The sequence below is a fragment of the Kutzneria sp. NPDC052558 genome (genome assembly GCF_044547355.1).
In the GTDB taxonomy this organism is placed as follows: Bacteria; Actinomycetota; Actinomycetes; order Mycobacteriales; family Pseudonocardiaceae; genus Kutzneria.
On record NZ_JBIUAG010000038.1, the window covers coordinates 1 to 56,323 of the forward strand.

Sequence of the window (56,323 nt, forward strand, 5' to 3'; positions counted from 1 at the left end):
AAGCTTCTTGCGTATCGAGGCAGGCGGAGCCTGCCCGATAGCGCCTTGATACGCCATCGCCCAGAGGTCTCCGCGCAAAATCCACCCGGAGTCGCCTGGATAACGCCCCCTCAAACAGCCCCACCCCTCACTGCAAACCCCACCCCCGACAAACCGCGCGGCGCGGGCACCCGAAGCTCACTCAGGTGTTGCAACGACCCTTGAAACTCCCCCACCCAACCCAGGGGGGCGACCCCGCTGCCAGTCTACCGCCCCCAGGGTCTGGGTGATCTTGAAAATGGGTGCCTGTGGATAACGACAGCCACCTGTGGACAACCTGGTCACGGAGACAGAGGGCGCACCGGGCGGCCGAAGCGTTGGTTGACGCGGGCGATGAACTTGGCGGTGGGGCGGCGGGATTCGGCCAGGGCGGAGCGGGTGGGGAGCTTGGGCAGGGGGCCGCCGGTCCACACGCCGGCGACGGTGCACAGGGCGGGCAGCAGCACCGAGCAGGCGGCGTCGTAGCCGACGGCGCTGGGGTGGAACTGGTCGGAGCTGAAGAACTCTCGGGGGCGGGCCAGGAACTCGGGGGCGAGCAGGTCGGCCAGGGCGACGGGGATGGCGCCGATGCGGGCGACGGCCCGGCGCTGGGCGCGGGCCAGCAGCAGGCTCCAGGCCCGGGCGATGGACTTGAGGGGCTGCGCGATGGGGCGGATCACGCCCAGATCGGGACACGTGCCGACGACGACGCCGCACCCGGCGTCCTGGAGGGTGCGAATCACCCGTTCGAGGCCGGCGACGGCGTCGGGCACGGTGGTCAGGGTGGTGACGTCGTTGGCCCCGATGATGATCACGGCGACGTCGGGCGGGGTGAGCAGGGCCTGTTCGACCTGGGCCGGCAGGTCCCGGGTGGCCGCGCCGACGACGGCGTAGGTGTCGAGGCGCACGGCGCGGCCGGCCTCCTCGGCCAGGCCGCGGGCCAGCACCACCGACGGCAGCTGGTCGGGCCCGTCCACGCCCAGGCCGGCGGCCATGGAGTCGCCGAACATGGCGAACTTCAGGGCCCCGTCGTCCTCGGTCGGCGGCAGGGGGCCGGAGCCGTCGGGCCGGTAGACGCCATCGGCCAGAAAGGGCGGGGCGACCGGCGGGCCGATGATGCGCTCCGCGCGCCGCGCCTGGTTGGTGAGCAGGCCGTACGCCGCCCCGTAGAGACCGCCGAGCGTGCCGGCGGCCACCGCGACGAACCGAAGTCCACGCATCGCACCCATGTCCGACCTCCCCCGATCCATTCTCCCACCACCTCGATGGTCGACTGGGCCATTGGGATCAACGCCACGCACCACCGATCATTCCCCGGAACGGGTTAGGCTGCGGCCAGTTCACAAGACGAAAGGGCCTCCGGTGGAGTACGTCGATCACGTAGTCGACCTTGTCGGCAACACGCCGCTGGTGCGGCTGAACTCGCTCGTCGACGGTCTGGCGCCGCTGGTGCTGGCCAAGGTCGAGTACTTCAACCCCGGCGGCAGCGTGAAGGACCGCATCGCGCTGCGCATGGTGGAGGCGGCCGAGAGGTCGGGCGAGCTCAAGCCCGGCGGCACGATCGTGGAGCCCACCTCGGGCAACACGGGCGTCGGCCTGGCCCTGGTCGCCCAGCGCCGCGGTTACAAGTGCGTCTTCGTCTGCCCGGACAAGGTCAGCGAGGACAAGCGCAACGTGCTCAAGGCCTACGGGGCCGAGGTCGTGGTGTGCCCGACGGCGGTCGCCCCGGAGCACCCGGACTCCTACTACAACGTCTCCGACCGCCTGGTCCGCGAGATCCCGGGGGCCTGGAAGCCCAACCAGTACGCCAACCCGAACAACCCGGAGAGCCACTACCACTCCACCGGCCCGGAGCTGTGGAAGCAGACCGAGGGCAAGATCACGCACTTCGTGGCGGGCGTGGGCACCGGCGGCACGATCTCGGGCACCGGCCGCTATCTCAAGGAGGTCTCCGGCGGCCGGGTCAAGATCATCGGCGCCGACCCGGAGGGCTCGGTCTACTCGGGCGGCACCGGCCGCCCCTACCTGGTCGAGGGCGTGGGCGAGGACTTCTGGCCGACGACCTACGACCGGGACATCTGCGACGAGATCATCCCGGTCTCCGACGCCGACTCCTTCGAGGTGACCCGGCGGCTGGCCCGCGAGGAGGGCCTGCTGGTCGGCGGCTCCTGCGGCATGGCGGCCGCGGCCGCGATCGAGCTGGCCCGCCGCTGCGGCCCGGACGACGTCATCGTGGTGCTGCTGCCCGACGGCGGCCGCGGCTACCTGTCCAAGGTCTTCAACGACACCTGGATGGCCTCCTACGGCTTCCTGTCCCCGGACCACGCCGGCGCGACCGTCGGCAACGTGCTGCGCCGCAAGGACGGCACGATGCCGGAGCTGGTGCACGTGCACCCGAACGAGACGGTGGCCGAGGCGATCGCCATCCTGCGTGAGTTCGAGGTGTCGCAGATGCCGGTGGTCAACGCCGAGCCGCCCGTGATGGCGGCCGAGGTGGCCGGCGCGGTCAACGAGCGGGACCTGCTGGACGCGCTGTTCACCGGCAAGGCGCAGCTGGCCGATCGAGTCGAGCAGCACATGTCGCCGCCGCTGCCGACCATCGGCGCTGGTGAGCCGGTCGGCTCGGCGATGACGGCGCTGTCGGCCGCGGACGGCGCGATGGTGCTGGTCGACGGCAAGCCGGCGGGCGTGGTCACCCGGCACGACATCCTGGGGTTCCTGGCCGGCAAATGAGTCTCGCGAGGCGCGCGGCGGGGCTGCGTCGTATGGGCTAGCGTTACGACCGACGTGACGTCAAGGGCCCAAGGGGGTTGGAAACCGGATGAGTGCTCCACAGCCGCCGGAGACCGGTGATTCCGCGGCGAACCCGGAGGCCACGCAGGTGGTCGGGGCGGGCTCCCAGCCGCCGCCCGCCGCGAGCCCCGCGGACGCCAACGCCACCCAGGTGGTGCGGCCAGGAGACGTGTCGTCACCGGCCGTGACACCCCCGCCGCCCGCCGACTCGACCCAGGTCGTGCCGCCCGGCCAGCAGCCGCCGGCCGGGCCGGTCTACAGCCCGCCCGGCTACGCCAGCCCGGCCAGTGGCCCGCTGCCGGTCCAGCCGGCGGCCCCGGCCCCGGCCGCGCCGGCGACGCCGTCGTTCGGGCAGCAGCCGCAGCCCTCTCCCTTCGGCCAGCAGCCGCAGCCCTTCGGCGCGCCGGCCACCGGCGGTTTCCCGCAGCAACCGGGTCAGCCGCCGGCGCCCGGACAGTTCGGTCAGCCGGGCCAGTTCGGCCAGGCCCCGTACGGCGCGCCGCAGCAGCCGGCGTGGGCGACCCAGCAGCCGCCCGGCCAGTTCGGCCAGTACGGCGCCGCCCCGGTGGGCGGCTCGGCCGGCAACGCGAACACGTTGCCGGTCGCGATGTGGACGACGATCGGCTTGATGGCGCTCGGGCTGGTGCTCAGCGTGCTCAGCCTGATCAGCGTGCTCGGGCTCATCGCCTACGCGCCGGCGTGGGCGATCATCGCCGTGGTGGTTCAGCTGGTCGTGGTGCTCGGCGCGGGCGCGAGCGCCTGGTTCGCCGGCCAGGGCCAGAGCTGGGGCCGGATCGTGATCAGCGCGCTGCTCGGCGTGGGCATCGTCATCCAGCTGATCTCGATCGGCAGCAACCCGGTGGGCACGCTGCTCCCGATCGTGGTGTTCATCGGCCTGCTGGTGCTGTGGTGGCTGCCGTCGACCTCGGCCGGCATGGCGGCCAAGGCCGGCGCGGCCCCGGCGACCGCCGGTGGTTACGGCCAGTTCGGCCAGCAGCCGCAGTACGGTCAGCAGCCCCCGTTCGGGCAGCAGCCGCAGTACGGCCAGCAGTTCGGCCAGCCCCAGCCCCAGCAGCAGTTCGGGCAGCAGCCGCAGCAGTTCGGGCAGCCGCAGTACGGTCAGCAGCCGCAGTACGGCCAGCCCCAGCAGCCGCCGGCCGGTGGCTACGGGCAGCCGCAGCAGCCGCCGTTCGGCCAGCCCGCGCCCTACGGCCAGCCGCCCCAGCAGCCGGGCCAGCAGCCGGGCTTCGGCCAGCAGCCCCCGCAGGGCCCTTACGGCTCCTGATCGACCGCTCGCACGAACCGCCGCCGGCAGCCTTGCTCCCGGCGGCGGTTCCGCATTGTGGTCGGTGAGGGCGGTCACCAGTCTTTTGGCGGAGCGCATCGTAGGCTCTGTCTATGACGGACAGCGCCGCCCGACACGGTTTCGAGACCAGGGCGATCCACGCCGGGCAGGAGCCTGACCCGCACACCGGCTCGGTCATCGTGCCCATCTACCAGACCTCGACCTTCGCCCAGGACGGCGTCGGCGGACTGCGGGCCGGGGGGTTCGAGTACTCCCGCACCGCCAATCCGACGCGCACCGCGCTGGAGGAGTGCCTGGCCTCGCTGGAGGGCGGCCGGCACGCGCTGGCCTTCGCCTCGGGCATGGCCGCCTCGGACATCGCGCTGCGCACGCTGGTTCGCCCGGGCGACCACGTGGTCATCCCGGACGACGCCTACGGCGGCACCTTCCGCCTGGTGGACAAGGTGCTCAGCCAGTGGGGTGTCGAGCACACGCCGGTCCATCTGTCCGATGTGGACGCCGTGCGGGCCGCGGTCCGCCCGGAGACCAAGGTGATCTGGGTGGAGACGCCGACCAACCCGCTGCTGGGCATCGCCGACATCGCGGCACTGGCCGGCATCGCGCACGACGCCGAGGCGCGGCTGGTGGTCGACAACACCTTCGCCACCCCGTACCTGCAGTCCCCGCTGGGCCTGGGCGCCGACATCGTGCTGCACTCGACCACCAAGTACCTGGGCGGGCATTCCGACGTGGTCGGCGGCGCGCTGATCACCTCCGACGACGAGCTGCACGAGAAGTTCGCCTTCCTGCGCAACGCCGCCGGCTCGGTGCCTGGCCCGTTCGACTCGTGGCTGACGTTGCGTGGCCTCAAGACGCTGGCCGTGCGCATGGACCGGCACAGCGACAACGCCGAGCGTGTGGTGGAGGCGCTGGTCAGCCACCCGAAGGTGACTCGGGTTTACTTCCCGGGCCTGGTCGAGCACCCCGGCCACGAGGTGGCGGCCAAGCAGATGCGCCGCTACGGCGGCATGGTCTCGTTCACCGTCGCCGGCGGCGAGCAGGCCGCCCTGGACGTGTGCGCCCGCACCAAGCTGTTCACGCTGGCCGAGTCGCTGGGCGGCATCGAGTCGCTGATCGAGCACCCGGGCAAGATGACCCACGCCAGCACCGCCGGCTCGGCGTTGCAGGTGCCGGACGACCTGATCCGCCTCTCGGTCGGCATCGAGTCCGGCGACGACCTCGTCGAGGACCTGCTCACCGCCCTGGCCTGACGCGCGCCCCGACGCCAGGAAGGGCCCGATACCGCACGCTGGGTGGGCGGTGAAAGGGCCGTTCCTGGCGTTATGAAGGGGCCCTTCCTGACGGTCAACGTCAGGAAGGGCCCCTTCACAACACTTGAAGCCGCTTAGGGCTGGACGCCGGACGCCTGGTGTTGGGCGCCTGGGAAGTCCTGCTTGTCGACGCAGCTGCCGACGAGCTCCACCACGTTGCCGGTGACCACGTAGTGGCCGGCGTCGGCGCAGCCGGCCTGCGAGACGGTGAACACGGCCGCCCCGGCCAGTGCCGCGGCGCACGCGACCGCCCCGATCAGCGGCAGCACCCCGGCGATGCGGGCCACGCGTGCCATGCCACCTCCACGATGTCCAATCCCCGACGTGATTGTCTTCTACGTTCCGATGACCGCGCGTGGTTCAGCGGTCACCGCCGCCGGGGTGAGAATGCGCCCAGCCTACCCGTAACGGCCCGGCGGTGTGTCGACTGACAGCATCCTGGCAGGATCAGGCGACATGGAGCTGGTCACCGTCGAGCGGGTGCGCGCGGCGCAGAAGGTGCTGTCGAACGTGGTGCGGCAGACGCCGATGGAGCACTCGCGGGTGCTCGGGGACTGGCACGGCGGCGAAGTGTTCCTCAAGTGTGAGAACCTCCAGCGACTGGATCGTTCAAGATCCGGGGCGCCTACGTGCGGATGCACGGCCTCGACGGGGAGGAGCGCTCACGCGGCGTGGTCGCGGCCAGCGCCGGCAACCACGCCCAGGGCGTCGCGCTCGGCGCGTCCCTGCTCGGCATCCCGGCCACGGTGTTCATGCCCCGCCGGGCCCCGCTGCCCAAGCTCGACGCCACCCGCGGCTACGGCGCGGACGTCAAGCTCACCGGCGAGTCCTTCGACGAGACGCTGGCCGCCTCCATCGTGTTCGCGCAGCGCACCGGCGCGGTGTTCATCCACCCCTTCGACCACCCGGACGTGATCGCCGGCCAGGGCACGATCGGCCTGGAGATCCTGGACCAGGTGCCCAACGTCGGCACGGTCCTGCTGGCCGCGGGCGGCGGCGGGCTGGTCGGCGGCGTGGCCGCTGCGATCAAGGGCACCCGGCCCGACGTGCGGGTGGTGGCCGTGCAGGCCGAGGCCGCCGCCGCGCTGCCGGAGTCGCTGAGCACCGGTTCGCCGGTGAAGCTGCCGGGCGTGCGCACGATGGCCGACGGCATCGCGGTGGCCAAGCCGGGCGCGCTGACCTTCCGGCACGTCCGGGATCTCGTCGACGACGTGGTGACCGTGACCGAGGACTCGATCGCCCGTGCGGTGCTGGTGTGCATGGAACGGGCCAAGCAGGTCGTCGAGCCGGCCGGCGCGGCCGCGGTGGCCGCGCTCATCCAGCATCCCGGCCGGTTCGCCGGCCCGGTGGTCGCCGTGCTGTCCGGCGGCAACGTGGATCCCTTGCTGCTGTTGCAGATCATGCGCCACGGCATGACCGCGGCCGGCCGCTACCTCACGCTGCGGCTGCGCATCGACGACAAGCCGGGCCGGCTGGCCGGCCTGCTCACCATGATCGGCGACCTCGGCGCGAACGTGATCGACATCGAGCACACCCGGATCTCCGAGACGCTGCGCATCGGCGAGGCCGAGGTCTCGCTCAACCTGGAGACCCGTGGCGTCGAGCACTGCACGGAACTGGTCGCCGCCCTGCGCGGCGCCGGATTCACCGTGCTGCGCTGAGTCCCATAGGCCGATCGCGCGCTTTGCTTGACAGCCCCCTGCCCTTTCGTATGATGGTCCTTGGGGAGGGGTAAAGGGGGCTTCAAGGGCGCGCGGTCGCGCCGTCGTTTGTTTCACGCATGGCAATCACTTGGGGACCGTTCGGATTGTTTCCGCACGGTCGGGGGAGCATGCGATGACTGTGCTCGAAGAATTCGCGACGCTGCTGCACGAGCTCGGCCTCGGCGAGTACCGGCCGGCCGGCGGCGGCACGATCTTTCTCGCGGCGGCGCCGGACGCGCCGGACGCGGTGCTGGCGCTGACCCGCGCCGCCGGGGCCCAGGCGGATCCAAAGTTGCCGTACGACGAGCCTGTTCTCCAGGTCAGGGTGCGTGGTAGTGCCCACGACCCGGTCGGCCCGGAGGCGGCCGCGCAGGCCGTCTACGACGCGCTGCACGGCCTGGGCAACCGGGCCATGCCCGGCGGCACCTGGCTGGTGCTCGGCGTGGGGACGGACGGCGGACCGGTTTACGCCGGGCGCGACGACAATGCCCGGGACTTGTGGGACGTGAAATTCAGGATGGAACTGCATCGGCCTGTCGGAAATCGACAGTGAGCGGGGGAGTGAACCGTCATGCCAACCGTGAAGATCAATGCCCGTGATCTCGTGATTCAGGTTCAGGAGGCCGACGGAAAGAGCTGGAGCCAGATCGGCGGGCTCAATTCCGCGGTGCCCAATTCCGGGGACAACGAGGAGGTCGTGGACACCACCACCTTCGACTCCGGCGGCTACTACGAGCAGGAGGTCGTGCAGCGCGGGGCCACCCTCGGCCTGGAGGGCTTCCTGCTGCTCGACCCGGCGACCGGCGCGCAGGACCCGGGGCAGGCCCGGGTGGAGGCGCTGGCCACCCTGGTCGGCCCGGACAGCCTCGGCAAGGTCCGCTTCCGGCACACCCTGGACAAGGCCTGGAAGATCTGGACGGCCACGTTCAGCCTCGGCGAGCAGGGCGGCGCCAACAACGACAAGTCGGCGTGGAAGGTGACCATCGCCCGGTCCGGCCGGTCCACCAGCGAGCCGGTGGCCGCATGACCGCCACCGATCTCCCGCCGACCGACCTCGACCAGCTCCCCGTCGACTACGACTTCGACGAGGCCTGGCGCGAGCGCAAGGCGGCCCGGGTCGCGCCGCGGATCCGCCTGCTGGGCAAGGTCTACACGCTGCCGGCGTCGCTGCCGGCCAAGCTGATCCTGTTCGCCGTCAACGCCCGCCGGGCCGGCCGCCCGGCCGCCGACCAGGTCGACGCCGAGGAGGCGTTCGAGATGCTGGCCGCGCTGCTGGGCCAGGACAATCTCGTCGACCTGATGGAACGCGGCCTCGAAGTGGACGACCTGCCCGACCTGCTGGCCACCTGCCAGCGGCTCTACCAGGAGCGGCAGTCGGGAAACGGGGTCGCCCCCGCGACCGGGCGGCCGTAGGGGGCGGTGCGGACGGGGACCACGCCGTGCGCATGGTCCTGCGGCACTGGCGGCTGGTCTACGCGGACTGGCGGCGTGAGTACGGCCGGGACCTCATGGCCGATCTCGACGACGGCCTGTCCTGGTGGGAGTTCGCCGCGCTGCTGTCCGGGCTGTCCGCGGACAGCGTGTGGCGGCAGGTCACCGCGAACGAGCCGGTCGAGCTGAGCAGCGAGACCGCCCGCGCGGTGATCGGCAACCTGTGAGGGGGGATTACTCGTGGCGGTCACCGTTGGTGACCTGACCGTCGGCCTCAAGCTGGACGGCGCCGCCTTCGGCCAGAGCCTGGCCGGGCTGCGCCGCCAGCTGGAGACCGATCTCGTCAAGGCCGTGACCACCCGCGCCGCGCCCGCGCTCCAGCAGCTGCGCAAGCTGCTGGCGTCCGCGGTGCGCGACGCCGTGGCCACCGTCGCGCGGGCGTTGACCGCGCGGCTGGCCCGGGCGCTGGGCGTCGTGCAGCAGGCCGTCAAGCAGGTCGGCTCGCCCATCCAGTTCCTGGCCAAGCTGATGCGGGGCTTCCTACTGCCTGCCCTGCTGGCCATCGCCCACGACGGCAGCCGGTCCTTCGCCCAGCTCGCCGCCGCGTCCGTGGCCGCCGCCGGGCAGATCCAGACCGGCATCACCACCGTCGTGTTCGGCCTGGACTGGCTGGCCGACCGCGCCCTGGGCACGGCCAACAGCATGATCGTGGCCTGGCAGCTGGCCGTGGCCCCGATCCCGATGGTCATCGCGGCCGTGCAGGGCCTGGTGGTCGCGGTCGTCGCGTCCTGGGCCGAGCTGGCGCTGGCGACCACCACCACCTGGCAGCTCATGCTGGACGACACCGTGGTGATGTGGGCGGCGATCGTGCTGGCGATCCAGACCGCGCTGGCCACCGTGCTGCTGGGCGTCACCCTTACCTGGCAACAGATCTACGACCTCACGGTCGCGCAGTTCACCGCGTTGTGGACGGCGGTGGCCACCCTGTGGCTGCTGATCCAGACCTCCGTGCAGACCGCGACGCTGGCGATCTTCCTGGCCGTTTCCACCACCTGGCAGCAGATCCTGGACCTCACCATCGCCCAGACCGCCCTGCTGCTGGCCGTGGTGACCGCGACCTGGCTGCTCATCCAGCTGTCGGTGCAGCTGGCGACGCTGGCGATCTTCACCGCCGTGGCCACCGCCTGGCAGCTGATCCTCGATCTCACCCTCGCGGTGTTCACCCAGATCGTCACCATCATCGCGGCGGCGGCGAACCAGTCGGTGGCGACGGTGCAGTGGCTGGTGGCCTCGATCTTCGCGGCGTTCGGCACGTTGAACGCGTTGCCGGGCCAGGTGCAGCAGGTGTTGCAGGAAGTCGCCGACGTGTTCGACAAGCTGCTCGGCGCCATCGCCAAGAACGTCGCGGCCAAGGCCGGCGACATCACCGACCAGCTGAACAAGATCACCGATTCGATCCGCGCCATGGCCGACGCCGCGTCGTCGGCGGCCCTGTGGGTGGGGCTGCTCGCGGTCGCGATCATCGCGCTCGGGGCGGCGTCCAGGGTGTGGGCGCCGGACATCAAGGCGGCGGCGGACTCGATCAAGGCCATCGCCGACGCCATCCGGGCCGTCATCGACGCGATCGGCTCCATCGCCGACGTGATCCGCAAGATCGCCGACGCGGCCAAGTCGCTGGTCGGCGTGTTGCGGGAGATCGTCGGACTGATCAACGACATCGTCAACCTTGGCCACAACATCTTCGGCGCCAACAGCCTGGTCGCCAACGGCGTGGCCGTGCCGGCCGGGGCGTCGGTCGACTCGACGCGACCGCCCGTGGACGGGCCGGCCTTCGGCGGCCTCGGGTCGGGCGGCGTGTTCATCGAGAACTTCTACGCGACACCGAGTCACAGCCCGGCCGACATCGCCGCGGAGCTGGACTGGATCTCCCGAGGAGGTGGCTGATGCCGGCCGGCGACCTGATCACTGGCGACGGCCAGCTGGAGTGGCGGGGACTGGTGCTGGGCGCGGACAGCCCGTACCGGCTGACCAAGCTGGAGGGCTGGCTGGACCTGGCCGAGGTGCGCGGCCAGGACACGCCGCGGCCCAACCGGCACGGGCTGTACCAGGGCTCGCAGCTGATGGGCAAGCGCACGATCACGGCGTCGTTCCTGATCAAGGGGGCGCCGCTGGACGAGGCGGTCCGCCGGCTGCGGGCCGCGACGGCGCCGACGGAGCAGCCGCTGGAGGAACCGCTGGTGGTGCGGCTGGACGGACGGTCGCTGCTGGCCAACGCCCGCTGCGTGCGGCGCACGATCGACGTGGCCAAGCACTACGCCGTCGGCCTCACCGCGGGCGCGATCCAGTGGCAGGCAACGGATCCACGGCTCTACTCGACCCAGGAGTCCAGCCAGACCACCGGACTGGCCGCCGGCCAGCCGGACGGACTGCCGTTCCCGCTGCGGTTCCCGCTGCTGATGGGCGGCGGCCGGCCCGGCGGCGCGCTGCTGGCGGCCAACACCGGCGACGTGGCGGTCTGGCCGGAGTGGACGATCGAGGGCCCGGTGCTCGGCCCGGTGATCGCCAACCGGGACACCGGCCAGTCGCTGGTGTTCGACCCGGACTTCGCGGTGCTGGAGGGGCAGCGGCTGGTGATCGACACCGACCGGCGCACCGTGCTGCTCAACGGGGTCGACCGCAACGACCGGCTGCTGCGCCGGGACTGGTTCCCGATCCCGGCGGCCGGCGCGGTGCGGGTCGGCTTCCTGGCCGAGCGCGACGACCCGGCCGCGCTGCTGACCGGCCGCTGGCGCGACGCCACCATCTGAGGGGGAGAACATGACCACACCATCGAGAGAAGAGCGCGTCTCGTGGGCGGTGTCCGACCCGACGGTCGGGCTGATCACCACCGAGGACGCCCGGCTGGCGCTGTCCGCGCTGGCCCAGCCCGGCCCGTCGCCGATCCAGGCCGCGGACGGGATCCGGCCCGCCGTCGGCAATCCCGGGCAGGTCACCGTCTCGGCCACCTCGAACACCAGCGTGACCGTGCAGCCGTTCCAGATGTTCAGCACGCCCCGGCGCGGCCCCGGCAGCTACGTGCAGACCCTGGGCCGGGCCAAGGACATCGACATCCTCAAAGGCCACCCGGCCAGCTCCGCCGCCACCCGCACCGACCTGATCGTGGCCGTGCAGACCGATTCCTTCTACGGCGACACCACGAACACCTTCGAGGTCAAGCAGATCGTCGGCGGCGTGGACACCGAGCCGGCCGGGGCGGTGCGGCTGGCCAGCGTGCTGGTGCCGGCCAACGCCACCGCGGTCAAACCGGAGAACATCACCGACCTGCGGCCGCCCAACGTGGTCGCGCTCGGCGGCGTGGTGCCGGTGCGGGGGCGGGGCGATCTCGCCGGGCTCGCCGCCTATCCGGGAATGACGGCGTACCAAGGAGATCGCCGCTGGCTGACGGTCAACGACGGGGCCGGCTGGCGGGTGCCCAGTATCCCGGTCTGCACCTCGCTGACCGACATCGTCGCGCCGTACCAGGGGCAGTTGGTGGTCAACTACGCCGACGGCCTGGTCTACAGCTATGACGGCGCGAACTGGGTCGGCGTGGTGGCCACCGGCACCGGCGGAGTGCTGCACGAAGCTCGCTACATGGTCGGCACCGACCGCCTCCCGCAGTTCTTCCCGCAGGCCGTGGACACACCAGTGGTGTTCTCCACCATCATCTACCAGAGCCCGGATGTGCGGCGGGAGACGACCAGGGACCGGTTCACCCTGCTGCGTGGCGGACTGTGGCACATCTCCTTCAGCCTGCGGATCAACGCGCCGTTCGGCGGCCAGGCGCCGGGTGATCCGCTGACCAACGCCGGCTTCTACGAGGCCTACCTCGGCATCGTGAACGGACAGGACCTCAACGCGCGCTACACCCACCAGCACACCGATCGCCGCGTGCACATCCCGACCTCGATCTCGTGCTCGACGATCCGCCGGTTCGAGGCCGGCGCGCAGGTCTGCGGAATCCTGTGGAACGCGGCGACGGCGAACCGCACCATCGACCGGAACTTCAACGAGGCCAACAGCATCTCGTTCACCTGGCTGAGGCCCTGACGTGGCCGTGCACACCTATCTGGTCGCCGACCTGGTGACCAACCGGATCCTGGCCGAGGTGCCGCTGACCACCGTGCGCTACGGCAAGAAGCTCGGCGGCACCGGCCAGTTGTCGGCCACGCTCAACCTCGGCGATCCCCGGGTGCAGGCCGAGGATCCGGCCGACCTGACCACCCCGGCCAAGCGCGTGGTGTACGTGCTGCGTGACGACGAGCCGGTGTGGGGCGGGCTGGTCTGGACCCGGCGCTACGACTCGGCCAACCAGCGGATCTCCTTGGGGTGCGGGGACTTCTGGTCGTACTACGACCACCGCAAGGTGCTGCCGAGGCTCGACCCGTCGAAGTACGGCGACCCGGCCTACGTCGCCCACGTCGATCCGGTCGACCTGGAGGAGATGGACCAGAACGAGATCGCCCGCCAGCTGATCGCCGTCGCCGCCCGGCACGACGGCGGTGACATCGGCGTGATCCCGGACGCCACCAACTCCGGGATCATCACCAGCCGCGCCTACTTCGGCTACCAGAACGTCAGCGTGGGCGACGCGCTGCGCAAGCTGTCGCAGGTGGCCGGCGGGCCGGACATGTACTTCGACGTCGGCCCGCTGGACGCCGCCGGCCGGCCGTCGCGCCGGCTGCGGCTGGGCGATCCCGGCCTGGGACAACAGGGTTCGCCGCACGTGTGGGAGTTCGGCGGCAACATGGTCGGCTACACCTGGCCGTCCGACGGCACCCGGATGGCCACCCGGGTCTTCGCCGACGGCAGCGGCTTCGACCTCGATCTGCGGATGGCGGTGGCCGAGGACGTCGGCCGCTACGCCCAGGGCTGGGCCCTGCTGGAGGCCGAGCACGGCTACAGCACGGTGTCCGACCCGGCCGAGCTGCGGGCCCACGCCGTCGCCGACCAGCAGGCCGCCCGGCTGCCGGTGGCCACACCGACCCTGGTGGTGCGGGGCGACCGGCCGCCGTCGATCGCCGGCGTCGGGGTCGGCGACGACGCCCGCGTGATCATCAAGGATCTGTTCCACGCCAAGGGGATCGACACCCGGATGCGCATCGTGGCCATCGACGTCGGGGTCGGCGACAACGGCGAGGACACCGTGACCCTGACCATGAACCCGCTCGTCGAGGACGCCGTCTGAGGGGACCGATCCGATGGGGCTGATCAACCAGCCGAGCAGCCTGCTCACCGAGCTGGCCGACCTGCGCCGGCAGATCGCCGAGCTGCGCAAGCGATCCGCCGCCCCGGTGGCCGTGGTCGCCGTGCCGTTCGCGCCGGCCCGGGCGCAGGACCTGCCGACCGTGACCGCCGCCGACTTCGAAACCGTCTGGCAGGCAACGGTTCCCGTGTGGTGCCCGGCGCTGTTGCTGACCACGGTGGACGGTTGCGACGTCGGCACCGCCGGCGAGGGCCAGCTGGTGCTCACCGACTCGGCCGGGACCCGGACCGTCGGCTGGACCTGCGGCGAGGGCCTCACCCGCACCGTCCGCGGCCCCTTTTCCCTAACCGACGGCGAAGTCCAACTCAGCGTCCAGTACCGCCGCACCACCGGCTCCGGCGTCCTGCGCGCCCAAATCTCCGACGCCCGCCAACAACGCTGAACCCCCGCGGGTCACGCTCAGGGAGCGCGACCCGCGGGGGTTCGTGGACGTCAGAGGTTGCCGCGGCGTTCCTGTTCGCGCTCGATGGCCTCGAACAGGGCCTTGAAGTTGCCCTTGCCGAAGCCCAGCGAGCCGTGCCGCTCGATCAGCTCGTAGAACACGGTCGGCCGGTCGCCGATGGGCGAGGTGAAGATCTGCAGCAGGTAGCCGTCCTCGTCCCGGTCGACCAGGATGCCGTGCTCCTTGAGCACCTCGATGGGCAGCCGCACCTGACCGATGCGGGCCCGCAGCTCGGGGTCGTCGTAGTAGGAGTCCGGGGTGGCCAGGAACTCCACGCCGGCCGCCCGCATCGCGGTGATGGTGGCCACGATGTCGTTGGTGGCCAGGGCGATGTGCTGGCAGCCGGGGCCGCCGTAGAACTCCAGGTACTCGTCGATCTGCGACTTGCGCTTGGCCACGGCCGGCTCGTTGAGCGGGAACTTGACCCGGTGGTTGCCGTTGGACACCACCTTGCTCATCAGCGCCGAGTAGTCGGTGGCGATGTCGTCGCCGACGAACTCGGCCATGTTCACGAAGCCCATGACCCGGTTGTAGAACTCGACCCAGTAGTCCATGCGCCCGAGCTCGACGTTGCCGACGCAGTGGTCGATGGCCTGGAACAGGCGCTTGGGCGCGCCCTCGGGCCGCCGCACGGAGCTGGTCCTGGCCACGTAGCCGGGCAGGTAGGGGCCGTTGTAGCGGGAGCGGTCGATCAGCGTGTGCCGGGTCTCGCCGTAGGTGGCGATGGCCGCGCGCCGGATGGTGCCGTGCTCGTCGGTGACGTCGTTGGGCTCCTCCAGCACGGTCGCGCCCTGGGCCCGCGCGTGCTTGATGCACTGGTCGACGTCGCTGACCTCGAGGGCCAGGTCGACCACGCCGTCGCCGTGCTTGCGGTGGTGGTCGAGCAGCGGGCTGTCCGGGGCCACGCCGCCGTTGATCACGAAGCGGGCCGAGCCGGACTTGAGCACGAACGACTTGTGGTCGCGGTTGCCGGTCTCGGGACCGCTGTAGGCGACCAGCTGCATGCCGAAGGCCACCTGGTAGAACCACGCCGTCTGGGTCGCGTTGCCGGTCACGAACACCACGGCGTCCATCGCCCGCACCGGGAACGGGTCCTTCGAGGCGTCGTAGTCGACCAGCCCGACCAGCTGCTTGAGCGACTCGAAGCTGACGTCGTCCAACATCTCCGTCATGTCGACCCTCCCTTTGTGCAATCCGATGGCATAACCCTGCGCGATGCCGGCATCGTGCGCAACACCCAGGGATTTCACTGCGCACTCTGTCCAGTGGAGACTGGTTTTCCTCGGCGGAACTGGGCAGACTGACCAGGGTGGACCGGGAATCGCTGGACGCGCTGGACGCGCGGCTGTTGCTGCTGCTCACCGACGAGCCGCGGCTGGGAGTGCTGGAATGCTCACGCCGGCTGGGCGTGGCCCGCGGCACCGTGCAGGCCCGGCTGGACCGGCTGACCGAGCGGGGCGTGCTGCGCGGCTTCCCGCCGGCGGTGGACCTGGCCGCGATGGGCTACGGGCTGACCGCGTTCGCGGTGATCGAGATCGCCCAGGGCCAGCGGTCCGAGGTGGCGGCCCGGCTGGCCGCCATCGACGAGGTGTGCGAGGTGCACGCCACCACCGGCCAGGGCGACCTGCACGTGCGCATGGTCGCCCGGTCCAACGACGACCTGCAACGGGTCGTGGACGAGGTGGTGGTGGTGCCGGGCGTGCAGCGGATGTCGACGTCGATCGCGCTGTCCACGCCCATCGAGCCGCGGGTGCGGCCGCTGCTCAACCGCATCGCGAACGAGCAAAAGCCCTGGTCACCGGCGGGGTGACCAGGGCGACACGGCGTCTGCTCAGCCGCTGTAGGGCACCGCCTTGACCAGGGTGACCTTCATGGTCTTGCCGTTGGGCAGCTCGTACTCGCGGGTCTCGCCCTCCTTGGCGCCCAGCAGCGCCCGGCCGAGCGGCGACGCCGGCGAGAACACCTCCAGGGGGCCCTCCGCGCCCTCCTCGCGGGTGGCCAGCAGGAACTGCTCGGTGTCCGAGTCGCCCTCGTAACGGACGGTGAGCACCTTGCCGGGCTCGGCGGTGCCGTCGTTCTTGGGCGCCTCGCCGACCTTGGCCGCCCGCAGCAGCTCCTGGAGCTGCCGGATCCGGCCTTCCTGCTTGCCCTGCTCCTCACGCGCGGCGTGGTAGCCGCCGTTCTCGCGGAGGTCGCCTTCCTCACGCCGGGCGTTGATCTCGGCGGCAATGACCGGGCGGTTCGCGATCAGCTCGTCAAGCTCGTGCTTGAGCCGGTCGTAGGATTCCTGGGTCAGCCAGGTCACCTGGGTCTCGCTCACGGTCACCAACTCCTCGTCGTACTCCGGGCCCACGCTCCTACACGCGGGCGCCGGCATGCCAATGGCATGCCGGGAACTTCCGGGCCGTGAGGCCCGGAACGGAAAAACACGGCCCGTGGAAAGGGGCCGTGCTGTCGAGCGATTCTAGCACGGCCGGAGAGTGGGTAGGGCGAATTTTCGCAGGTCCACGACCGCTTGGCGGTTGGTTCACCCGCTTGGCGGCTAGCTGCTCCTCAGGTAAGGGGGCACCTGGTACGAGCAGCCGTACACCTCCACGCTGACCGCCTGTTTCGAGGTGTGCACCACCGTGTCGACTGTTCGTTGGTCGCCGCCGGCGGGCACATAGACCTCGCGGACGCCGGCCTCGTCGCCGTCTTTCGACTTGGTTCTGACGATGCAGTCGGCGTCCTTGGCCGGGTCGTCGCGGGTGACCGTGAAGCTGAACTCCACCGTCTTGTCGTCGACGATCCGGTAGCGCGCCGGCTCGGTCGTGATGGGGCCGTCGCCGAGATTGACGTAGGCCACGTAGGCCACCACCAGGCCGGCCACCACGAAGACGGCCAGTAAGGCCCAGTAGGCCCAGCGGGGGCCGCGGCGCTTGTCTCGCGAGCCGTAGCGGCCGACCGGGAGCTCACGCTGGGTGACCATGCCGCCTCCTCTCTCCGGGACTGTCGGACCCCTTTGGAACAATGGCCCGCGACGCCTGCGTTGAGTATCCCTGGGCCCCCGGTGGAGACGGCGGGCAGGGTGGATACGACGATGAGGGGACCATGGCCGAGAAGCTGCGCCTGATGGCAGTGCACGCACATCCCGACGACGAGTCCAGCAAGGGCGCGGCGACGATGGCGCGCTACGTCGCCGAAGGCAACGACGTGATGGTCGTGACCTGCACCGGGGGCGAGCGGGGCAGCATCCTGAACCCGGCCATGGACCGGCCGGACGTGCTGGAGAACATGGCCTCGATCCGGCGCGACGAGATGGCCGCCGCCGCCAAGATCCTGGGCATCCAGCACCGCTGGCTGGGCTACGTCGACTCCGGGCTGCCCGAGGGCGACCCGCTGCCGCCGCTGCCCGAGGGCTGCTTCGCCCTGGTGCCGCTGGAGGAGTCCACCGAGACCCTGGTCCGGGAGATCCGCGAGTTCCGGCCGCACGTGATCGTCACCTACGACGAGAACGGCGGCTACCCGCACCCCGACCACATCCGCACCCACGAGGTGTCGATGGCCGCCTTCGACGCCGCCGCCGACCCGGACCGGTTCCCGGCCGCCGGCGCCCCGTGGCAGGCGCTCAAGCTGTACTACTCGCACGGCTTCTCCCGGGCCAAGATGGTCGCCGTGCACGAGGGCATGCTGGCCCGGGGCCTGGAGTCGCCGTACACCGAGTGGCTGGCCAACTGGGACCCCAACCGCAAGGACAACATGGAGCGGGTCACCACCCAGGTCGAGTGCGCCGACTACTTCGAGCAGGGCCGTGAGGCGCTGCGGGCGCACGCCACCCAGATCGATCCCACCTCGCGGTGGTTCGCCGTACCCTTGGACCTTCAGCGCGAGGTGTGGCCGACGGAGGAGTACGAGCTCGTCCGCTCGCTCGTCGACACCACGCTGCCCGAGGACGACCTGTTCGCCGGAGTTCGAGAGAAGGTGAGCGTGTGACCGGTCTGCCGGTCCCGGTGGCGTTGAGCCAGACGACCACCGCCACCACCACCCCGGTCAACACCGACCAGGGCGGTCAGGGGGAGGACTTCGGCAAGTCCACGCCCGTCGGTTTTGTGCTGCTCATCCTGTTCTTCGTCGCCGTGGCGTTCCTGATCCGGTCGATGACCAAGCACCTCAAGCGGGTGCCGGCCAGCTTCGACAACCAGGACGAGCCCACGACCAAGACCGGGGACTAGGTGGACCACGAGGAAGCCGTCCGGTGGTACGGCCCCTGGGCCATGGTCAAGCCGGACGACGCCGCCGCCCTGTGCGCCGGCCTCGACGTGCCGTGGTGGGTGAACGGCGGCTGGGCCATCGAGGCCTACGCCGCCGTGCGCCGCGAGCACGGTGACGTCGACCTCGGCGTCTTCCGCCGGGACGCCGCCGCCGTGGTCGAGCACTTCTCCGCCCGGTTCCACGTCTGGGCCGTCGGCGACGGCACGCTCAAGCCCGTCGCCTGGCCGGCCGAGGTGCCGTCGTGGGCGTCTGGGCTGTGGATCCGGGAGCACGCCACCGCGCCGTGGCTGCTGGACCTCCAGCTGACCGACGACCGCGACGGCAAGTGGGTCTGCATGCGGGATCCGTCGGTCGTGCTGCCGCTGTCCGAGGCCACCTGGGAGGGGCGCGGGATCCGCTACCTGCGGCCCGAGCTGGTGTTGTTGTTCAAGGCCAAGCACAACCAGGCCAAGGACGAGGCCGACCTGATCGCCACCATGCCCTGGCTGGACGCCGCCGGCCGGCACCGCCTGGCCGACCTGATCAAGGCCGTGCACCCCGACCACCCCTGGCTGAAGCTGCTGTCCTGAAACGGATTCCGGGGACGGGTCCCCGGGGCGCCCCGCTAGCGTCGCTGCCATGCGACGGGATCGGCGACCATTCGACCTGGGCTCTGTTGTCCTGTGGATCGTCCCCGCCATCATGTTGGTGGCCGGCGTGGCGATCGTGCCGAAGGGCTTCCCGACGGCCGGCTCGGACGGTCCGGTCATGTGTGGCGACGAGGTGATGGGCCCCGGTGACAGTTGCCGGCTCGAGGTCAGCGGCTCCATCTCCATCAACACCTATGAAGAACTGCACGCCAAGCAGTTGGCCGGCCACGGCTGGGAGCCCGAAGCCTTCGGCATCGGTGGCGCGTTTCTGCTGATCGGCCTGCTCGGCGTGGCAGGCGTCGTGTATGCGTACCGCCGCGGCCGGTCCGGGGACGGGTCCCGGTGAGTCCCCGGTAGCGTCGCGGGCATGCCGCGCAGCGTCTACTCGTGGCTCACCGCCGTCTTCTTCCTCCTGGGCGGCGTGGGAATCATGCAGATCGGGTTCCCGAGAGCCGGCTCCGACGACCCGATCCTGTGCCACGACGAGGTGATGGGTCCGGGCGACGTGTGCATGACCATGTCCAGCGGCTCCAGTTCCTCGCACAGCTACGAGGAGCTGCACGCCGAGAAGCTGGCCGGACACGGCTGGGAGCTGGCCCCGGTGATCGTCGGCGGCCTGATGCTGCTGGCCGGCGTGTGCATGGTGCTGACAATGGTCTTCGACCGCCGCTCTTAGGCCTTGAGTCGCAGGTGCACGACGAAGTCGTGCAGGTCGGGTTCGGCCGAGGGCTGCTCGGGCAGGGTGGACTTCTCCTGGGCGGTGATCAGCTCGGCCAGCCAGCGTTCGTAGGTCTGCCACAGCAGGTCCGGGGACGGGCCGTCGGCCAGCGGCAGGTGTTCGCCGCCGGCCTTGACGGCGATGAGGTCGGGCAGGAACGACGGCCCGCGGTGCTCGGCGACGAGGGTGCCCAGGTTGGCCTCGATCACGCCGCTGCGCATGAGGTGGATGCCGGTGAGCAGGGCCCGGAAGGTGTAGAGCAGCGGCTTGAGCTCGTTGGTGCGGCCGAACAGCTGCCACTGGGTGCGGGCGAAGCCCCGGTAGTGGTGGGCGTGCCGCCGGGTGACGCAGCCGGGGGCGAGGCCGGCCAGCTCGGCGTGAGCATCCGAAGTGGACACGACCAGCGGCGACAGCAGCTGCTCCAGCACATAACCGTTGGGGCGCAACAGAAGTCGGGCGAACTTCAGCAGGTCATGGGTGACCAGGTCGAGCTCGACGCCATCCCGTTGCCACATCCGCTCCAGGGTCTCCGGGCCGTGCCGTAGGCCCACCACCTCATCGGTGGGCAGCAGGTGCACGCCCCGCAGGTCGACGTCGGAGTCGGCGGAGGGAAACCCGTACAGGTGCGCGCCGGACACGGTCGCGAACAGCAGCCGGTACGGCTGTTCGGCGACGACCTCGCGCAGCCCGGGGACGTCCACGGCGGTCACAGTTCCTCCAAGGCGGATCTCCGGCGCACCGACACCAGCCAGTCCTCGACGGCTCTGGTGTCGGGCACTGCGGGCAGCGGGGAGCGGAGCACGGCCCGCGCGGTGCGGTCGCGCAGATCCTCCACCCACTTCTCGACGTCCTGCCAGGGCACATCGCCCTCACGCACGGCCAGCAGCTGCGACCGGTGCTCGCCGACCCGCAGCACGAGTTCCCCGGTGGTCAGCAGCCGGTCGCACTGGGTCAGCATCCGGATCACGTGCATGACCTGCTTCCACCGGGGCGTGCCGCCGCCGGCCATCGCGGCGGCGGCCCGCGCGAACTGCTGCGCGGTGGCCCGGCGGTAGCTGTCGGCGGCCCGCTGGGACAGCAGCGCCGGCAGCAGCGCCCGCAACTCATCACCCAGCGGCGTGCACGTCTCGACCAGATCGGAGGCGAGCACCTCCAGCACGGTGGGATTCGCCTTGAGCCCCAACGCGAGGAAGTGCTCGACCTCCCAGCTCAGCCGCTCCTGCTCCGGACCGTCGACCGAGGTCGGCGGTTTCTCGAAGGTCCAGAACAGCCGGGTCGGCGGCACGTATACGCCCCGACGGTCCACATCGGACTCGTCGGTGTCCAGCCCGTACGCGTGCGAGCCGACGACCACGGACAACACGGTGTGCTCGATCATCTACAGCCTCGGATCCACGGGCTCGGACTCCAGTGCCAGCACGGCGAACACACATTCGTGCACCCGCCACAGCGGCTCGCCGCGGGCCAGCCGCTCCAACCCCTCGATGCCCAGCGCGTACTCCCTCGCCGCGAGCGACCGCTTGGCCGTCAGGCCCCGCTGCCGCAGCCGGTCGATGTTGCCCGGCTCGGTGTAGTCGGGCCCGTAGATGATCCGCAGGTACTCCCGCCCGCGCACCTTCAGCCCCGGCTGCACCAGCCCGCGCCGCCCTCGCGTGAGGTTGGCCAGCGGCTTGACGACCATGCCCTCGCCGCCGGCCGCGGTCAGTTCGTCCCACCACCGGACGCCGGCCTTCACCGAGTCCGGATCGGTCGTGTCCACGGTGAGATTGGCCGTGGTGGCGAACAGTTCCGGGTCGGCGGCCGACAGCTGCTCGGCGATCGACAGGTGCCAGGAGTGCGGCCGGTCGTGGTAGGTGGCGCCCTCCGACGCGAGCAGTTGGAACGGGGCGATCCGAACCCCGTCCAACCCCTTGGTCGGCCAGCAGTACCGCTCGTACGCCTCGCGGTAGGCGACAACGTTGGCCGCGCGGGATTCCGTGCGGGCCAACAATTCCGTCACGTCCACGCCGCGACCCGACGCCTCCCGCAGCGCAGCGACGGCTGCCGGCATGGCGTTGGACGCCGCCGCGCCAACGGCCGCGTACTGCTCGCGGATCAGCGCGCCGGCCTTGGCGTTCCACGGCAGCAGCTCGCAGTCCAGTAGCAGCCACTCACTGTCCACAGTGGACCATAGTGCGGATTTGTCGACGGCGGAACGGATCCGCTCCAGCAACCGTCCGGTCAGCTCCTCGTCGAAGAACGACCGTCCGGTCCTGGTGTGCACCGCGCCGCCATCGCGCGACACGAGAACCACGGCCCGAGAGCCCATGTGCTTCTCCTCGCACAGCACGCGGTCCACGCCGTCGTGCAGGAAGCCCGAGAACGCCTCCTCCGGGTGCTCCAACACCTCCGGCCGCTTCGAGGTCGCCACCGGAGCCATGGTCGGCGGCAGGTACAGCAGCTTCGCCGGCTCGATCGCAAACCGGCTCATCACCTCGATCGCCGCCGCGGCGTTCTCGGCGCGCACGGTCAGCCGCCCATGCGTCCCGGTCTGCACGGTCCGCTTGCCGATCACGTCGGTCAGATCCAGCTCGTCCGGCGGGCGCACCGGAGCCTCCGGGGCCAGCGGCCGTACTGGCTCGTACCAGACCTGCTGCGCCGCAACGGAAACCAGTTCCCGTTCCGGATAGCGCAGCGCCGTCAGCTGGCCGCCGAACACACAGCCGGTGTCCAGGCAGATGGTGTTGTTGACCCATTCCGCCGACGGCACCGGGGTGTGGCCGTACACCACGGTCGCGCTGCCGCGGTAGTCGTTGGCCCACGGGTACCGCACCGGCATCCCGTACTCGTCGGTTTCACCGGTGGTTTCCCCGTACAGCGCGAAACTGCGCACCCGCCCCGACGCGCGCCCCTGGTACCGCTCGGGCAGCCCGGCATGCGCGACGACGAGCTTGCCGCCGTCCAACACGTAGTGCGACACGAGGTCGTAACAGAACTGTTCGGCCTGCTTGCGGAAATCCTCCGACTCCGAGGACAGCTGGGCCAGCGACTCGGCCAGCCCGTGCGTCACCTGCACGTTGCGCCCGCGCAGGGCCCGGACCAGCTTGTTCTCGTGGTTTCCGGCCACACACAAGGCCGTGCCGGCGGCGACCATGTTCATCACCAGCCGCAGCACGCCCGGCGTGTCCGGCCCGCGGTCCACGAGGTCGCCGACGAACACCGCGCGCCGCCCGGCCGGGTGCTGCGCGAAGTCGCCGTCGACGTGATATCCCAGCCGTGTCAACAGTTCCGTCAGCTCCGCACGGCAGCCGTGCACGTCGCCGATGATGTCGAACGGCCCGGTCTCGGTCCGCTTGTCGTTGACCAGCGGCTCGCGGCGGATGGTGGCGGCCTCGACCTCGTCGAGGGTGCGCAGCACGTGGACCCGCCGGAAGCCCTCCTTCTCCAGGAACCGCAGCGATCGGCGCAGATCGTTGCGCTGCCGCCGGATCACGTGCACGCCGAAGTCCCGGTCCGGCCGGGCCTGGTTGCGCTCGAAGCACACCGACTCCGGCAGGTCCAGCACGATTGCCACCGGCAGCACGTCGTGCTCGCGGGCCAGCTTGACCAGCGACGCCCGCCCCTCGCGCTGCACGTTGGTCGCGTCGACCACCGTCAGCCTGCCGTTGTGCAGGCGCTTGCCGGCGATGTAGTGCAGCACGTCGAAGGCGTCGCCGGTGGCCGACTGGTCGTTGTCGTCGTCGGACACCAGGCCCCGGCAGTGATCACTGGAGATCACCTCGGTCGGCCGGAAGTGCTTGCGGGCGAAGGTGGACTTGCCCGAGCCGGACGCGCCGACCAACGCGACCAGCGACAACTGCGGAACCACCAGCTCGCTCACGACCCCTCCTCCCGGGTGAAAACGGCCATCTGCGTCGGCGGGCCCAGCTCGGGGTCCGGTTCTCCGACGGGAAGGTACTGGACGCGGTAACCATGCTGCGCGGCAACGGCTTGCGACCACGCCGCGAACTGCGCCCGGGTCCACTCGAACCGGTGGTCCGGATGGCGGAACGCGCCGGCCGCGAGACCCTCGTATCTCACGTTGTACTCGACGTTCGGCGTGGTCACGATCACCGTTCGCGGCCGCGCCGAGCTGAACACCGACCGCTCCAGCGCCGGCAGCCGGGGCGGATCGAGGTGTTCCACGACCTCCATCAACACCGCCGCGTCGTAGCCGGCCAGCTCGGCGTCCTTGTACGTCAACGCCGACTGCCGCAGCGTGATCCGCCGCAGCTCGCGGTCGCCCAGCCGATCGGCCGCCGTGCGCAGCGCCGCCGCCGACACGTCGACGCCGAGGATCTCCGTGAACTGCTCGTCCTTGACCAGCAGCCGCAGCAACGCCCCCGGCCCACAGCCGAGATCGACCACGCGGCGCGCGCCGGACTGCCGGAGCACGGCCAGCACCGCGCCCCGGCGCAGCTCGGCCAGCGATTCCTTCCGCTCCCAGGTCTGCGGTTCGTCCATCTCGAACTCGTCCACCTCGCCCAGCCGCTCCAGCGCCGATCGGACGTAACCCCGTTGGTGCGCAAGGTATCGCCGGCTGATCAGCTCCCGTTCGGGATGCTCGGCCAGCCAGCCCTCGCCGGCCCGCAGCAGCTTGTCGATCTCGTCGCGCGACACCCAGTAGTGCTTGGCGTCGTCCAACACCGGCAGCAGCACGTACAGATGGTTCAGCGCATCGGCCAGCCGCAGCGTCCCGGTCAGTCTGAGATCGACGTACCGCGAGTCCTCGACCGGCCGGGCGTCCACGGTCCACCCCAGCGGCTCGAACAGCCGCCGCACCAGATCCGCGCCGCCACGCGCCGGAGCCACGGGCAGGTGCACCGCCAGCGGCAGGTGCCGCCCCGGCAGCTCCGGCTTCAGGTCGCAGCGGCCGTTCATGGCCGTGCGGAACACTGACCCGAGCGCCACCGCCAGCATCGAGCTGGCCACGTAGGGCCGGTCGTTGACGTACTGGAACAGGCCCTGGCCTCGGTCCCCGCGCACCAGGGCGATGGGGTCGACCTCCAGCAGCAGCGCCGCCGTGCACTCCGCGTCGGTCGCGCGGGGGTAGAACACGTGCGCGGCGCCCGCGGACACGGGGAACGTCTGCGCCTTGTCCGGGTGCTTGTGCAGAAGGAAGCCCAGGTCAGTGGCCTGCGGCATGGTGGTGGTCAGGGTCAGCAGCACGCGCGACAGTGTCCCGGATGGTCACGGGGGCGCGCATGTGGATTCTCGGGGTGGCAGGCTGGGGCGCATGGCCAACCGCCTCGCCGGCTCCACGAGCCCGTACCTGTTGCAGCACGCCGACAACCCGGTCGACTGGTGGCCGTGGTCGGAGGAGGCGTTCGCCGAAGCCCGCCGGCGCGGCGTGCCGGTGCTGCTGTCCGTGGGCTACGCGGCCTGCCACTGGTGTCACGTGATGGCGCACGAGTCCTTCGAGGACGCCGAGACCGCGGAGATCATGAACCGCAACTTCGTCAACATCAAGGTGGACCGGGAGGAGCGGCCGGACGTCGACGCGGTCTACATGGCGGCCACGCAGGCCATGACCGGCCAGGGCGGCTGGCCGATGACCTGTTTCCTCACGCCCGCGGCCGAGCCGTTCTACTGCGGCACCTACTCGCCGCCCGAGCCGCGGCCCGGCATCCCGTCGTTCCGGCAGCTGATGGCGGCCGTGGTCGACGCCTGGACCACCCGGGGCGACGAGGTCCGGCAGGCCGCCGGCCAGATCGTGGCCGAGCTCGCCAAGAACGCCAAGCCGCTGCCGGAGTCCACTGTGGACGCCGAGGTGCTGGACGGCGCGGTGGTGTCGCTGCTGGCCGAGTACGACCGCGCGCACGGCGGCTTCGGCCGCGCGCCCAAGTTCCCGCCGTCGATGGCGCTGGAGTTCCTGCTGCGCCACCACGAGCGCACCGGCTCCGTGCAGTCGCTGTCGCTGGCCGAGGGCACCTTCGAGGCGATGGCCCGTGGCGGCATGTACGACCAGCTCGGCGGCGGCTTCGCTCGGTACAGCGTGGACGCCGGCTGGGTCGTGCCGCACTTCGAGAAGATGCTGTACGACAACGCTTTGCTGCTGCGAGCCTACGCCCACCATGCCCGCCGCACCGCCTCGCCGCTGGCCGCGCGGATCGCCGTCGAGACCGCCGAGTTCCTGGCCGGGGCCCTGCGTACCGAGGAGGGTGGGTTCGCCGCTGCCCTCGACGCCGACACCGACGGCGTCGAGGGGCTCACCTATGTGTGGACGCCCGCGCTGCTCGCCGACGTGCTCGGTCCGGAAGACGGCGCCTGGGCCGCAAGCGTTTTCGAGGTCACTGAGGAGGGCACCTTCGAGGAGGGCGCCTCCACCTTGCAGTACCTCCGGGACGTCGACGACCTCGAACGGCTGGCGTCCGTGCGGGAACGGCTGCTGGTGGCCCGGTTGGAGCGGCCGCAGCCGGCCCGTGACGACAAGGTCGTGACGGCGTGGAACGGGCTCGCTATCGGCGCGCTGGCCGAAGCCGGCGCCGCGCTCGGGCAACCGGCGTGGATCGCCCTGGCCGCCACCGCCGCGTCGCTGCTCGTTCGCGTGCACCTGGTCGACGGTCGGCTGCGGCGGACCTCCCGTGACGGCGTCGTCGGCACCGCCGCCGGCGTGCTGGAGGACTACGGCTGCCTCGCCGAGGGGCTGCTGGCCCTGCATCAGGCCACCGGCGCGGCCGAATGGCTGGAGGTCGCCGTCGAGCTGCTGGACACGGCGTTGGAGCGGTTCGCCGACCCCACCGAGGCTGGTGTCTTCCACGACACCGCCGACGACGCCGAGCAGTTGGTGGGTCGTCCCGCTGACGTCAGCGACAACGCCAGCCCCTCCGGCGCGGCCGCCCTTGCCGGGGCGCTGCTGACGGCGTCCGCCCTCGTCGGCTACGACAAGGCGTCGCGCTACCGGGAAGCTGCCGAGGCCGCCGTCACCCGGGCCGGCCTGTTGGTGGCTCGGGCCCCTCGATTCGCCGGGCACTGGCTCACCGTCGCCGAGGCCATGGCCCAGGGGCCCATCCAGGTCGCCATCGCCACTCCCCACGGCGATCCCCGTGGCGAGTCGCTCCGTGACGTCGCCCTCGCCCACGTGCCCGGCGGTGCCGTCGTGCTGGCTGGCGAGCCTGACTCCGTGCCCCTGCTGGCCGACCGCCCCCTCATCTACGACGCCCCCGCCGCCTACGTCTGCCGCGGCTACGTCTGCGACCGCCCCGTCAGCTCCACCGACGAACTCCTGGTCGCCCTAGAACGCCGTTAACCCCCTCCTTAACCCCCTTCAATTTTTTCACATGCGCTTCCCATGTGGCGTCAGATGCCACATGGGAAGCGCATGTGGGGTTCCGCCGCGGGTGAACGCGCCTTGTTGCGGGTGTTGCCGGGCGTACCGTGTAGTGGTGTAAGCATGTAATCAGGGAGGTCACCATGCACGGACGCTTCGCACGGGGCCGCGGCTGGCAGCAGGGCGAGGTGCCGTCGGCCGACGACGCGCCGGGCTGGTTCGCCGGGCGGCTGCCCGACGGCTGGTTCACCGGCGCGCCGGAGATCACCATCGACCGGGACGAGATCGTCGTGGTCGGCGAGCTGCCGGCGCTGGAAGGGGAGTTCGCCGACGACGCGGCCCGGGCGGCCGCCGAGGCCGGCCGGATCAGCCGCTACCGCGAGCAGACCCGCGACGAGCGGATCGAGATCGCCCGCCAGGCCGAGCACCGCTACGGCCGCAAGGTCGCCTGGGGCGCGAAGCTGGGCGGCACCACGGAACTGTTCACCACGCTGTCCTCGCCGGTGATGACCCGGCTGCGCCAGCCCGAGCGGCTGGTGCTGGACACGCTCGTCGACGCGGGCGTGGCCCGGTCCCGCTCCGAGGCCCTGGCCTGGGCGGTGCGACTGGTCGGCGAGCACGCCGACACCTGGCTCACCGAGCTGCGCCAGGCCATGCAGAAGGTCAACGACGTCCGGAGCCAGGGCCCGGATCTGGGCTGAACGCTGCTACCCGTGGGCGGGGCTGATTGTTTTGGGCCTGCTCACGGGTAGAGCGCGAACCAGATCGCCACATAGTGGCAGAGCGCGGCCAGCACCGTCGCCGCGTGGAAGAACTCGTGGTACCCGAACACCTTCGGCCACGGGTCGGGCCACTTGGTGGCGTAGAAGACCGCGCCCGCGGTGTAGAGCGCGCCGCCGGCCAGCAGCAGCACGAACGACGCGATTCCCGCGTGCTGCAACAGTTCCGGGAACACGAAGACCGCGACCCAGCCCAGCGCGATGTAGATGGGCACGCCCAGCCAGCGCGGCGCGTGCGGCCACGCCATCTTCAGCGTCACGCCGAGCAGCGCGCCGCCCCACACCACCGCCAGCACGATGGCCCCGGTGCTGCCCGGCAGCGACAGCACCGCGAACGGCGTGTACGTGCCGGCGATGAAAACGAAGATCATCGAGTGGTCCAGGCGCTTCATCACCGTCCGGGACCGCACGCTCAACCAGTTGTGCCGGTGGTAGAGCGCGCTGATGCCGAACAGTCCGACAATCGTGAGGCTGTACACGAAAGTGGCGAGCGCGGCCGTCCACGACACGGTGGCCGCGGCGACCGACACCAGTGTCGCGCCGGTGGCCAGCGAGGCGTAGAACGACCAGAAGTGCAGCCAGCCACGCATCCGGGGCTTGGCCGGCGCGGGCGGCGTGTGGTCGAGCGTCCCAGCGGTCACGCCCCGAGGTTACGGCACCGTAGGTTGTGCGGTCACCGTGATGTGACCCGCTCGGAGGGCCCGGCGTACCCTCCGATGACGTGGGTCTTCGCAAGCGCCTCAGCCGGATTGTCTACGGCCTCTACGAGATGCGCCTCAACCAACAGATCACCGCGGCCAACCGGCGGCCCCGGCACGTCGGCGTGGTGCTGGACGGAAACCGCCGATGGGCCAAGGAAGCCGGCTTCGAGGACGTCGCCGACGGCCACCGCGCCGGCGCCCGCAAGATCGCCGATCTGCTCCAGTGGTGCCGTGAGGCCGAGGTCGAGGTGGTCACGCTGTGGCTGCTGGCCACCGACAACCTGAAGAAGCGCTCCAGCAACGAGTTGACCGCGCTGCTGCAGATCATCGGCGACGTGGTCGACGAGCTGGCCGAGCCGGAGAATCCCTGGCGGCTGCGCATCGTCGGCGCGCTGGACCTGCTTCCGTCCGACATCGCCAACCGGCTCACCGCGGCCGGGCAGCGCACCGCCAACCGCACCGGCATGGAGGTCAACGTCGCCGTCGGCTACGGCGGCCGGCAGGAGATCGCCGACGCGGTGCGCAAGCTGCTGCTGCAACACGCCGAGGCCGGCACCCCGATCGAGGAACTGGCCGAGGTGCTGGACGTGGACCACATCTCCGAGCACCTCTACACCTCGGGCCAGCCCGACCCGGACCTGCTCATCCGCACCTCCGGCGAGCAGCGGCTGTCCGGCTTCATGCTGTGGCAGTCCGCGCACTCGGAGTTCTGGTTCACCGAGGCGTACTGGCCCGCGTTCCGCCACGTCGACTTCCTGCGCGCGCTGCGCGACTTCGCCTGGCGACACCGCCGCTACGGCTCGTAGGACCACGACAAACGCCGAGGGCGCCAGGACCGCACGGTCCTGGCGCCCTCGGCGTTGCGGCGGGCTGGGATCAGCCGCCGTGGTGGTCGCCGCTGGTGGAGGCGGCCACGCCGTCGACGCAGTCCTTGACGAACGTCGGGTTCAGCGCGTTCACCGCGACGGCCACCGGGCCGCCGGCGATGGTGTTGTTGGTCAGGCACAGCGGCACGTCGACGTTCTCGGCGACGTGGTCGTCGTTGACCAGGTGCAGGTCGTTGACGTTGGCGGTGCCGGACTGGTCCGGACCGTGCATCGGGGACGCGAACGCCGGGGAACCGGCCAGTGCGATGCCGGCAGCGGCGATGGCGACGACGGCAGCCTTCTTCAGCACGTCTGCACACTCCTTCTCGGGGAATTACCGGCGAACCGGCCTTGCTCGGTAGCGAAACCTACTCGCCCTTTTCGGCTCGCACCGTGCGACTAACACCATTGTGTGATCATCTGGCGTGTCGCGGGCCTTAAACGGCCGAAAGCACCGGCGCGCGAAATAGCGCTCCGGTGCTTTCGGATCAGGGCTGAGCCGAGATCAGCCGCCGTGGTGGTCGCCGCTGTGCGAGATCGCGGCGCCGTCCACGCAGTCCTTGACGAAGGTCGGGTTGAGCGCGTTGACCGCGACCGCGACCAGACCGCCGGCGATGGTGTTGTTGGTGGCGCACACCGGGACGTTCACGTTCTCAAGGACGTGCACGTCGTTGAGGGCGTGAATGTCGTTGACGTTGACCACACCGACCTGGTGGGGCGTGTGGTGGTCCATCCAGTGGCCCTCGCCGGGGGTCCCGGCGAACGCGGGCGCGCTGAGGACCATCACGCCGGCCGCGGCAGCGGCGGCGACTACGCCAGCCTTCTTCAGCACTTCCAACACTCTCCTTCGTACCGGGGAATTACCCGCACCGCCGAAACCGGGGGTTCGGGGGCTCGGGGCCGTTCGGAACGAAAACTTACTCGGATCACAGACATGTTGCCCAGCCGCTAACACCATTGTGTGATCGGTTCACCTGCGGAGGTGGCACGATCCGGTGCTCTTATCGGAGCGTGCATTTCTCGGACGGCAGTTTGCTCCGGACGGTGGTAGGTGCCGCCGACCCCGGCCGCCTAGGCTCGCAGTTCTCATGGAACTCCAGGTCGTGCGCGAATATCTGGCACTCGGGCTGCGAATCGACCGGGTGCTGCCGGGCGTGGTCGACGCGTACACCGGGCCGCCCGCGCTGCGGTCCGAGGTCGCCGCCGAGCCCGTCCCCGATCCGGGTGACCTGCGGCTGCGGGCCGCCGAGCTGCGCCGGGCCGTCGCCGACGCCGACCTGAGCGCGCCCCGCCGGGAGTTCCTCACCGCCCAGCTCGTGGCCATGGAGACCACGTGCGCCCGGCTGGCCGGCGCCCCGATCGGCTTCGTCGCCGAGGTCGAGGCGTGTTTCCAGACCACCGTCGAGCTCGGCGACCCCGACGTCTACGCCCAGGCCCACCGGCAGCTCCGCCGGCTGCTGCCCGGAATCGGCTCTCTGCGCCGCAAGGTCGCGCGGTATCGGACGGGTGAGGAGATCCCGAAGGAGCGCATCGCCGACTGCGTGCGGTTGCTGTCCGCCGACCTGAGCGCCCGGACCGCGCGGCGCTTCGGGCTGCCGGCCGGCGAGTCCGTCGAGTACGAGATCGTCGACAACCGGGCGTGGAGCGGCTTCAACAGCTACCTCGGCGACTACCGGTCCCGGGTGTCGCTCAACGTGGCCCAGGGGCATCGAGTGTCCACATTGGCCCATCTCATCGCGCACGAGGCGTATCCGGGGCATCACACCGAGCACTGCCACAAGGAGGCCGGCGCCATCCGGCGGGACGGGCAGTGGGAGCAGAGCATGTTCGTGCTCAACACGCCGCAGTGCCTGATCGCCGAGGGACTGGCCGAACTGGGCGTGCAGGCCGCTGTCGGCGCCCACTGGGGCGGCTGGGCCGCCGAGCTGGTCGCCGCGGCCGGCGTGTCCGTCGACGGCGAGCTGCTCGAGGCCGTCGACCTGGCCACCGCCACGCTCCAGCGGGTGCGCCAGGACGCCATGCTGATGCTGCACGACCGCCGGGCCGACGAGGAGGACGTGGTCGGGTTCCTGTCGCGCTGGCTGCTCGTGCCCGAGTTCCGCGCGTACCGGCTGCTGCCGTTCCTGACCGATCCGCTGTGGCGCTCGTACACCACGACCTATGTGGAGGGCTCGCGGCTGGTCCGCCGCTGGCTCGCCGCCGGCGGGCCGGGGCAGCCGTCCGTCCGGTACTCCCGCCTGGTGGACGAACCCCTCGTGCCGGCCGCGCTTCGCGCAGAGCTGACAGCTACTGCCAGTAGTCGTAGCTGATCACCTGAACGCCGGATCGACGCAGGTCATCCCGTCTTTCATGCTGTTCTGCCGCCATCGCCGGGTCTTTACTCTCTGTGGCAGTTCGATGACGACTGCGTGAATCACCTGTGTGGCAGCCTGCAAACAGGGGTGGGGCGCAGGTAGCTTTCGAAGTGACGGGTCGTGTCCAATGCGAGCCGTCCCGGGAGGCCCTGGTCGTGACGGTGAGCGCGAGGGGGCCGGCACCCGGCCCTCTTGGGGCGTGCGGCTGACGCCGACGGCGTCGGACAAGCGTTCCAGCTGGGTGGTGTGCCTGGCCCATCGAGGGAGCGAACGCGGGTGCCGCGCTCGCGAGGGAGTTGCCGTGACTGCACGACGTCCCGCCAGCCGTTCCTCAGGTTCTGCCCGCGCCGCGAAAGGGCGCACAACCCCCACCTTTGTGCTCGACACCTCGGTGCTGCTGTCCGACCCGTGGGCGCTGACCAGGTTCGCCGAACACTCGGTTGTGCTGCCGCTTGTGGTGATCTCTGAATTGGAGGGCAAGCGTAACCACCCCGAGCTGGGCTGGTTCGCCCGGGAGGCGCTTCGCCTGCTGGACGAGCTCCGCCTGCGGCACGGAAGGCTGGACTCCCCGGTCCCGATCGGCGACCAGGGCGGCACTCTGCACGTCGAGCTCAACCACACCGACCCGGAGGTGCTGCCCGCCGGCTTCCGCACCGACTCCAACGACGCCCGCATCCTGGCCTGCGCGCTGAACCTGAAGGCCGAGGGGCTGCCCGTCACCCTCGTCACCAAGGACATGCCGCTGCGGGTCAAGGCCGGCGCGTGCGGCCTCGACGCCGACGAGTACCGGGCCCAGGACGTCGTGCCCTCCGGGTGGACCGGCATGACCGACCTGGACGTGGAGCAGGAGGTCATCGACACCCTGTTCAAGGAGAACACCATCGAGCCGGCGCTGTTCGACCTGGGCGACGCCGCCGAGCTGCCGTGCCACACCGGCCTTCGGCTGCTCGCCGGCTCCTCCTCCGCGCTGGGCCGGATCACCGCCGACAAGCAGATCCGCCTCGTCCGGGGCGACCGCGAGGCCTTCGGCCTGCACGGCCGGTCCGCCGAGCAGCGCATCGCCCTCGATCTGCTGCTCGACCCCGAGGTCGGCATCGTCTCCCTCGGCGGCCGCGCCGGCACCGGCAAGTCCGCGCTGGCCCTCTGCGCCGGTCTCGAGGCCGTGATGGAACGGCGTCAGCACCGCAAGGTCGTCGTCTTCCGGCCGGTCTACGCCGTCGGTGGGCAGGAGCTCGGCTACCTGCCCGGCTCCGAGACCGAGAAGATGCAGCCGTGGGCCCAGGCCGTGTTCGACACCCTGGGGGCGCTGGCCAGCCAGGACGTGCTCGACGAGGTCATGGACCGGGGCATGCTCGAGGTGCTGCCCCTGACCCACATCCGGGGCCGCTCCCTGCACGACGCCTTCGTCATCGTCGACGAGGCCCAGTCCCTGGAGCGCAACGTCCTGCTCACCGTGCTGTCCCGCCTCGGCGCCAACTCCCGGGTCGTGCTCACCCACGACGTCGCCCAGCGCGACAACCTCCGGGTCGGCCGCCACGACGGCGTCGCCGCCGTCATCGAGAAGCTCAAGGGCCATCCGCTCTTCGCCCACATCACCCTGACCCGCTCGGAACGCTCCCCGATCGCGGCCCTGGTGACCGAGATGCTGGAGGACTACGCCAGCTGAGCCGTTGAACCGCCGGAGGCCCGGGCCGCTCACGCGCCCCGGGCCTCCGGCTCCACACCGTCGGCGCTGCCCCGCTCCCAGGCTTTCGGTGATCTCGGCTTGAACTGCCAGTGGTTACGGCTCCGGGGCGCAGGCTCCAGGCGCCCCAAGCCTCGGTTGGGCCGGCTCCCGGCAACCGGTCCCGTCCTCGGTCCGCTCAGTCCAGGGCCCGGCGCATGAATCCCCGGACTCCGATCGCCCCGAACAGCCCGATCGCGCCGACCAGGACCAACAGGGAGATCCACAGCGCGATGTTCTGGCTGTTGGGCAGGAGCACCGCCCGCATGGCCTCGCTGGCGTAGGTGAGCGGGTTGAGCGCGCACACCACCTTGAACCAGAGCAGGTCGTCGTTCAGCGAGGACCACGGGAACTGGGTCGAGCCGGTGAACATCAGCGGCGTCAGGATGACCGCGAACATGATGTTGATCCGGCGCGGGGGCACCGAGGTGCCGATCACCATGCCGATGGCCGCCCCGGCCAGGGAACCCAGCACCAGCACCACCAGCACGAGCGGCAGGCTCGACGCCGGCCAGGTCAGGCCCAGTATGGCGAACCCGATGGGGATCATCAGGATCGCCGCCAGCAGCCCGCGCATCGCGCCGAACACCATCTTCTCCACCGCGACCATGGCGATCGGCATCGGCGCCAGCAGCCGGTCCTCGATCTCCCGGGTCCACGAGAAGTCCAGCACCAGCGGCAGCGTGGTGTTCTGCAGCGCGCCGAGGAAACCGTTGAGCGCCACCACACCCGGCAGCAGCACCTCGCTGAAGTTGCCCTGCACGAAGCCGATCTGGGTGAGCACCTTGCCGAAGATGAACAGCGTGAAGAACGGCTGGATGACCACCTGGGCCAGGAAGCTGGGCAGCTCCCGCCCGGTGACGAAGATGTCCCGTCCGAGGACGGCGTTGAAGGTGCGCAGGGCCGTCACCGGAGTTCCCTTCCCGTCAGGTGGATGAACACGTCCTCCAGGCTGGGCTTGCCCAGCGCCAGATCGCTGACCTCGCAGCCCAGCTCGCCGAGCGCGCTGAGCGCCGAGGGCAGCACCACGGCCGCGTCGAAGTCGGAGTAGAGCCGGAACTGGCTGGTCCCCGGCGGTTCGCCGTTCCCGCCTGCGCCTCCAGGCCCTGCGCCCCCAGGCCCTGCGGCTCCGGACATACCGCCGCCGCCAGGCATGCCCATCCCCGGCGGAGCCCCACCCGGGAAGCCGCCGTTGGCCGCGGCGATCTGCTCGACCCGCTCCACACCGTCCACAGCGGACAACTTCGCCGTCACCTCGCCGGCCGCGACCCCGCCGAGGTTCACCGTGAAGGTGATGGTCGTGCTGCCCGGCAACGACTTCGTCAGCTCCGTCGGCGTGTCCAACGCCAGCAGCTTGCCGTGGTCGACGATGCCGACCCGGTCGCACAGCTTGGCCGCCTCGTCCATGTCATGGGTGGTCAGCACGACCGTGACGCCCTCGGACCGCAGCTGCGCCACCCGGTCGTGCACGAACAGCCGGGCCTGCGGGTCCAGCCCCGTGGACGGCTCGTCCAGGAACATCACCTTCGGCCGGTGCATCAGCGCCCGGGCGATCATCACCCGCTGCGCCTGGCCGCCCGACAGCGTGTCGATGGCGGCCTTGGCGTGGCCGGTGAGCCCCATCCGTTCCAGGATCTCGTCGGCCAACCGGGTCCGCTCCGCCCGTGCCACGCCGTGGTAGGCGGCATGGAACAGCAGGTTCTGTCGGACGTTCAGCGACCGGTCCAGGTTGTTGCGCTGCGGCACCACGGCGAGCACCTGCCGGGCCCGCTGCGGATCGGCGACCACGTCGACACCCTGCACCAGCGCTTGACCACCGGTCGGCAGCACCCGGGTGGTGAGCACCCCGACCGTCGTGGTCTTGCCGGCGCCGTTCGGCCCCAACAGTCCGAACACCTCACCGGCGCGGACGGTGAATCCCAGCCCGTCCACCGCCGGTCTCGGGTTCTTGCCATACCGCTTGACCAGCTCCTCGACCACGACCGCGTCAGTCACCGCGCCACCTTAGGTCGGCCAGTTAATGGGGGCAACCCATTTCTTTCCCTCCGGCCGATCCTCTGCCCGTCGAGGTCACCCAACCGGGCAGCGCGAGTCCATCACGCGACACGGCCCCGCCCGCACGGCTCCGGTTCGCCGTGCGGCATCGCCTCCCGTCGCACGGCACCGGTTCCCGGAAGGCCGCCGGGCCGTGCAGCCCAGCGGGCCCGCAACCGATCCGGACTGAACCACCCGGCCGCACCGCAACCCGGCTGGGACATGCTGCCCAGCGCGACCGCGCGGCGCAGCCTTCTGTCGCCGCCTAGGGTCACCAGCCGCCGGGCAGCGGTCGGCCCTCGGCGAAGCCGGCCGCCGACTGCACGCCCAGGACCACCAGGTCGTGGAACTCCTCCAGGTTGTGCGCACCCGCGTAGGTGCACGACGAGCGCACACCGGCGCAGATGGCGTCGAGCAGGTCCTCGACCCCCGGCCGCTGCGGGTCCAGCCGCATGCGCGAGGTCGAGATGCCCTCCTCGAACAGGCCCTTGCGGGCCCGGTCGAAGGCGTTGTCGCCACGCGTGCGTGCGCCGACAGCCCGCTTCGAGGCCATGCCGAACGACTCCTTGTACGGCCGGCCGGCCTCGTCCCGCTGGAGATCGCCGGGCGACTCGTAGGTGCCGGCGAACCAGGACCCGACCATCACACTGGACGCCCCGGCGGCGAGCGCGAGCGCCACGTCCCGAGGGTGCCGCACACCGCCGTCGGCCCACACGTGCTTGCCCAGCGCGCGGGCCTGCGCCGCGCACTCGGCGACCGCCGAGAACTGCGGCCGGCCGACGCCGGTCATCATCCGCGTGGTGCACATCGCGCCCGGCCCGACACCGACCTTGATGACGTCGGCCCCGGCCTCCACCAGGTCCCGCACGCCGGCCGCGGTGACCACATTGCCCGCGACCACCGGCACCGACCCCAGGTCGAGCTTGCGCACCGCCTGGAGCGCGGTGAGCATCTTCTCCTGATGGCCGTGCGCGGTGTCCACGACCAGCACGTCCACCCCGGCGTCGAGCAGCTCCGCGGCCCGGGCGGCGACATCGCCGTTCACCCCGGTCGCGGCCGCGACCCGCAGCCGCCCCCCGGCGTCCAGCGCGGGCGCGTAGATCTCCGCCCGCAGCGCGCCGACCTCGGTCAGCACGCCGGCCAGTCGGCCGTCGCCGTCCACACCCAGCGCGACCTTGGTCGACCGCCCGTGGAGCCGGTGGAAGACCTCCCGCGGCGCGGTGTCCATCGGCAGCGTCACCACATCCGGGTTGGCCACCTCGCCGACCCGCGTGAACCGGTCGACGCCGTGGCACGCGGCCTCGTCCACTACACCCAGCGGCCGGCCCTCACCGTCGACCACGACCACCGCCCCGTGGGCCCGCTTCGGCAGCAGGTTCACGGCGTCCGCGACCGCGTCACCGGCCCGGAGCACCAGCGGGGTGTCCCAGACCGTGTGCCGGGCCTTCACCCAGGCGGTGATCTCGGCGACCGCGTCGGGGGCCACGTCCTGTGGCAACACCACCAGACCGCCCCGTCGGGCGACCGTCTCGGCCATCCGCCGGCCGGCCACCGCCGTCATGTTGGCCACCACGATCGGAATCGTGGCGCCGGTGCCGTCGGAGGTCGCGAGGTCCACGTCGAACCGCGACTCCACGGTGGAACGGCCCGGGACGACGAAGATGTCGTCGTAGGTGAGGTCGTACTGGGGCTCATGCCCGTCAAGGAAGCGCACGAGACTCCAGAATACGGATCGGTCAGCCCGGCAGCAGCGCTCGGACCTGATCGATGGTGTCGGCCTCGCTCACCTCCTTGTCCGGCCGGTAGCGCAGGACCCGCGCGAACCGGAGCGCCACACCGCCCGGATAGCGCGGGCTCACCTGCACGCCGTCCAATTCGATCTCCACCACGATCTCGGGCCGCACGGTCACGACCCAGTCGCCAGAATCCACGGCGATCTCCTGGAACGCCTTGGTCTGCCAGGCGAGCAGCTCGTCGGTGAGGCCCTTGAAGGTCTTGCCCACCATCACCGGCGGGCCGCCGTCCGGATCCCGGGCGCCCAGGTGCAGGTTGGAGAGGTAGCCGCGGCGCCGGCCGTGCCCCCACTCGGCGGCCAGCACCACGAGGTCCAGGGTGTGCACCGGCTTGACCTTCTGCCACGACTTGCCGCGCCGGCCGGCCGCGTACACCGAGTCCAGCGCCTTGACCATCACCCCCTCGTGCCCGGCGGCATGCGCCGCCGCGGCGATCTCCGCGGCCTGGCCGGCGTCCGGCTCCACCGCGCCCGGAATGCGGAACGGCCCGGCGACCCGCTCCAACGCGGCCAGGCGGTCGCGCAGGGGCAGGTCGAGCAGGTCGTCGCCGTCCAGGTGCAGGCAGTCGAAGTAGTAGGGCCGCAACAGCAGCTCCCGGGCACTGGTCGCCCCGAACCTGCTCATCGTCTCCTGGAACGGACGCGGCCGGCCGTCGTCGTTGAGTGCGAGCGTCTCCCCGTCGAGCACGACCGACTCGCAGGGCAGGCCGCGGACCTGCTCGACGAGTTCGGGCACGCCCGCGGTGATCTCGCGCAGCGTCCTGGTGTAGATGTGCACCTCGGATCCGTTGCGATGCACCTGGATCCGGGCTCCGTCGAGCTTGTACTCGACGGTGACCTCGCCCAGCTCGGCCAGCGCCGACTCCAGCGACTCGGCCGGCGAGGCCAGCATCGGCCGGACCGGCCGACCGACTTCGAGTCCGAACGCGGCAAGTGCCGCCGCGCCGCCGGACCTCGCCTGCTCGGCCGTGGTGTGCAGCCGGCCGCTGAGCATGAACGCCCGGCGGACCTCGCCGACCGGCACGTCGAACGCGGCTGCCACCGCGTCGGTCATCACCCCTTCCAGTGCGCCTTGCCGGAGTTCCCCGGTCAGCAGCCGGAGGAGGAAGTCCTGTTCCGGCGCCGTCGCCCGGGCGAGCGCGGCGGTCAGCAACTCGCTGCGCCGCTGGGTCGATCCCTTCCCACTGGTGGCCGCGACCTGGGTCAGCAGGTCGTCGACGTCGAGGATGGAGAGGTCCGGCTCGGCCGCGGCCGGCACCTCGATCGAGACCAGCGTGCGCCAGCCCGCGCCGACCTTGCCCTGCCTGGGCAGGCCGACCAGGAACGCGGTGGCCGCTTCCACTTCGCGTGGGTCGTCAAGCTGCCGCAGCAGCTCGCTGAGCGCGGCCACCTTCGCCAGCCGGGACCTCGTGGAGGTCACGGCCGCTGATGTCGAGACGACGTCGGCGAAGCGCATGGGCCCATCTTGCGCCCACACCCCGACAATTTCCGCGCACGCGGCCGACGGGGCGATTGAGCATCGCTCGGTTTGATCAAAAAGGCGGCCTCGGCCTGCGGGAGCACGGAATTGTCAGGGGCGCAAGGCAAGGTGGGATGCGACCGGTCCGCGTCCCGCGGAGAGACCTGGATCGGTCGCCGGGCCCGATTGCCAGGAATGGGGTGCATAGTGGGTCAGGTCGACACGGAGAGGAGGGGATCTATGACACAACGGAGGCGATGACGTCCACGGCCGACCGGAGGCGATCCGGGCCGAGCGACGCGTAGCCGACGACCAGACCCGGGTAGGGCGCGATCCGTCCACTCGGGACGTACCCGGACAGCGCCATCGCGTTGACCCCGCTCGCGGCGAGTGCCCGCTGGAGCGCGGCGTCGTCCACGCCGTCCGGCAGCCGCAGCACCACGTGCAGACCCGCCGCCACACCGACGGCCTGCCACGAGGGCAGCCGATCCGCCACCGCTGCGAGCAACGCGTCCCGACGCCGCCGGTACAGCGTCCTGGTCCGCCGCAGATGCCGTTCGTACCCACCCGTCCGCAGCATGTGGGTGAGCGCGGCCTGGGGGAGCGGGCTGCCACCCATGTCGTTGTAGTGCTTGGCGTCCACGATCGACGGGCGCAGCACGGGCGGCGTGATGAGCCAGCCGATGCGCAGCGCCGGTGACAACACCTTGCTGACGCTGCCGAAGTAGGCAACCCGCGTCGGGTCGAGCGCCTGCAACGCGCCCATGGCATGCCGGTCGTACCGGTGCTCGGCGTCGTAGTCGTCTTCCAGGATCAGGCCGTCGCACTGGCGGGCCCACGCCACCAGCGCCCGCCGGCGCTGTGGGTGGAGGACGACGCCGAGCGGGAACTGGTGCGCCGAGGTGACGTGCACGGCACGGCAGCCGGACGCGGTCAGGTCGTCGACTCGGATGCCGTGGTCGTCGACGGCGATCGGGACCGGGCGCAGGCCGTACGCGGCGAACAGCGCGCTCTGGCCCGGATGGCTCGGGCATTCCACGGCGATGCTGGTGTGGCCGGCGGCTCGCAGCACGCGGGCCACCAGGCCCATGCCCTCGGCGACACCGTGGGTGATCACGACGTCCTCGGCGTCGGCCGCGACCGCGCGGACCCGGCCCAGGTAGCCGGCCAGCTCGGCCCGGAGTTCGGCCAGCCCCGCGAAGTCGGGGTAGCCGAGCGCCTCGTCGGGCAGCGCGGCCAGGCCCGCCTTGGTCGCCGCCACCCACTCGGCGCGGGGGAAGGCACTCAGCGCCGGGATGCCGGGCCGCAGGTCGTAGCGCCAGCGGACGGGGCGGTCCGGTGTCGCCGATGGCGGCGGCGAGCCGCACTCGGCGTCGGCCACCAGGGTGCCGGACCCGTGCCGTGCGACCAGGTAGCCCTCGGCGATCAGCTGGGCGTATCCGGCGGTGACGGTGCCGCGGGCCACGCCGAGTTGGCCGGCGAGGTCGCGGCTGGACGGCAGCCGGGTGCCTGGCCGCAGGCGGCCGGTGCGGATGGCCTCACGGAGCGCCGTCTCGAGGGCTCGGCCGCGGCAGCGGGCGGGTTCGGCCGAGACGGCGGGCAGCAGCAGCTCGCGGGTGGACGGTGTCGTGTTCGAGGTCATGGATACGGCGCTCCGCCGCCGGGCGGTTGTCGGTCGACTGGGCACACCAGTCGAGCATGCCCGGCCCGCGGCCGCACCCGTTTCTGGCCAGGGAGCGCGCGTGGCCCTTCCGCGGGTGAGCGTCCGCGCCGAGAGCGTGCGTGCTCGCCAGGGTGGGGCGCTCCAGGGTGGGGCGCTGGGGTTATGCGGCGGCCGGGGTCTCGGTGATGAGGGCGCGGCCGGCGGGGGTGAGCACGGCGGGCAGGCGCTCGTCGGGTGGGCCGGGGTGGCCGGGGCGGATGAGGCCCTGGTGGGCGAGCATGCGGGCGGTGAACTGGTCGCAGCAGGGCACGCCGTCGACGAACAGGTCGGGCTCGGTGCTGCCGGTCAGTTGGGCCCGGCCGGCGGCGATGGCGCGCAGGATGGCCAGCACGCGGTGGTTGACCGCGGGCGGTTGTGAGGTCGCGTGCGGTGCGGTCATGTCAGTCCTCCCAGTGCGGTGGCCGCACCTGTGATGGCGACCACACCCCCGATAGGCAAGAGCGCGAACCGGTCGTCGAGATGCGTCACGACCATGGTCGGTCCGGACCGGTTGGGCGGGTCCCTAGTTGTGCCGACGGAAGTGGTCCGTCAACGGGAGCCTCAAGTGGTGCAAGTGGGCGGACCAGTTGGGCGCAGACTGGAGGCATGGCGAACTCGGGGGACCTCAGGGCGGTCACGTTCGGCGCGGGGAGCATCCTGCTGGTCGGCGCGTCCTTCCCCGTGACCGGGCTGCTCCAGGGCTACCCGGTGCTGAGTGGACAGGCGCTCCGGTACGCGATCGGCGGGCTGATCCTGCTGGGTGTGCTGCTGGCGCGCGGCCGGAGGTTGCCGATGCCGAGCCTGCGAGACCTGGTCGGACTGTTCGGCATGGTCGTGGCGGGCATGCTCGGCTTCAATGCGGCCATCCTGTTCGCGGAGCGCTACGCCACACCGGGATTCGTCACGGCCATCGTCGGCTGCACACCGTTGGTGCTGGCGATCGCGGTGCCGTTGCTGGGAAAGCGACGGCCGGCGGTGGCCGCTGTCGTGGGGGCGGCGATCGTGGTCGGGGGCGTGGCGGTGTTGACGGGCGGCGGCTCGTGGCACGGCCCGGGGCTGCTGCTCGCCCTGGCCTGCATGGCCGGCGAGGTGCTGTTCACGCTGTGCGGGATCGGGCCGGTGAAACGGTTGGGCGCCATGGAAGCGTCCACATGGGCCAGTTTCATCGCGGCCGCCGGCGGGGCGGTCATCGCGACCATTGTGGACGGTGGCGGGGCCTGGCGGATGCCGACGCTGACCGAGGCGACGGCGTTGGTGGTGCTGGGAGTCTTCGTCACCGCGGTCGCGTTCACCGGCTGGTACACGTGCGTGGCTAGGATCAGGGCGGACCGGGCGGGTGTGCTGGTGGGGTTGATGCCGGTGTCGGGGCTCGTGGTCTCGGTGCTGCTGCACGCCCAGGCGCTGACCGTCACCGCGGTGGTGGGTGCGGCCGCCGTCGCCGGCGGCTGCACCCTCGGCCTCTACCGCCGACGGGTCAGCGCCCGCCGCGAGCCATCCGAAGCACGTCCAGCGCTTCGTCCAGCTGCTCGACGGTGATCTTGCCGCTGTCGACGTGCCCGCGGGCCAACACGACCTCGCGGATGGTGCGCCGCTCCTTCAAGGCCTGCTTGGCGATCGAGGCCGCCTCCTCGTAGCCGAGGTAGCGGTTGAGCGGCGTGACCACCGACGGGGAGGACTCGGCGTACTCCCGCATGCGGTCCACGTCGGGCACCGCGCCGGCGATGACCTTGTCGGCCAGCAGCCGCGCCACCGCGGCCAGCAGCCGGGCCGACTCGAGCACGTTGCGGGCGATCACCGGCAGCATCACGTTCAGCTCGAAGTTGCCCTGGGCGCCGGCGAAGGCGACCGCCGCGTCGTTGCCGATCACCTGGGCCACGACCATCATGGTCGCCTCCGAGATCACCGGGTTGACCTTGCCCGGCATGATCGACGAGCCCGGCTGGAGGTCGGGCAGGGCCAGCTCGGCCAGCCCCGTGCGCGGCCCGGAGCCGAGCCAGCGCAGGTCGTTGGCGATCTTGAACAGGGACACCGCGACGGTCCGCAGCTGCCCGGAGATCTCGACCACGCCGTCTCGGCTGGCCTGCGCCTCGATGTGGTCGCGGGCCTCGGTCAGCGGAAGGCCGGTCAGCGAGGCCAGTTCGGCCGCGACGGCGGCCCCGAAGCCCTCGGGCGCGTTGAGCCCGGTGCCCACGGCCGTGCCGCCGATCGGCAGCTCACCCAGCCGCGGCAGGCTGGCCTGGAGCCGCTCGACGCCGTAGGAGACCTGAGACGCCCAGCCGCCGGCCTCCTGGCCGAGTGTGATCGGCACGGCGTCCATCAGGTGCGTACGGCCCGACTTCACCACGTCGGCCCATTCGGAGGCCCGCTGGCGCAGCACCGCGACCAGGTGCTCCAACGCCGGCACGACATCGCGCACCACGGCCTCGGTGGCCGCGACGTGGATGGTCGTCGGGAAGGTGTCGTTGGACGACTGGGAGGCGTTCACGTGATCGTTGGGATGCACGTCGCGGCCAAGGGCCCGGGTGGCGAGGGTGGCGATCACCTCGTTGGCGTTCATGTTGGACGAGGTGCCCGAGCCGGTCTGGAACACGTCGATCGGGAAGTGCTCGTCGTGCTGGCCGTCGGCGACCTCGCGCGCCGCGGCCACGATCGCGTCGGCCATGTCCCGCGGCAGCACGCCCAGGCGCTGGTTCACGGTGGCGGCCGCGGCTTTGAGCAGGCCCAACGCCCGGATCTGCGAGCGCTCCAGGCCCCGCCCGGAGATCGGGAAGTTCTCCACGGCGCGCTGCGTCTGCGCCCGCCACAGCGCCTCGGCGGGGACCTTGACCTCGCCCATCGTGTCGTGCTCGATCCGGTACTGCTGCTCAGCCATGCTTCGAGTCTGGACCTCCGCGCGGGCGGCGGCAGCGTGGCATGCAGCACGCCGAAGTCCCGGAATATCCCGCGACCTGCTCACGCGCGCGCCGGCGATCGCACTAGAGTCGATGGTGTTCGCGATCACTGCCTCCCACCACAGGCGGAAAGCGGGGCCAACGGCCATGGATGACATCGAGGTTGATCTTCTGGTGGTCGGCGCCGGCCCGGTCGGGCTGTTCGCCGCCTACTACGCGGGCTTCCGGGAGCTGTCCACGGCGCTGGTGGACGCGCTACCCGAGCCGGGTGGCCAGGTCACCGCGATGTACCCGGAAAAGATGATCTTCGACGTGGCCGGCTTCCCGGCGGTCCGCGGCCGGGACCTGGTCTCCGCGCTGGTCGAGCAGGCCGCGCAGTGGAAGCCCCGCTACCTGCTGGGCCGCCAGGCCCGCACGGTCGAGGAAGGCGAGAGCGGCCTGGTCGTCGGCCTCGCCGACGGCAGCACCGTGCGCGCCGGCGCGGTCCTGATCACCGCCGGCATGGGGGAGTTCAACCCGCGCCCGCTGCCGGCCGGCGACGGCTGGGTCGGCAAGGGCGTCGTGTACTTCGTGCCCTCGCTGGAGGCGCACATCGGCCAGGACGTGGTGATCGTCGGCGGTGGCGACTCGGCGTTCGACTGGGCGCTGGCGTTGCACCCGATCGCCAACAGCGTGACGCTGGTGCACCGCCGCGCGGCGTTCCGGGCGCACGCGGCCACCGTCACCAAGGTGCGCGAGCTCGGGGTGCCGATCATCACCGACGCCCAGGTGACCGAGCTGCGCGGCGGCGAGAACGGCCTGCTGGCCGAGGTGGAGATCGAGGTCAAGGGCGGCGGCCGCAAGGTGCTGCCGGCCCAGACGGCGGTCGCCGCCCTGGGCTTCACCGCCGACCTGGGGCCGATCGAGTCCTGGGGGCTGAAGCTGGACCACCGCGCGGTGTCCGTCGACACGACCATGCGCACCGCGCGGCCCCGGGTCTACGCCGCCGGCGACGTGGCCACGTACCCGGGCAAGGTCAAGCTGATCGCCACCGGCTTCGGCGAGGCCGCGACCGCGGTCAACAACCTCGCCGTGGAGCTGAACCCCGAGGCGCACCTGTTCCCGGGGCACTCCAGCAACGACGGCTGATCAGGCCACCACTTCCACCGGGTCGCCGACGTCCAGCGAGGCGTAGAACTTCGCCGACGCCGCCAGCGACAGGTGCACGCAGCCGGCCGACGGCCGGCTCAGGCTGCCCTCGTGGAAGGCGATGCCGCCGGCCGCGAAGAACACCGAGTTCTCCATGGGCGCGTTGTTGAACTCGCTGCTCTTGTGGTGCTTGTCCTTCCACTCCACGTGGAAGAAGCCGTTCGGGGTCGGCTCCGAGGCCTTGCCCGGCATCATCGGCACCGGCCCGTAGCTGACCACGCCGTTGGTGATCAGCCACGCCTGCCCGCTGCTCTTGCTCACGCACGCCGCCATGGTCGCCAGGCACGGCGTGCCCGGCGCCTTGCCTACCGGCTTGGGCTTCGTGGTGGTGGTCGGCTTCACCGTCGTCGTGGTGGTCGTCGGCGGCGGGGTCGTGGTCGTCGTTGTGGTGGTGGGTGCCGTTGTCGTGGTTGTCGTGGTGGTGGTGGTCGTCGTCGCGCTGGCCGAGGTGCTCGCCGGCGAGGCGTTCGACGCCAGGTCCACACCGGTCGAGCACGCCGTCATCAGCCCCACGGCCCCCACCGCGGCCAGCGCTAACGCGATCTTGTTCACCCGCACGCCAACTCTCCCCTACGACACCGGAAACACGTCGATCACCAGCAACGACGCGACACTGTATGCGGGGGTTGTCGCGAGAACTCCGTTACTTCGTAACGGTTGGAGCTCCGATCGGCTACGGCAGCGGCGGCAGGGCCGACCCCTCGGCCGAACGGTCGAAGTCCACATTGGAGTACTCACGCAGCTTGGTCAGCCGGTGGAAGCCCTCGATCACCCGCACCGTCCCGGACTTGGAGCGCATCAGGATCGAGTGCGTGGTGCAGCCGCCGGCCCGGTACTGCACGCCGCGCACCAGGCTGCCGTCGGTCACGCCGGTGGCGCAGAAGAACACGTTGTCGCCGCGCACCAGGTCCTCGGTGGTGAGCACGCGGGTCAGGTCGTGCCCGGCGTCGATGGCCTTCTGCCGCTCGGCCTCGTCCAGCGGCCACAGCCGGCCCTGGATCTCGCCGCCCATGCACTTCATGGCGCACGCCGTGATGATGCCCTCCGGCGTGCCGCCGACGCCCAGCAGCAGGTCCACGCCGGTGCCCGGGCGGGCCGCGGAGATCGCGCCGGCCACGTCGCCGTCGGCGATGAAGTGGATCCGGGCCCCGGCCTCGCGGACCTCCTTGACCAGCTGCTCGTGGCGGGGCCGGTCCAGGATGCACACCGTGACGTCCTCGACGCCGCTGTGCTTGGCCTTCGCCACCCGGCGGATGTTCTCGGCCACCGGCGCGGTCAGGTCGATCACGTCCGCGGCCTCGGGGCCGGTGGCGATCTTCTCCATGTAGAACACGGCCGACGGGTCGTACATGGCGCCGCGCTCGGCCACCGCGAGCACCGCGACGGCGTTGGGCATGCCCTTGCTCATCAGCGTGGTGCCGTCCACCGGGTCGACGGCCACGTCACAGTCGGGGCCGTCGCCGTTGCCGACCTCCTCGCCGTTGAACAGCATCGGCGCGTTGTCCTTCTCGCCCTCGCCGATCACGACCACGCCGCGCATCGAGACCGTGCCGATGAGCTTGCGCATGGCGTCCACGGCGGCGCCGTCGCCGCCCTCCTTGTCGCCCCTGCCCACCCAGCGGCCGGCGGCCATCGCGGCGGCCTCGGTCACGCGGACCAGCTCCATCGCGAGGTTGCGGTCGGGTGCCTCCGGCGCGCGCCGGGGCTCGGTGGTGGTCATGGCGGCCTCCTGTCTGCTCGTGGCAGGACTACCCGAAAATCCTCGCAGATCACCCGGCCCGGACCGGCCCGTGATCGATTCCGCGGTGAGAAACAGCACCCGATGCGGAGCCGAAGCGCCAGCTTGAGACGATGGCCGGGTGCCCGACACGCAGACGCCCGCCCCGCAGAAGCCCGGACGCGGCGCGCAGACCGCCCGCGACATGGTGCTGTCGCTGGCCGCGCTGCTGCTGATCCTGCTGGCGGTGCTGGGCTTCAGCAACAGCTGCCAGTTCAGCCCGGGCGGGCCGACGATCGACACCAGCACGGTGCCGACGGTGGACGTGCACAGCGCGCTGTCGGGGGTCGCCGCCGGCATGGACTTCCCGGTCCGGGAGCCGAAGCTGCCCGGGGGCTGGCGCGCCAACTCCACCGACACGATCTCCATCGGCGCCGGCGCGCAGGCCCGGCCGGTGGTCCGCGTCGGCTGGCTCGCACCGGCCGGCGGCTTCCTGCGGCTGTCCCAGACCCAGGGCGGGGCGGTCGACCTGGCCGCCTCGGAGACCGACGACCCCAAGTCGCAGCCCACCGCCACCGGCACGATCGACGTGGCCGGCGTGAACTGGACGATCTATCCGGCCCGCCGCAACGAGACGTCCTGGCTGGCCGAGGTCGGCGGCGTGCGGCTGCTGATCTCCGGCAACGGCAAGGACGCCGATTTCCGGACGCTGGCCCAGGCCGTCCAGACCGCGACGCCGCTGCCCGCGAAGTAGGGCGCTAGCCCTCGGCGACGTCCTCCTCGACGACGGCGAGCGCGGTCTCCACCCGCTGCCGCGCGCCGGCCAGATGGGACTCGCAGATCTTGGCCAGGGCCTCGCCGCGCTCCCACAGCGCCAGCGAGTCCTCCAGCGACAGCCCACCCGCCTCCAGCTTGCGGACAACATCGGCCAACTCGTCGCGCGCGGCCTCGTAGCCGAGCGTCGGTTCCGTCATGTCGCGCTGGTTCCCATCTGCGCCCTGGTTCCCGTCTGACCCTGCACCCGGACCACAACCGCCGCGACGGCCTGGTCGTATCCGACGAACGCCTCGGCGAACTCGGCGCCGTCGCCGTCCTGCGCCGCCTCGCCGATGCGGTCCTCGGCATCGGCCACGCGGCGCCGGTGCACCGAACCGTCGCCGTACCACCACTGCGTCCCCACGTAGACCGAGGTCGCCTCGGTCAGCTCGCGGAGACGCGAGGGTAACGCCCGGCGGCCGGGGTAGTCGCAGCCGGCCAGCATGGCGGTCCACGTGTCCACGGCGGCCGTGTTCGCGGCCTCGGCGCAGTACTGCACCACCCGGGCGCTCCGGGTCAGCTCGGACTGTTCGGGGCTGTCGGCCGCGGCTCTCGCGGTGGCCACCGTCAACGGGAGGAACGTGGGTTCACGCGCCGGGTATGGCACCCCTACCTCCGCTCACGGGTGTCGTCGTCGGGCACGACGGCACGGATCGCCCCGTCAACGAGCCGCACCCGCAGTTGCGTTCCCGGTCGGGCGTCGTCCACGGACCGGAGCACGGAGGTGGCCCCGTCCTCAGCCACGCTCTGCACCACGGCGTATCCACGGGCCAGCGTGGCGGCTGGTCCGAGGGTCGTCAAGCGTGAACGGATGGCGGATTGGGCACGCTCTTCGTTGCTCAGCATCGACCGGATCTCCCGGCGGCCGCGCTCACGCAACGTGTTCACGTCGTCGGCGCGTCGTTGCAACGGCGTGAGCGGATCGGCCAGCACGGGACGACTGCGCAGCGCGTCCAGCAGCCGCCGCTCGCGGTCCACCCATCCGTGCAGGGCCCGCCGGGTGCGGTCACGCAGCTGGCGGATCCGCTGGGTCTCCTCGGCGACGTCCGGCACGACCCGCTTGCCGGCGTCGGTCGGGGTGGAACACCGCAGGTCAGCGACATGATCGAGCAGCGGCGTGTCCGGCTCGTGGCCGATCGCGCTGATCACCGGCGTGCCGCAGGCCGACACCGCCCGGCACAGCGTCTCGTCGGAGAACGGCAGCAGATCCTCGACGCTGCCGCCGCCGCGGGCGATCACGATGACGTCCACGCCCGGGTCGGCGTCCAAGGTCTTGAGGGCGGTCATCACCTGCGGCACCGCGGTCGTGCCCTGCACAGCGACGTTGATCACCCGGAAATGGGCCGCCGGCCAGCGGCCACGGGCGTTGGTCAGCACGTCCCGCTCGGCGGCCGAGGCGCGGCCGGTGATCAGGCCGATGGTGTGCGGCAGGAACGGCAGCGGCCGCTTGCGGCGCGGGTCGAACAGGCCCTCGGCGGCCAGCAGCCGGCGCAGCCGTTCGATGCGGGCCAGCAGCTCGCCGATGCCGACCTGGCGGATCTCGTCCACCCGCAGGCTCAGCGTGCCGCGGCCGGTGTAGTAGCTGGGTTTGCCGTGCACCACCACGCGGCTGCCGTCGGTCAGCGGCGGCTCCATGCCCCGGACCAGCTGGGTGGAGCACGTCACCGAGATCGACACGTCGGCGCTGGTGTCACGCAGCGTGAGAAACGCGGTCGCAGTGCCCGGGCGGGCCGAGATCTGGGTGACCTGCCCCTCGACCCAGACGGCGCCGAGCCGGTTGATCCAGTCGGCGATCTTGCGGGTGACCGTGCGCACCGGCCACGGCTGCTCGGCGGTGGTCGGTCCGGGAGCGGTCACAGGCCCACCTCGCTAGCGCTCGGCGGGTCTGCGACCCAGGTCCCTGTGCTCAATGGTGACCTCGCAAGCTCGGTCACAGGCCCACCTCGCTAGCGCTCGGCGGGTCTGCGACCCAGGTCCCTGTGCTGAATGGTGACCTCGCAAGCTCGGTCACAGGCCCACCTCGCTAGCGCTCGGCGGGTCTGCGACCCAGGTCCCTGTGCTCAATGGTGACCTCGCAAGCTCGGTCACGAGTCGGCGTTCTCCTGAGCCCGGACGGTGGCGATACGCCTGGTCAGCATGCCCAGATAGGCCGGTCGGGCGGCGTGCTCGCGCTCGTAGGCCTGCAACTGCTCCAGGTCGTCCAGGGTGAGCCGGCGCAGCCGGGCCCGCAGCTGCGGCACCGACAGCTCGTCGTACTCCGGCAACGCGGCCGGGCCGCCGGCGGCCACCTCGTCCTCGTCGCCGGTGTCCTCGTGCTCGGACACCGCGCGCTCCTCGGCCAACCAGGGGTCGTTGACCTCAGGTTCGACCGGGGACGGGACGGGGTCGTCCTCGTCCTCGTCGAAGGTCGCCCATTCCGGGGTCTCCTCGACCGGACGCAGCGAGGCCAGCGCGTCGTCACCCTTGATCGCGAGCTCGGTGACCCGCTGCTGCACCCGCATGGACAGCTGCAACGCCTGGCTGACCACCGTCACCGGCAGCCCGGTCAGCTGCTCGGGGAGCTTGCGCGCCTGCTCGACCGCGGTGACCGCGAGCCCGGCGGCGATGCGCACCGGCAGCGGCAGTGACGACTTCATGGCGTCTAGCCTGCCCCAGTCGGCCCGTCCTGCCCAGTTTTCGGTGGCGAACGGGTGACGAAACGAACGCCGCTGACTGCTGCACCCCGCTGGCGCTCGGTGTCCGCATTCGCGGACGCGCTGTGGTGAATGGCTAGCTCGCTCACGCGGAATGCCCGTCCCCGCGCCGGTACCCTTGGGCCATGACCACGTCAAGCCCAGCTGCTGACCGGCCCAAGCGCGTGTTCCTGGCCAAGCCACGCGGCTACTGCGCGGGCGTGGACCGGGCCGTGGTGACCGTGGAGAAGGCGCTGGAGACCTACGGCGCCCCCGTGTACGTGCGCAAGGAGATCGTGCACAACAAGTACGTCGTGGAGACCCTCCAGGACCGCGGCGCGATCTTCGTGGACGAGACCGACGAGGTGCCCGAGGGCGCGCTCGTGGTGTTCTCCGCGCACGGCGTGTCCCCGGCCGTGCACGAGGAGGCGGCCGCCCGCAACCTGCGCACCATCGACGCCACCTGCCCGCTGGTGACCAAGGTCCACCAGGAGGCCAAGCGCTTCGCGCGGGACGACTACGACATCCTGCTCATCGGCCACGAGGGGCACGAGGAGGTCGAGGGCACCGCCGGCGAGGCCCCCGAGCACGTGCAGCTCGTGGACACCGCCGAGGACGTGGACAAGGTCGAGGTCCGCGACCCGTCCAAGGTCATCTGGCTGTCCCAGACCACGCTGTCGGTGGACGAGACCATGATCCGGGTCGAGCAGCTCAAGCAGCGCTTCCCGGACCTCCAGGCCCCGCCGAGCGACGACATCTGCTACGCCACCCAGAACCGCCAGGTCGCCGTGAAGGCCATGGCCCCCGAGTGCGACCTGGTGCTGGTGGTCGGCTCGCAGAACTCCTCCAACTCCAAGCGGCTGGTCGAGGTGGCGCTGCAACACGGCTCGCAGGCGTCCTACCTGATCGACTACGCCAAGGAGATCCAGGAGGAGTGGCTGGACGGCGTGCGCACGGTCGGCGTGACCAGCGGCGCGTCCGTGCCGGACATCCTCGTCCACGAGGTGCTGGCCTACCTGGCCCAGCGCGGCTGGGGTGACGTGGAAGAGGTCACCACCGCCAACGAGAAGATCGCCTTCCAGCTGCCGCGTGAACTCCGCAAGGACCTCGTCTGAGTTGTTGGCGCTGTGCTCATGCGCCGCGTGCCGCGGCGGGCTCGGCCCCCGGGTAGCCGGCGCTGTGCTTTTGCCGCGCGTTCCGCGCGGGGCTCGCCCCCGGGCAGCCGATGCCTCGCCCTCGCCGGATTTCGCCCGCCGCATCCGGCTTGAGTGGTGGGCGCGTCGGGTGGCGGCGGGCGAAATCCGCCAACCGTGCGAAGCATCGGCGGGGCCTCGCACTCTCCTGCGTTGGCGGCCGAGGACTGGTGACACGAAAGCGCCCTTCGTTGCATCCAGTGCGACGAAGGGCGCTTTCGTTTGCGGCTCAGTAGTCGTCGTCGGGCCGACGGGGCCGACGCGGCGGGGGCTGCGGCGGGCGGCCCTGGCCACCGCCGCCGGGACGGCCGCCACCGCCGCCACGGCCCGGCGCGGCCGGGCGGGGCGGCACGGCACCACGCTGACCGCCAGGGGCGGGACGGCCGGGAACGGCGCCACGGCCCGGCGGCACCTGCCGCGGCGGGGGTGGCGGCGGCTGCCGGTCACGGTCGATCCGCTCACGGTCCGGTCGCTCGCCCCGCGCAGGAGGCGGCGGCGGGGCCGGCCGCGAGCGCGCACCGGCCGGCCTCGGGCCCTGGTCACGGCGCGGCGGCTCCCGGTCGCGCCCGGGATCGCGGTCCTCGCGGCCCGGCGGGTCGCGGCGCACGGACCGGGCCGCCGGCGGGAAGTCCTCGTCCTCGTCGATCTTCGGCTTGCGCTGGAGGATCAGCCGGATCGCGCCGACCACCACCGTGAGCACGGTGGCGATGGCCATCACCGGGAAGTTGCCGATCAGCGGCGGGCCGATCGCGATGGCCTTGGCGGCCAGGCCGCTGCTGCCGCCGCTGGAGAACAGCACCAGCACCACGCCGGCCACCACGATCATGATCAGCGGCGGCTGCACCATGGGCCCGAACAGGCTGCGCCGCCGCACGAAGGTCACGGCCAGCACGCAGCCGAGCGTGTACAGGACCTGGAACGGCAGTCCCAGTGTCTTGTTCGTCAGCTCGGCGAACAGCGCGCCCACCGCGGTCAGGGCGAGCGCTGTCAGGACCGCGCCCCACCAGGGCATGGCCCGTGAGCCGAACGCGGGCGCGTCCCCCCATGAGGAGGTCCGCGGCTCGGTGTCAAGATCGCTTCGGCGATCGCGCGTGGCGGTCACGAGACGACACGGTAGCCCGTTTGTGTCGCGAAGCTTGTGAACGCTCCGTGAGAAGAGCCGGCAGTCACCCCTCCGGGCTGTCGAGAGTGCCCCGAGGAGCGGCGAAACTGGTCAGTTGATCACCGTCCGTCCGTTGTTTGCTCACCGTTAAGCGGTTCGGCCATCGGGGTAAAGGGTCCGGCCGTGACCTCGTCCGCGCGCCGCACCGTCGTCAGCGGCGTCGGGCTGCCGGCGGCGTCGGTCAGCGGCTGCACCGCGCCCCGGAAGCCTTCCAGCGCGTCCAGCTCACGCCTTCGCGCGGACAGGAAGCGCTGTAGGTGCGTGCTCGACAGGTTGACCGAGTCGATCGCCGTGTTCGCGGCCCGATGCGCCACCGAGGCCTGGCTGCGCACCTGGTCCACGTCGTCGGCGATGGCCCGCTCCGTCGCCGCGAACAGCGCCGCCGACGCCAGCACCGCGAACCCGGTCGGGCCGCACAGGAACACGCGGCGGTCCAGCAGCCAGCGCAGCAGCTCCGGATCGGTGTCCATGGCCGCCACCACCGCGGCGTCCGAGGGCACGAACATCACCGTGCCGTAGATCGCGTCGGCCCAGCGCGCATAGCCCTTGCCCGCCAGCTCCGCCGCCCGCGACCGGATGTTGCGCACGTGCACCCGCAACGCGTCGGCCCGCTCGTCGGCGTCGTCGGTCTCCATCGCCTCGGCCCAGACGACCATGCTCATCTTGGCGTCCACCGGCACCTGCCGGCCGCCGCCCACCGCGAGCACCAGGTCCGGCCGGATCTGACCGCCGCCGGCCAGGTCCGCCTGCAACGTGAAGTGCAGCCCCTCCCGCAACCCCAGCGTGCGGGCCGTCTCGACCAGCACCTGCTCGCCGAGTTCACCCCTTCCGGTGATCGAGGAGAACGCCACCTCGTACCGGCGCAGCGTCGCCTGCTGCCGGTCGAACCGCGCCCGCTCGGCCTCCACCGCGGCGAACGCCGCGTCGGTGCGACGCACGCTGTCCTGGTACATCCGCCACAGCAGCACCAGGCCACCGGCCAGCAACAGGGCCAGCACGATCGCCGCGGTGCTGATCACTTCGGAGCTCACGGTTCGAGAGTGCCACCACCCCCTGACAACCCGGTCGCCGCTCCCTGTGTCACGGGTGTCGTCCGGCGCACAGGCGACGCGCCGGGTGGGGTCCCGGGCGTTGCCAGGTTCAGCCTTTAGCTTGGGATTCCATGCGGGTCCTGCACACCTCCGACTGGCACGTCGGCCGCACTTTTCACGGCCGAGACCTGCTGGCCGACCAGGAGCTGGTCCTCACCGGGCTGGCGTCCCTTGTCGAGCGCGAGCGGGTGGACGTCGTGGTGGTGGCCGGCGACCTGTACGACCGGGCGATGCCGTCGGCGGAGTCGATCGAGACCTGTGGCCGGGTGCTGGCGGCGATCCGCGAGGCCGGCGCGCAGATCGTGATCACGCCGGGCAACCACGACTCGGCCCAGCGCATCGGCGTGTTCGGCGCCTTCGCCGCGGCCGGCGGCCTGCACCTCAGGACCAAGCTGTCCACGCTGGACACGCCGGTCGTGCTCGACGACGTCGCCTTCTACGGACTGCCCTATCTGGACCCGGAACCGGCCCGGCACTCGCTGGGCGTCGACGGCCGGGGCCACGCGGCCGTGCTGGGTGAAGCGATGCGCCGGATTCGTAGCGATCTGCGCAACAGAAGCGGCCTTGGCACCATGGTTCTCGCCCATGCCTTCGTGACCGGCGGCGAGCCGTGCGAGTCCGAACGCTCCATTCGCGTCGGCGGCATCGACCACGTGCCCGGCTCGGTTTTCGACGGCGTCGACTACATCGCGCTCGGCCATCTGCACGGCGCCCAGAAGCTGGCCGAGAACCTGCGCTACTCGGGCAGCCCGCTGGCCTATTCCTTCTCCGAGGCGCGGCACCGCAAGCAGGTCCTGCTGGTCGACCTTGACAGCTACGGACTGCACAAGGTCACGCAGGTCGAGCTGCCTGTTCCGCGCCGCCTGGCCACGGTCAGCGGCACCCTTGACGATCTTCTCTCCGACCCCCGGCACGCCGGTCTGGAAGAGTGCTACCTGTCGGTCGCGGTGACCGACCACGTACGACCCCTTGACCTACAACGGAAGTTGCAGGAGCGGTTCCCGTACGCCGTGCACGCCGAGTGGCGTCCCGACGGCGGCCGGGCCGCGGCCGACCTGCGCTACGCCGACGCCGTGCGCGGCCGCAGCGATCACCAGATCGCCGCCGGCTTCGTGCTCGACGTCCGGGGCAGCGAGCCGTCCGGGTCGGAGTTGTCGTTGCTGGAACGGGCTTTCCGGGAGGTGGAGACGGAATGAGGTTGCACCGCTTGGAGTTGTGCGCCTTCGGCCCCTACGCGGGCCGCGAGGCGGTGGACTTCGACGTGCTCGGCGCCGACGGCCTTTTCCTGCTGCACGGCGAGACCGGCGCCGGCAAGACCACGCTGCTCGACGCCGTGGCGTTCGCCCTGTTCGGCCGGGTGCCGGGCGCGCGCGGCGACGTCAAGCGGCTGCGCTACGACAACGCCGACCCGGACCTGCCGACCCAGGTGGTCCTGGAGCTTTCCGTTCAGGGGCAGCGGCTTCGGCTGGCCCGAAGCCCGGAGTACGACCGGCCCAAGCGCCGCGGCGACGGCTTCACCACGCAGAAGGCGACGGCCTCGCTGACGTGGCTGAGCTCCGACGCCGAGGGCATCACCCGCAACGACGAGGTCGCCCGCACGGTGGAGCGGCTGCTCGGCATGACCGCCGAGCAGTTCTTCCAGGTCGTGCTGCTGCCGCAGGGCGAGTTCGCGCGGTTCCTCCGTTCGGACACGTCCGAGCGGGAGAAGCTGCTGGAGAAACTGTTCGGCACGCAGCGTTTCCACGACGTCGAGCAGTGGTTCCGTGAGCGCCGGACGGTGGTCGGCCGCAAGGTCGAGCAGCACCGTGCCCAGGTGCGGGAGCAGGTCGCCCGTACCGCGCAGGCGGCCGGCGAGCAGATGCCGGACGAGGCGGCCGAGTCGTGGCTGACCGAGTTGTCGGACCGGGTCGCCGCCGAGGTCGCGACGGCCGAGGCTGCCGAGTCGGCGAGCCGGGAACAGGTGCGGCTCGCGGAGACCGAGCTGGCGCGACGACGTGCGCTGGCCGATCGAGTACGCCGCGTGCGGCGGGCGACCGAGCAGATCGCGAGCCTGCCGGCCGGGGAACGGGACGCCTGGCGCGCCGAGCTGGCCGCCGCCCGACGCGCCGTCGGGGTCAAGGCGGCCTACGAAACCGCACGCCAGGTCGAGCGTGAGCTGGCCGAGGTGCGGGAGCGTGAGCGCGCCGGAATTCGGCGGCTCGGCCCGGTCATCGTGGAGGACGATCCCCGTGGTCAGGCGGGGCGTCTCCGCGAGGAGGCCGGGTCGTTGCGGCAGCTGGTCGCCGAGGCCGAGCAGTTAACGGCTGACCAGCGGCGGATCCGGCAACAGGACGCCCAGCGCGAGCAGTTGGAGTCCGGCATCCGGCAGCTCGCCGGCGCCCTCACGCAGCTGCCGGACCAGCTGAGCATCGCTCGGCAACGACTCGACCAGGCGCGGGACGCTCGCACCCGGTTGGACAGCGTCGAGGACCGCTGGAAGCAGCTGTCGGAGATCGCGGTCGACGCGGATCGGCTGCCGGCGCTGGAACGGGCGTTGGAGCGGGCCGTTGCCGGCGACCGCCGGGCCGTCGACGAGCATCAGGCGGCGTACGACCGGTTCCTGGACATCAGACAGCGCCGCCTGGACGGGATGGCGTCCGAACTGGCCGCCGGCCTGGTGCCTGGTGGTCCGTGCCCGGTCTGTGGTTCGGCCGAGCACCCGGCGCCGGCCCGTGCCGCCGACGGTTCCGTCACCCGGGAACAGGACGCCGCCGCGCAGCGCGCCGAGCAGGAGGCCAAGCAACGCCGCGAGCAGGCGGCGGCGCGGCTGCGGTCCGCAGAGCAGGAGTGCCTCACGCTGCGGGATCAGTTGGCCGGCAAGGACGCCGAGTCGCTGAAGGCCGATCTCAAGGAGCTCACCGACGAACGGGACGAGCTGCGCAAGATCGCCGCCTGGGTGGACCGGCTGGTCGCCGAGGTGGCCCGGCTCGAGGAGGAGACGCGGCGGCAG

The 56,323-nt window shown here is 71.3% G+C and carries 55 protein-coding genes and 2 pseudogenes (1 of these 57 cut by a window edge); 30 read left to right on the plus strand and 27 right to left on the minus strand.

Translation table 11 applies throughout. The features are described 5' to 3' along the window. Positions 1-320: 320 nt before the first annotated feature. On the minus strand, positions 321-1,247 hold the full coding sequence (locus ACIG5F_RS41710) for an SGNH/GDSL hydrolase family protein (protein WP_396525738.1): 927 nt from the start codon (positions 1,245-1,247) through the stop codon (positions 321-323). A gap of 133 nt (positions 1,248-1,380) precedes the next feature. Between ACIG5F_RS41710 and ACIG5F_RS41715 the strand changes: the two genes are divergently transcribed. The 3 genes from ACIG5F_RS41715 (at position 1,381) to ACIG5F_RS41725 (ending at position 5,367) form a co-directional block, all read left to right on the plus strand. Continuing rightward, positions 1,381-2,751 carry a cystathionine beta-synthase gene (locus ACIG5F_RS41715; RefSeq protein ID WP_396525739.1) on the plus strand — a complete coding sequence of 457 codons (1,371 nt, stop codon included), beginning with the start codon at positions 1,381-1,383 and terminating at the stop codon, positions 2,749-2,751. An 88-nt stretch (positions 2,752-2,839) separates the two neighbouring features. Then, the gene (locus tag ACIG5F_RS41720; protein ID WP_396525740.1) at positions 2,840-4,096 is read left to right on the plus strand and encodes a hypothetical protein; all 1,257 of its coding nucleotides are present in this window, start codon (positions 2,840-2,842) and stop codon (positions 4,094-4,096) included. Positions 4,097-4,209: 113 nt separating this feature from the next. After that, positions 4,210-5,367 carry a cystathionine gamma-synthase gene (locus ACIG5F_RS41725; protein ID WP_396525741.1) on the plus strand — a complete coding sequence of 386 codons (1,158 nt, stop codon included), beginning with the start codon at positions 4,210-4,212 and terminating at the stop codon, positions 5,365-5,367. 134 nt (positions 5,368-5,501) lie between these two features. Here the strand turns inward: ACIG5F_RS41725 and ACIG5F_RS41730 are convergent, their stop codons facing one another. Further along, positions 5,502-5,723 carry a hypothetical protein gene (locus ACIG5F_RS41730; protein WP_396525742.1) on the minus strand — a complete coding sequence of 74 codons (222 nt, stop codon included), beginning with the start codon at positions 5,721-5,723 and terminating at the stop codon, positions 5,502-5,504. Between the two features lie 160 nt (positions 5,724-5,883). On the opposite strand from ACIG5F_RS41730, the pseudogene ilvA reads away from it, so the two are divergent. The 10 genes and pseudogenes from ilvA (at position 5,884) to ACIG5F_RS41780 (ending at position 14,248) form a co-directional block, all read left to right on the plus strand. Then, positions 5,884-7,088, plus strand: a pseudogene (ilvA, locus tag ACIG5F_RS41735) (threonine ammonia-lyase). A 175-nt stretch (positions 7,089-7,263) separates the two neighbouring features. Then, positions 7,264-7,683, plus strand: coding sequence for a minor capsid protein (locus tag ACIG5F_RS41740; RefSeq protein ID WP_396525743.1), 420 nt, complete (start codon positions 7,264-7,266; stop codon positions 7,681-7,683). An 18-nt stretch (positions 7,684-7,701) separates the two neighbouring features. Continuing rightward, a complete protein-coding gene (locus tag ACIG5F_RS41745) occupies positions 7,702-8,157 on the plus strand; it encodes a phage tail tube protein (protein WP_396525744.1) in 456 nt (151 codons plus the stop codon). After that, a complete protein-coding gene (locus tag ACIG5F_RS41750; RefSeq protein ID WP_396525745.1) occupies positions 8,154-8,543 on the plus strand; it encodes a hypothetical protein in 390 nt (129 codons plus the stop codon). The genes ACIG5F_RS41745 and ACIG5F_RS41750 overlap by 4 nt, the downstream gene beginning before the upstream one ends. 32 nt (positions 8,544-8,575) lie before the next feature. Then, positions 8,576-8,788, plus strand: a complete 213-nt coding sequence (locus ACIG5F_RS41755) for a Gp15 family bacteriophage protein (protein WP_396525852.1) — start codon at positions 8,576-8,578, stop codon at positions 8,786-8,788. A 13-nt stretch (positions 8,789-8,801) separates the two neighbouring features. Then, positions 8,802-10,505, plus strand: a complete 1,704-nt coding sequence (locus ACIG5F_RS41760; protein WP_396525746.1) for a hypothetical protein — start codon at positions 8,802-8,804, stop codon at positions 10,503-10,505. Further along, a complete protein-coding gene (locus ACIG5F_RS41765) occupies positions 10,505-11,368 on the plus strand; it encodes a phage distal tail protein (RefSeq protein ID WP_396525747.1) in 864 nt (287 codons plus the stop codon). Before ACIG5F_RS41760 ends, ACIG5F_RS41765 begins: the two co-directional genes overlap by 1 nt. 10 nt (positions 11,369-11,378) lie before the next feature. Then, the gene (locus ACIG5F_RS41770) at positions 11,379-12,650 is read left to right on the plus strand and encodes a hypothetical protein (RefSeq protein WP_396525749.1); all 1,272 of its coding nucleotides are present in this window, start codon (positions 11,379-11,381) and stop codon (positions 12,648-12,650) included. 1 nt (position 12,651) lies between these two features. Beyond that, positions 12,652-13,788, plus strand: coding sequence for a hypothetical protein (locus tag ACIG5F_RS41775; protein ID WP_396525750.1), 1,137 nt, complete (start codon positions 12,652-12,654; stop codon positions 13,786-13,788). 13 nt (positions 13,789-13,801) lie between these two features. Next, entirely contained in the window at positions 13,802-14,248 is a 447-nt protein-coding gene (locus ACIG5F_RS41780; RefSeq protein WP_396525751.1) for a hypothetical protein, read from the plus strand. 50 nt (positions 14,249-14,298) lie between these two features. On the opposite strand, the gene hppD is transcribed toward ACIG5F_RS41780, so the two are convergent. After that, positions 14,299-15,480, minus strand: a complete 1,182-nt coding sequence (hppD, locus tag ACIG5F_RS41785; RefSeq protein WP_396525752.1) for a 4-hydroxyphenylpyruvate dioxygenase — start codon at positions 15,478-15,480, stop codon at positions 14,299-14,301. A gap of 137 nt (positions 15,481-15,617) precedes the next feature. Between hppD and ACIG5F_RS41790 the strand changes: the two genes are divergently transcribed. Continuing rightward, on the plus strand, positions 15,618-16,118 hold the full coding sequence (locus ACIG5F_RS41790) for an Lrp/AsnC family transcriptional regulator (protein ID WP_396525753.1): 501 nt from the start codon (positions 15,618-15,620) through the stop codon (positions 16,116-16,118). 21 nt (positions 16,119-16,139) lie between these two features. Here ACIG5F_RS41790 and greA read toward each other — a convergent pair whose 3' ends face one another. Together greA and ACIG5F_RS41800 are read right to left on the minus strand one after the other, a co-directional pair. Continuing rightward, positions 16,140-16,637 (minus strand): transcription elongation factor GreA, encoded by a 498-nt coding sequence (gene greA, locus ACIG5F_RS41795; RefSeq protein ID WP_396525853.1) that lies wholly within the window; start codon positions 16,635-16,637, stop codon positions 16,140-16,142. A 213-nt stretch (positions 16,638-16,850) separates the two neighbouring features. Further along, entirely contained in the window at positions 16,851-17,276 is a 426-nt protein-coding gene (locus tag ACIG5F_RS41800) for a DUF4307 domain-containing protein (RefSeq protein ID WP_396525754.1), read from the minus strand. Between the two features lie 122 nt (positions 17,277-17,398). On the opposite strand from ACIG5F_RS41800, the gene mca reads away from it, so the two are divergent. The 5 genes and pseudogenes from mca (at position 17,399) to ACIG5F_RS41825 (ending at position 19,864) form a co-directional block, all read left to right on the plus strand. Continuing rightward, positions 17,399-18,280: a mycothiol conjugate amidase Mca gene (gene mca / locus ACIG5F_RS41805; protein WP_396525755.1), complete on the plus strand. Its 882-nt coding sequence runs from the start codon at positions 17,399-17,401 to the stop codon at positions 18,278-18,280. A gap of 5 nt (positions 18,281-18,285) precedes the next feature. Beyond that, positions 18,286-18,492: pseudogene (locus ACIG5F_RS41810) on the plus strand (hypothetical protein); the annotation flags it as partial. Positions 18,493-18,519: 27 nt separating this feature from the next. Further along, complete coding sequence (locus ACIG5F_RS41815) at positions 18,520-19,128, plus strand: nucleotidyltransferase domain-containing protein (protein ID WP_396525756.1); 609 nt, start codon at positions 18,520-18,522, stop codon at positions 19,126-19,128. A 49-nt stretch (positions 19,129-19,177) separates the two neighbouring features. Next, on the plus strand, positions 19,178-19,534 hold the full coding sequence (locus tag ACIG5F_RS41820) for a hypothetical protein (protein WP_396525757.1): 357 nt from the start codon (positions 19,178-19,180) through the stop codon (positions 19,532-19,534). Positions 19,535-19,555: 21 nt separating this feature from the next. Further along, on the plus strand, positions 19,556-19,864 hold the full coding sequence (locus ACIG5F_RS41825) for a hypothetical protein (RefSeq protein ID WP_396525758.1): 309 nt from the start codon (positions 19,556-19,558) through the stop codon (positions 19,862-19,864). On the opposite strand, the gene ACIG5F_RS41830 is transcribed toward ACIG5F_RS41825, so the two are convergent. The 4 genes from ACIG5F_RS41830 to ACIG5F_RS41845 are packed head-to-tail and all read right to left on the minus strand — an operon-like array spanning position 19,861 to position 25,093. Continuing rightward, positions 19,861-20,616, minus strand: a complete 756-nt coding sequence (locus tag ACIG5F_RS41830) for a DNA polymerase beta superfamily protein (RefSeq protein ID WP_396525759.1) — start codon at positions 20,614-20,616, stop codon at positions 19,861-19,863. The two genes, ACIG5F_RS41825 and ACIG5F_RS41830, sit on opposite strands and share 4 nt — an antisense overlap. Further along, positions 20,613-21,284, minus strand: coding sequence for a DNA polymerase beta superfamily protein (locus tag ACIG5F_RS41835; RefSeq protein ID WP_396525760.1), 672 nt, complete (start codon positions 21,282-21,284; stop codon positions 20,613-20,615). Before ACIG5F_RS41835 ends, ACIG5F_RS41830 begins: the two co-directional genes overlap by 4 nt. Beyond that, positions 21,285-23,765 carry a polynucleotide kinase-phosphatase gene (locus tag ACIG5F_RS41840; protein WP_396525761.1) on the minus strand — a complete coding sequence of 827 codons (2,481 nt, stop codon included), beginning with the start codon at positions 23,763-23,765 and terminating at the stop codon, positions 21,285-21,287. It lies immediately after the preceding gene. Then, positions 23,762-25,093, minus strand: coding sequence for a 3' terminal RNA ribose 2'-O-methyltransferase Hen1 (locus ACIG5F_RS41845; RefSeq protein ID WP_396525762.1), 1,332 nt, complete (start codon positions 25,091-25,093; stop codon positions 23,762-23,764). Before ACIG5F_RS41845 ends, ACIG5F_RS41840 begins: the two co-directional genes overlap by 4 nt. A gap of 67 nt (positions 25,094-25,160) precedes the next feature. Between ACIG5F_RS41845 and ACIG5F_RS41850 the strand changes: the two genes are divergently transcribed. Next, complete coding sequence (locus ACIG5F_RS41850; protein WP_396525763.1) at positions 25,161-27,173, plus strand: thioredoxin domain-containing protein; 2,013 nt, start codon at positions 25,161-25,163, stop codon at positions 27,171-27,173. Between the two features lie 164 nt (positions 27,174-27,337). Then, positions 27,338-27,895, plus strand: coding sequence for a hypothetical protein (locus ACIG5F_RS41855; protein ID WP_396525764.1), 558 nt, complete (start codon positions 27,338-27,340; stop codon positions 27,893-27,895). Between the two features lie 41 nt (positions 27,896-27,936). Here ACIG5F_RS41855 and ACIG5F_RS41860 read toward each other — a convergent pair whose 3' ends face one another. After that, positions 27,937-28,614, minus strand: coding sequence for a hemolysin III family protein (locus ACIG5F_RS41860; protein ID WP_396525765.1), 678 nt, complete (start codon positions 28,612-28,614; stop codon positions 27,937-27,939). Between the two features lie 80 nt (positions 28,615-28,694). Here ACIG5F_RS41860 and ACIG5F_RS41865 point away from each other — a divergent pair, with 80 nt between their 5' ends. Then, the gene (locus tag ACIG5F_RS41865; protein WP_396525766.1) at positions 28,695-29,480 is read left to right on the plus strand and encodes an isoprenyl transferase; all 786 of its coding nucleotides are present in this window, start codon (positions 28,695-28,697) and stop codon (positions 29,478-29,480) included. 70 nt (positions 29,481-29,550) lie between these two features. Here ACIG5F_RS41865 and ACIG5F_RS41870 read toward each other — a convergent pair whose 3' ends face one another. Together ACIG5F_RS41870 and ACIG5F_RS41875 are read right to left on the minus strand one after the other, a co-directional pair. Further along, positions 29,551-29,850, minus strand: a complete 300-nt coding sequence (locus tag ACIG5F_RS41870; RefSeq protein WP_396525767.1) for a hypothetical protein — start codon at positions 29,848-29,850, stop codon at positions 29,551-29,553. Between the two features lie 195 nt (positions 29,851-30,045). Continuing rightward, positions 30,046-30,372: a hypothetical protein gene (locus tag ACIG5F_RS41875; protein WP_396525768.1), complete on the minus strand. Its 327-nt coding sequence runs from the start codon at positions 30,370-30,372 to the stop codon at positions 30,046-30,048. A gap of 256 nt (positions 30,373-30,628) precedes the next feature. Between ACIG5F_RS41875 and ACIG5F_RS41880 the strand changes: the two genes are divergently transcribed. Together ACIG5F_RS41880 and ACIG5F_RS41885 are read left to right on the plus strand one after the other, a co-directional pair. Beyond that, positions 30,629-31,849: a DUF885 domain-containing protein gene (locus tag ACIG5F_RS41880; RefSeq protein WP_396525769.1), complete on the plus strand. Its 1,221-nt coding sequence runs from the start codon at positions 30,629-30,631 to the stop codon at positions 31,847-31,849. Between the two features lie 421 nt (positions 31,850-32,270). Beyond that, positions 32,271-33,560, plus strand: a complete 1,290-nt coding sequence (locus ACIG5F_RS41885; protein WP_396525770.1) for a PhoH family protein — start codon at positions 32,271-32,273, stop codon at positions 33,558-33,560. Between the two features lie 196 nt (positions 33,561-33,756). On the opposite strand, the gene ACIG5F_RS41890 is transcribed toward ACIG5F_RS41885, so the two are convergent. The 6 genes from ACIG5F_RS41890 to ACIG5F_RS41915 form a co-directional block, all read right to left on the minus strand. Next, complete coding sequence (locus tag ACIG5F_RS41890) at positions 33,757-34,527, minus strand: ABC transporter permease (RefSeq protein ID WP_396525771.1); 771 nt, start codon at positions 34,525-34,527, stop codon at positions 33,757-33,759. Beyond that, positions 34,524-35,612 carry an ABC transporter ATP-binding protein gene (locus ACIG5F_RS41895; RefSeq protein ID WP_396525773.1) on the minus strand — a complete coding sequence of 363 codons (1,089 nt, stop codon included), beginning with the start codon at positions 35,610-35,612 and terminating at the stop codon, positions 34,524-34,526. Before ACIG5F_RS41895 ends, ACIG5F_RS41890 begins: the two co-directional genes overlap by 4 nt. A 310-nt stretch (positions 35,613-35,922) precedes the next feature. Next, positions 35,923-37,365, minus strand: coding sequence for a GuaB1 family IMP dehydrogenase-related protein (locus tag ACIG5F_RS41900; RefSeq protein WP_396525774.1), 1,443 nt, complete (start codon positions 37,363-37,365; stop codon positions 35,923-35,925). Between the two features lie 22 nt (positions 37,366-37,387). After that, positions 37,388-38,899, minus strand: coding sequence for an ATP-dependent DNA ligase (locus ACIG5F_RS41905; protein WP_396525775.1), 1,512 nt, complete (start codon positions 38,897-38,899; stop codon positions 37,388-37,390). A 241-nt stretch (positions 38,900-39,140) separates the two neighbouring features. Next, positions 39,141-40,544 (minus strand): PLP-dependent aminotransferase family protein, encoded by a 1,404-nt coding sequence (locus ACIG5F_RS41910; protein WP_396525776.1) that lies wholly within the window; start codon positions 40,542-40,544, stop codon positions 39,141-39,143. Positions 40,545-40,725: 181 nt separating this feature from the next. Continuing rightward, complete coding sequence (locus ACIG5F_RS41915) at positions 40,726-41,004, minus strand: hypothetical protein (RefSeq protein WP_396525777.1); 279 nt, start codon at positions 41,002-41,004, stop codon at positions 40,726-40,728. A gap of 206 nt (positions 41,005-41,210) precedes the next feature. Here ACIG5F_RS41915 and ACIG5F_RS41920 point away from each other — a divergent pair, with 206 nt between their 5' ends. Further along, positions 41,211-42,140, plus strand: a complete 930-nt coding sequence (locus tag ACIG5F_RS41920; protein WP_396525778.1) for a DMT family transporter — start codon at positions 41,211-41,213, stop codon at positions 42,138-42,140. Here the strand turns inward: ACIG5F_RS41920 and ACIG5F_RS41925 are convergent. Beyond that, on the minus strand, positions 42,079-43,476 hold the full coding sequence (locus tag ACIG5F_RS41925; protein ID WP_396525779.1) for a class II fumarate hydratase: 1,398 nt from the start codon (positions 43,474-43,476) through the stop codon (positions 42,079-42,081). The two genes, ACIG5F_RS41920 and ACIG5F_RS41925, sit on opposite strands and share 62 nt — an antisense overlap. 166 nt (positions 43,477-43,642) lie before the next feature. Between ACIG5F_RS41925 and ACIG5F_RS41930 the strand changes: the two genes are divergently transcribed. Then, positions 43,643-44,623, plus strand: coding sequence for an NAD(P)/FAD-dependent oxidoreductase (locus ACIG5F_RS41930; protein ID WP_396525780.1), 981 nt, complete (start codon positions 43,643-43,645; stop codon positions 44,621-44,623). On the opposite strand, the gene ACIG5F_RS41935 is transcribed toward ACIG5F_RS41930, so the two are convergent. Then, positions 44,624-45,241 carry a L,D-transpeptidase gene (locus ACIG5F_RS41935; protein WP_396525781.1) on the minus strand — a complete coding sequence of 206 codons (618 nt, stop codon included), beginning with the start codon at positions 45,239-45,241 and terminating at the stop codon, positions 44,624-44,626. 115 nt (positions 45,242-45,356) lie between these two features. Next, positions 45,357-46,403 (minus strand): class II fructose-bisphosphatase, encoded by a 1,047-nt coding sequence (gene glpX / locus ACIG5F_RS41940; RefSeq protein WP_396525782.1) that lies wholly within the window; start codon positions 46,401-46,403, stop codon positions 45,357-45,359. Between the two features lie 139 nt (positions 46,404-46,542). Between glpX and ACIG5F_RS41945 the strand changes: the two genes are divergently transcribed. After that, positions 46,543-47,154, plus strand: coding sequence for a DUF4245 domain-containing protein (locus ACIG5F_RS41945; protein WP_396525783.1), 612 nt, complete (start codon positions 46,543-46,545; stop codon positions 47,152-47,154). 4 nt (positions 47,155-47,158) lie between these two features. Here ACIG5F_RS41945 and ACIG5F_RS41950 read toward each other — a convergent pair whose 3' ends face one another. The 4 genes from ACIG5F_RS41950 to ACIG5F_RS41965 all read right to left on the minus strand — a co-directional run bounded on the left by ACIG5F_RS41950 (position 47,159) and on the right by ACIG5F_RS41965 (position 49,852). After that, positions 47,159-47,374, minus strand: coding sequence for an exodeoxyribonuclease VII small subunit (locus tag ACIG5F_RS41950; RefSeq protein ID WP_396525784.1), 216 nt, complete (start codon positions 47,372-47,374; stop codon positions 47,159-47,161). Next, positions 47,371-47,781, minus strand: a complete 411-nt coding sequence (locus ACIG5F_RS41955) for a sugar ABC transporter substrate-binding protein (RefSeq protein ID WP_396525854.1) — start codon at positions 47,779-47,781, stop codon at positions 47,371-47,373. Before ACIG5F_RS41955 ends, ACIG5F_RS41950 begins: the two co-directional genes overlap by 4 nt. A 44-nt stretch (positions 47,782-47,825) precedes the next feature. After that, positions 47,826-49,073 carry an exodeoxyribonuclease VII large subunit gene (xseA, locus tag ACIG5F_RS41960; RefSeq protein WP_396525785.1) on the minus strand — a complete coding sequence of 416 codons (1,248 nt, stop codon included), beginning with the start codon at positions 49,071-49,073 and terminating at the stop codon, positions 47,826-47,828. Positions 49,074-49,300: 227 nt separating this feature from the next. Next, complete coding sequence (locus tag ACIG5F_RS41965) at positions 49,301-49,852, minus strand: lipid droplet-associated protein (protein ID WP_396525786.1); 552 nt, start codon at positions 49,850-49,852, stop codon at positions 49,301-49,303. A 182-nt stretch (positions 49,853-50,034) separates the two neighbouring features. On the opposite strand from ACIG5F_RS41965, the gene ACIG5F_RS41970 reads away from it, so the two are divergent. Beyond that, positions 50,035-51,003: a 4-hydroxy-3-methylbut-2-enyl diphosphate reductase gene (locus tag ACIG5F_RS41970; protein ID WP_396525788.1), complete on the plus strand. Its 969-nt coding sequence runs from the start codon at positions 50,035-50,037 to the stop codon at positions 51,001-51,003. A gap of 307 nt (positions 51,004-51,310) precedes the next feature. Here ACIG5F_RS41970 and ACIG5F_RS41975 read toward each other — a convergent pair whose 3' ends face one another. Beyond that, on the minus strand, positions 51,311-52,183 hold the full coding sequence (locus ACIG5F_RS41975) for a DUF6542 domain-containing protein (RefSeq protein WP_396525789.1): 873 nt from the start codon (positions 52,181-52,183) through the stop codon (positions 51,311-51,313). 119 nt (positions 52,184-52,302) lie between these two features. Further along, positions 52,303-53,274 carry a DNA recombination protein RmuC gene (locus ACIG5F_RS41980; RefSeq protein ID WP_396525790.1) on the minus strand — a complete coding sequence of 324 codons (972 nt, stop codon included), beginning with the start codon at positions 53,272-53,274 and terminating at the stop codon, positions 52,303-52,305. A 131-nt stretch (positions 53,275-53,405) separates the two neighbouring features. Between ACIG5F_RS41980 and ACIG5F_RS41985 the strand changes: the two genes are divergently transcribed. Next, a complete protein-coding gene (locus tag ACIG5F_RS41985) occupies positions 53,406-54,530 on the plus strand; it encodes an exonuclease SbcCD subunit D (protein WP_396525791.1) in 1,125 nt (374 codons plus the stop codon). Continuing rightward, on the plus strand, positions 54,527-56,323 hold the 5' portion of the coding sequence (locus ACIG5F_RS41990; protein ID WP_396525792.1) for an AAA family ATPase. The gene runs 1,125 nt beyond the window's last position; the window shows 1,797 of its 2,922 coding nt (coding positions 1-1,797); its start codon is at positions 54,527-54,529; its stop codon lies off the right edge, out of view. The genes ACIG5F_RS41985 and ACIG5F_RS41990 overlap by 4 nt, the downstream gene beginning before the upstream one ends.

Bases quoted from the DNA above. Each gene is read 5' to 3' on its own strand.
- mca (WP_396525755.1), top strand. From the start codon at position 17,399: ATGGCCGAGAAGCTGCGCCTGATGGCAGTGCACGCACATCCCGACGAC.
- ACIG5F_RS41950 (WP_396525784.1), bottom strand. From the start codon at position 47,374: ATGACGGAACCGACGCTCGGCTACGAGGCCGCGCGCGACGAGTTGGCC.
- ACIG5F_RS41970 (WP_396525788.1), top strand. From the start codon at position 50,035: ATGACCACGTCAAGCCCAGCTGCTGACCGGCCCAAGCGCGTGTTCCTG.
- ACIG5F_RS41925 (WP_396525779.1), bottom strand. From the start codon at position 43,476: ATGGCTGAGCAGCAGTACCGGATCGAGCACGACACGATGGGCGAGGTC.
- ACIG5F_RS41750 (WP_396525745.1), top strand. From the start codon at position 8,154: ATGACCGCCACCGATCTCCCGCCGACCGACCTCGACCAGCTCCCCGTC.
- ACIG5F_RS41850 (WP_396525763.1), top strand. From the start codon at position 25,161: ATGGCCAACCGCCTCGCCGGCTCCACGAGCCCGTACCTGTTGCAGCAC.
- ACIG5F_RS41905 (WP_396525775.1), bottom strand. From the start codon at position 38,899: ATGCGCTTCGCCGACGTCGTCTCGACATCAGCGGCCGTGACCTCCACG.
- ACIG5F_RS41920 (WP_396525778.1), top strand. From the start codon at position 41,211: ATGGCGAACTCGGGGGACCTCAGGGCGGTCACGTTCGGCGCGGGGAGC.
- ACIG5F_RS41965 (WP_396525786.1), bottom strand. From the start codon at position 49,852: ATGAAGTCGTCACTGCCGCTGCCGGTGCGCATCGCCGCCGGGCTCGCG.
- ACIG5F_RS41910 (WP_396525776.1), bottom strand. From the start codon at position 40,544: ATGACCTCGAACACGACACCGTCCACCCGCGAGCTGCTGCTGCCCGCC.
- glpX (WP_396525782.1), bottom strand. From the start codon at position 46,403: ATGACCACCACCGAGCCCCGGCGCGCGCCGGAGGCACCCGACCGCAAC.
- hppD (WP_396525752.1), bottom strand. From the start codon at position 15,480: ATGACGGAGATGTTGGACGACGTCAGCTTCGAGTCGCTCAAGCAGCTG.
- ACIG5F_RS41765 (WP_396525747.1), top strand. From the start codon at position 10,505: ATGCCGGCCGGCGACCTGATCACTGGCGACGGCCAGCTGGAGTGGCGG.
- ACIG5F_RS41915 (WP_396525777.1), bottom strand. From the start codon at position 41,004: ATGACCGCACCGCACGCGACCTCACAACCGCCCGCGGTCAACCACCGC.
- ACIG5F_RS41985 (WP_396525791.1), top strand. From the start codon at position 53,406: ATGCGGGTCCTGCACACCTCCGACTGGCACGTCGGCCGCACTTTTCAC.
- ACIG5F_RS41800 (WP_396525754.1), bottom strand. From the start codon at position 17,276: ATGGTCACCCAGCGTGAGCTCCCGGTCGGCCGCTACGGCTCGCGAGAC.
- ACIG5F_RS41880 (WP_396525769.1), top strand. From the start codon at position 30,629: ATGGAACTCCAGGTCGTGCGCGAATATCTGGCACTCGGGCTGCGAATC.
- ACIG5F_RS41835 (WP_396525760.1), bottom strand. From the start codon at position 21,284: ATGATCGAGCACACCGTGTTGTCCGTGGTCGTCGGCTCGCACGCGTAC.
- ACIG5F_RS41855 (WP_396525764.1), top strand. From the start codon at position 27,338: ATGCACGGACGCTTCGCACGGGGCCGCGGCTGGCAGCAGGGCGAGGTG.
- ACIG5F_RS41725 (WP_396525741.1), top strand. From the start codon at position 4,210: ATGACGGACAGCGCCGCCCGACACGGTTTCGAGACCAGGGCGATCCAC.
- ACIG5F_RS41740 (WP_396525743.1), top strand. From the start codon at position 7,264: ATGACTGTGCTCGAAGAATTCGCGACGCTGCTGCACGAGCTCGGCCTC.
- ACIG5F_RS41730 (WP_396525742.1), bottom strand. From the start codon at position 5,723: ATGGCACGCGTGGCCCGCATCGCCGGGGTGCTGCCGCTGATCGGGGCG.
- ACIG5F_RS41720 (WP_396525740.1), top strand. From the start codon at position 2,840: ATGAGTGCTCCACAGCCGCCGGAGACCGGTGATTCCGCGGCGAACCCG.
- ACIG5F_RS41820 (WP_396525757.1), top strand. From the start codon at position 19,178: ATGCGACGGGATCGGCGACCATTCGACCTGGGCTCTGTTGTCCTGTGG.
- ACIG5F_RS41780 (WP_396525751.1), top strand. From the start codon at position 13,802: ATGGGGCTGATCAACCAGCCGAGCAGCCTGCTCACCGAGCTGGCCGAC.
- ACIG5F_RS41930 (WP_396525780.1), top strand. From the start codon at position 43,643: ATGGATGACATCGAGGTTGATCTTCTGGTGGTCGGCGCCGGCCCGGTC.
- ACIG5F_RS41770 (WP_396525749.1), top strand. From the start codon at position 11,379: ATGACCACACCATCGAGAGAAGAGCGCGTCTCGTGGGCGGTGTCCGAC.
- ACIG5F_RS41745 (WP_396525744.1), top strand. From the start codon at position 7,702: ATGCCAACCGTGAAGATCAATGCCCGTGATCTCGTGATTCAGGTTCAG.
- ACIG5F_RS41825 (WP_396525758.1), top strand. From the start codon at position 19,556: ATGCCGCGCAGCGTCTACTCGTGGCTCACCGCCGTCTTCTTCCTCCTG.
- ACIG5F_RS41710 (WP_396525738.1), bottom strand. From the start codon at position 1,247: ATGGGTGCGATGCGTGGACTTCGGTTCGTCGCGGTGGCCGCCGGCACG.
- ACIG5F_RS41755 (WP_396525852.1), top strand. From the start codon at position 8,576: ATGGTCCTGCGGCACTGGCGGCTGGTCTACGCGGACTGGCGGCGTGAG.